Source organism: Neoaquamicrobium microcysteis, from assembly GCF_008180155.1.
Taxonomy (GTDB): Bacteria; Pseudomonadota; Alphaproteobacteria; order Rhizobiales; family Rhizobiaceae; genus Aerobium; species Aerobium microcysteis.
On the sequence record NZ_VSZS01000055.1, the window covers coordinates 1 to 56,805 of the forward strand.

The window sequence follows — 56,805 nt, forward strand, 5'->3', positions numbered from 1 at the left end:
CAAGAGCGTGGCCACCGCAGGCGGACAGGCCGCAGCACTGCTGGCTTCACAGCCCGCAGACGACGGCTGGGAAGAGTTCTGAAACCAAAACAGACCGCCGCAACAAGGCGGCGGCATATCGTGGTGACCGGCCGCAGCGCGGACTAAACGTGAAATTAACGCGGTCGGTCACACTCTCGGCGCGTGAAGCTGCTGCAGGCTGCTTCATGCTTCAGCGGGGTCTCGGGACGACGAATGAGCGAACATCACAACAGAAGGGCTTCCGACCGCATACGCGAGCTGATCGCATTCCGCGTCGGCGAGCAGGAGTTCTGCGTCGACATCATGTCGGTGCGCGAGATCCGCGGCTGGACTCCGGCCACCCCGCTGCCGCATGCGCAGAAATTCATGCGCGGGGTCATCAACCTGCGCGGGACGGTGCTGCCGATCGTCGACCTGTCCGCACGGCTCGGCTTCGGCCTCACGACACCCGAAGCCCGGCATGTCATCATCGTGGTCCGCCTGGGCGAGCAGGAGGCGGGGCTCCTCGTCGACGCGGTCTGCGACATCCTCAGCGTCACCGAGGACATGCTTCAGCCGACGCCCAACGTGGCGAGCGACACGGTACGTTCCTTCATTCGCGGCATACTCGCCGTCGAGGGCCGCATGATCGGCCTCATCGGGCTGGAGCGCATCCTTCCCGACCAATACGAGGCTGATGCCGCATGACGACCGCAGTTCGCTCGACCGCCGGGGAGCGCCAAAAGGCGCTGGTCGAAGGAGAATTCCTTTTCACCAACGACGACTTCCTGTCCATCGCGCGCATGCTCTACGACGATGCGGGGATCGCGCTGTCGGAAAGCAAGGCCTCACTTGTTTATTCTCGGCTTGCCAAGCGCCTGCGCGCGCTGGGCCTCGAAAGCTTCCGCGACTATTGCCAGTTCGTCGGCGGCTCGCAGGGCGTGAGCGAGCGGCAGAACATGCTGGCCGCACTCACCACCAACGTCACGCGCTACTTCCGCGAGCCGCATCACTTCGAGCATCTCAAGACGCGGGTTCTGCCCGAATTGGCCGCCCGCGCCAAGGCGCGCGGCCGCGTGAGAATATGGTCGGCGGGGTGCTCCACCGGGCAGGAGCCCTACTCCATCGCGCTGACGATGCTTGAAGTGCTGCCGGATGCGGCTCAGTACGACGTGCGCATCCTGGCGACGGACATCGACCCCAACGTGGTGGCGACCGGGCGCGCCGGCGTCTATTCCAACGAGGCGGTGCAGCCGGTTCCGGCGGCTTTGCGCGACCGCTGGATGGTGCGCGTGAAGGACGGCGCCCGCGACGCGTGGGGCACGGGCGAGGAGATGCGGCGGCTGGTCTCGTTCCGCGAACTCAACCTCATGGGCAATTGGCCGATGAAGGGCAGGTTCGACGCCATCTTCTGCCGCAACGTGGTGATCTATTTCGACGAACCGACGCAGGCGCGCATCTGGTCGCGCTTCGCGCCGCTGCTCACGCCGGGCGGCAGGCTCTATGTCGGCCATTCGGAGCGCGTCACCGACATGGCCAAATTCGAGACCGACGGCCTGACGACTTACCGCCTCAAGGACGGCACGTCATGAGTTCGGTCAAGGTCCTCGTCGTCGACGACAGCGCCACGATGCGCAGCCTGATCTCGGCCGTGCTGCGCCGCGATCCGGAAATCACCGTCGTGGGGCAGGCGGGCGATCCGCTGGAAGCGCGCGAGGCGATCAAGCAGCTCGACCCGGACGTCATCACGCTCGACGTCGAGATGCCCAACATGAACGGGCTGGCCTTTCTGGAAAAGATCATGCGCCTGCGGCCGATGCCGGTGGTCATGGTCTCGACGCTGACCCAGGTCGGCGCCGATGTCAGCCTCGCCGCTCTCGAGCTTGGCGCGGTGGATTGCGTGGGCAAGCCGACGGCCGGGCTGCCCGCCGAACAGGCCTTTGCCGGGCTGGCCGCCAAGGTGAAGGCCGCGGCGCGTGCGCGCGTGCGCGGCAGCGCCGACCGCGCGCCGAACCATGCCGCGAACGCAAACTTCAAGCCGGACGGCCGCATCGTGGCCATCGGCTCGTCGACCGGCGGGGTCGAGGCGCTGCTGTCGGTCCTCTCGGCCTTTCCGGCCAACTGCCCGCCGACGGTGATTACCCAGCATATGCCGGGCACCTTCACCAGAAGCTTCGCCGAACGGCTCAACCGGGTTTGCGCCGCCCATGTCGAGGAAGCCAGCGAAGGCGCGCAGCTTCGCGCGGGCCAGATCTATCTCGCACCGGGCGGCGACAATCATCTTCAGGTTGTGGGATCGACGCAGCTGCGGTGCAGGCTGGTGCCGGAACCGCCGGTCAACGGCCACCGTCCATCGGTGGACGTGCTGTTCGATTCGGTCGCCAGAACGGCCGGGAGGAGCGCCGTTGGCGTGATCCTCACCGGCATGGGCCGGGACGGCGCGCAGGGGCTGCTTTCAATGCACAACGCGGGCGCGACGACCATCGGCCAGAACGAGCAGACCTCGGTCGTCTACGGCATGCCCAAGGTCGCGTTCGAGATCGGCGGCGTGGAGCGGCAATTGCCGCTCGAACGCATTGGCGCCGAGATCATCAATCGGTGCAACACCACCAGGGAAACAGTCTGATGTGCAGCAGGGGGGCCAGATGCACACACTCAATGAAAGTTCTTCCGATCTAGCAAACCGTCGTGTCTGGTTCGCCGGGGATCGCCGCGTGGCATGGGCCGCGAGGCCGCCCTGCCGTGCGCAAAGGCTGCGGCTATGACGAGCGGCACGATCGAGCACAGCCGGATCGGCAGCGTTCGCTCTACGGCGACGGGCAGCCTGCGGGTGCATGTCGTTCAGGGCGAACAGTTCGTCTCCGAAGATCCCGAGGCGGTGCTGACCACCCTTTTGGGGAGCTGCGTGGCGGCGTGCATGCGCGATCCCGTCGCCGGCATCGGCGGCATGAACCACTTTCTTTTGCCGGGAGGGCGCACGCAAAGCGCCGATACGCAGGCGCAGCGCCACGGCGTGCACGCCATGGAACTGCTGGTCAATGCGCTGCTGTCGCGGGGCGCGCGGCGCGACAGGCTGGAGGCCAAGTTGTTCGGTGGGGCGCGACTGATCGACGGGCTGACGGACGTAGGCAGGCAGAATGCCGAGTTCGCACTGCGGTTTCTCGCCGATGAGGGAATCCGCCATGTCGGCGGCAGCCTGCTGGGCGAACATGGCCGCAAGGTGCAGTTCTGGCCCGTGTCGGGCAGGGCGCGCCAGTCGCTGATGGAGCGCGAAAACATTCAGGTCTTCGACGCCGAAAGGCGCACGCGGCCGATACCTCCGGTCGAGAGCGACGGCTCGGTAGAGCTTTTCTAGGGAACATTTCTTGGCCTGCGGGTGGGCGTTTCTCGCTCGCGGGCCGCAATGTTACAGGGGCCAGCGCAGGTGCCCCGACCATCCATCGTCATCCCGGCCAAAGGAGCGGCTGCGACGGCCGAATCGGGATCTATTGAACGGCGCAGCCGGGGCGGACCAGAGCGACAGCGCGATCTTTGGATCAAGCGCCTCGCTTCAGCATCGTGTCCTTGCGCATTTCACGACGCAAAAACAGGCCTCCACTCCGGACGGCTCTAGAAAAGGTCGACGTCGCCGGCGGCGTCTTCGTCCTTGGCCTGTATGTCGAGGCCGGCCTGGCCGATCGAGCGTATCAGCTCGGTCAGCTTCAGGGTGCCGGTGGCAGCGGTCGTGTCGATGCGCCAGTGCGGATGGGTCGCATCGCCGATTGCGCGGAGAAACTCGGCTACGCCGGCAATGCGCTGTGCGCTGAGGTCGGCGTCCTGCATGGCCTTGACGTAGTCTTCGTCGATCGCGCCGATATTCCATGTGGACCGGGCGATCATGGCCTGGTTGTGGTCGATCCGGCGCGCGATGTCCTCGAGTTCCGAATGGATGCGCGCGAGCACCTCGGTGATGCTCTCGGCATGGCGCAGCGAAACCTCATCGTCGCGTTCGGGAAGGCTCATGCTACTCGTTCCTACGCTTACTCGTAACCTGCGGCCGCATACCACGGCCGGAAAGTGCGGGCGCGGCAGGGTGACCCGCCGCACCAGTCATCGCTAGTGCAACTTGCCCACGATCGCTTCCAGCGCCCGGCGGAGCTGGTCGGGATTGAACGGCTTTGTGAGGTAGTTGTTGAGGCCCAGCTTGCGCCCTTCGTCCAGCACGGCCCGGTCGGGGCTGCCGGTGAGGATCATGAAGGGTACGCGCGATGTCGGCTTGTAGGTGCGGATCGCGTGAAGAAGCTGAAGCCCGTTCATCTTCGGCATGTTCATGTCCGAGATGATGAGATGCGATGGCGTCGCCATCATCATTTTCATAGCCTGCTCGCCGTCGGCGGCAACCTGGATGTTCCGGAAGCCTAACGTCTCGAGCGCATCTCTTACGAGAAGACGGCTCGTCGTCGTGTCGTCGACGACGAGAATTTTCAACTGGGCTAGAAGTGACATGGCACGCTTTCCTCGTTGCACGCGCGAGAATGGCCCGGCTCGCGCGGAATATTCCTGCCTGGCGCCGTCTTCCGCATCGGGGCGTCCAGGTGGGGTTGTTTCGTCAATTCAGCAGACCTTGTCCGCTCTGGTTCTGGGTCAGGACGTTGTCGAGCGCGATGAGGCTGATCATGCGGCCCTCCATCGCGATGACGCCCTTCATGAAGGCGCGGGCCAGCTCGGACGCGACGTTCGGCGTCGCCTGGATGGAGCCGGAGTTCACCGTCAGGATGTCGGAGACCGCATCGACCAGAAGGCCGATGGTCTGGTTTCCGACCTGTGTGATGATGATGACGTGGCGTGCGCTCGGTTCCGCCGGCTCGAAGCCGAGGCGGGCGGCCAGATCGACCACCGGCAGCACCGCGCCGCGCAGGTTGATGACGCCCTTCACGTAGGCGGAAGAGTGCGGCAGCGGCGTCGTCGGCGTCCAGCCGCGAATGTCGCGCACCGACATGATGTCGACGCAGAATTCCTGCTCGCCAAGACGGAAGGCGATCAACTCGTTGTTGGCGGTCACGTCTTGTTCCCTGACCTGCGTCATGCTGCGCTCCTCTTGCGATTGGCCTCTGCGCGCGCTGCGTCCTGGCGCGATCCGGCGACGATTGCATCGACATCCAGAATGACGGCCACCCTGCCGTCGCCCAGAATGGTCGCTGCCGCCACGCCGAAGACGTGGCCATAGTTGGTTTCAAGGCTCTTGATGACCACCTGCTGCTGCCCGATGATGCCATCGACCATCAGCGCGCACTGGGTCTGGTTCTCGGTCTCGACCATCACCGCGACGCTTTGCAGCGGGTCGGCCTCGTCCTCGCGATAGCTCAGCACCGAGCCGACATCGACCAGCGGGATGAACGAGCCGCGAATGGCGATGACGCGCGCCTTCTCGCCGAGGCCGTGGACGTCGGCCGCCTTCGGCTGCAGCGTCTCGACGATGGCCGACAGCGGCACCACGAGCGTCTGGCCGGCCACGGTGACGACCATGCCGTCAAGGACCGCCAGCGTCAGCGGCAGCGAAAGCGAGAAGGTTGTGCCGTGGCCGGGCCGCGACGAGATGGTGATGCGGCCGCCCAGCGCCTGGATAGAGCGGCGCACGACATCCATGCCGACGCCGCGTCCCGAAACGTCGGAGATGGTGGCCGCGGTGGAAAAGCCCGGCGCGAAGATGAGGTCGTCTATCTCGGCGTCGGTAAGCTGTGCGTCGGCATCGATGATGCCCTTCTTGACCGCGATCTCGCGAACCTTGGCGCGATTGATGCCTGCGCCGTCGTCGGACACCTCGATGACCACGCGGCCGGACCGGTGCGCCGCGATCATGCGGACCACGCCCTGTTCCGGCTTGCCGGCGGCGACGCGGTCTTCCGGCTTTTCGAGCCCGTGGTCGATGGCGTTGCGGATCATGTGGGTGAGGGGATCGGCAAGGCGCTCGATCACCGTCTTGTCGACCTCGCAGTTTTCGCCCTCGGTGACCAGACGGACCGACTTGCCGGTCATGTCGGCCACCTCGCGCACAACGCGGGCCATGCGCTGGAAGATCGGGCGCACCGGCTGGGCGCGGATCGCCATGACGGAGTCCTGGATCTCACGGGTCAGGTGCTCCAGATCGTCGAGGCCGACGGCCACGTCGGAGAGGCGTGCGATGCCCGCTTCCGTGACGCGCTGCGCCAGCATCGACTGGTTGATGACCAGTTCGCCGACAAGGTCGATCAGCCGGTCGACGCGGTCGAGATCGACGCGGATCGTTGCGCCGGGCTGTTGGCCGGCCTGTTGCGGTGCGGCCTGCGTGTTGGCGCTGGCGGGGGCTTTCGCCGGCGCCACCGGAGCCACGGCTTCGACGGGAGCAGGCGACGGCGCTGCCGCCAGTTCGGCGAAAACGACCGGCGCTATTGCGGGTGCGGCGACCACTTCGACCGCTGCTTGGGCGGTCACCTGCGCCAGCACCGCCTTGACGGTGTCTTCGGCTGTCGCCTCGTCCATGCCCTCGCGGACCGGCCGGACCGAAAGGTCACAATCGAACTCCACGAACTCGAAGATTTCGCGCACGGAGCGCTCGTCGGCTTCGGTTTCGAGGCTGATCTTCCAGGTGAGGTATGCGCCTTCGGGGTCAATCTCGCCCAGCAGTGGAACTTGCGAGGCGTCGCAGGCAACCTTCATGTCGCCCAGGCGACCAAGCTCGCGCAGCAGGCGCAGCGGGTCGTTGGCCTTGGCATAGAGTTCGGCGCGGGGCGCGAAGGCGATCTCGAAACCCTTCAGATTGCCCGCGGCCCCGTCGTCGGCCAGCATGTTGTCGAAGTCGATCTTGACCGGCGCGAAGCCGAACTCGTCGGTCTCCGGCTCGTTTGCTGCCGTGTCGCCGCCGAAATCGAAGGCGACCGGCGTCGGCGCGAAACCGAACTCGTCCACCTGCCCGTCGCCGAAAGCCACGACGGGTTCCAAGGCTGCCTGAGGGGCAGGGGCTGGAGCAGGCGCAGCACCGCTGGCCCGCGAAAGCTCGTCGGCCATCTGCGACACGCGCGTCTCGTCCATCTCGCCGCCATCGCGCGAGATGCGCACGAGGTCGGCCAGAATGTCGGCGGAGCGCAGCATCAGCTTAACGATCTGCGGCGTGATTTCCAGCTTGCCGCTGCGCATGCCGTCGAGCGTGGTTTCGAAGGTGTGGGCGAAGCGGACGAGGTCGTCCAGCCCGAAGGCGCCCGCGCCTCCCTTGATCGAGTGAACGGCGCGGAAGACGGCGTTGATCGTCTCCAGATCGCCCTCCTCGCGCTCGATCATCATCAGGCCGTCCTCCATCTCGGCGAGCTGCTCCTCGCACTCCTGGAAGAAGGTCTGCTTGATGGCGGCCATCGTATCCATGAGACGCTATCCTCTCTCGTTTACGCGGCGACGCGATTGATCGCGGTGACAAGCTTGACGGGGTCGAACGGCTTGATGATCCAGCCGCTGGCGCCGGCGCGGCGCGCGCGGTCCTTCTTGTCGTCGGTGCTTTCGGTGGTCAGCACGAGGATCGGAATGGCGCGGTGCTTGCCGTTGCCGCGCACGGCCTCGATGAAGCCGAAGCCGTCCATGCGCGGCATGTTGATGTCGGTGATGATGACGTCCGGCTCGCAGCTTTCCAGCACTTCGAGGCCGTGGATGCCGTCTTCGGCCTGCACGACTTCCATGCCGGCGTCCAGCAGCGCGGCCTTGAGCATCTCGCGGATGGTGCGCGAATCGTCGACGGTCAGGATTGTCTTGGGCATCGTCAGGCGCTCCTTGCCGTGAACTGCGTGAGGTCGAGGCCTGCGATGCGGATCGCGTCGGCGAATGCGGCGGAGGGCTCCTCGATGGTCAGCTCGGCGCCGTCGGCACCCCAGGTGGCGGCCGCCGAGAGCAGCACCTGCAGGCATTGCCCGCCCACGCGCTCCACCTGCGACGCGTCGAGCGTCAGATCCTTGCCGCGCGCCGCGATCAGTTCGGCCGCCAGCGGTCCTGCCGCCTTGATGTCGAGTTCGTCCGGAAGCGTCATGCTCCCCGTAGCGGGTTTGCCCATGCCCCTCTCCTCTAGAATTCTTCCCAATCGGAAGCTTCTGGCCCCACCGCGAGAGCTGTCGCCCCTGCGGTTGCATAAACCGGCCGCCCCCGCGCCGGCGGTGAAACTGGTTCTGCCGCCCGCGGCCTTGCACGCGGGGCGCCGTCCAGCACGAAGGCGGACACGCCCTGCGCCAGTGTGGCGGCCTCGCTGCGCAGCGAGTGCACGGCGGCCGTCGTCTGCTCGACCATGGCCGCGTTCTGCTGCGTGCCCCGATCCATCTCGCTGACGGCGGTGTTGATGTCGGAAAGGCCGATCGACTGCTCGCGCGACGACGATGCAATACCGGCGACCAGGCCGTCGATCTCGACCACGCTGGCGATGATGCGCTCGGACACCTCGCCGGTCTCGGCCATAAGCTTGACGCCCTGCTCCACCTGGGCGGAGCTGGTCGAGATCAGCGTCTTGATCTGCTTGGCGGCACCGGCCGAGCGCTGCGCAAGTGCCCGCACCTCGGATGCCACCACGGCGAAGCCCTTGCCCGCTTCGCCTGCGCGCGCCGCTTCCACGCCGGCGTTGAGCGCCAGCAGGTTGGTCTGGAACGCGATCTCGTCGATGACGCCGATGATCTGCGAAATCTCGTGCGAGGATTTTGCGATGGCGCTGATAGCCTGGACGGCGCTGCGCACGATCTCGCCGGAATGGCGGGCTTCGTCGCGGGTGGAAACTACTTTGGCGGCTGCCTGAGATGTGCCCTCTGCGGCGCGCTTGACGCTGTCGGTGATCTGGTTGAGCGCGGCGGCGGTCTGCTCCAGCCGCATCGCCTGCTGCTCGGTGCGCCGCGACAGGTCGTCGGCCGCGCGGCCGACCTCCTCCGAACTGGAACCGATGCTGTCCGCCGACTGGGCGACCGAGGAAAGCGTGCCGGCCAGCGCCGCGGCGGTCTGGTTGAAGTCTGCCTTGAGCTGGTCGAACTCCGGCGCCAGCCGGTCGTCGAGCCGCGTCGTCAGGTCGCCGGCGGCAATGCTGCCAAGCGCCCGTGAGATCGCCTTGATCGCCTCGCTCTGGCGGCGTTCCGACTCCAGCCGGGCTTCTTCGGCTTCTTCGCGCTTCTCGTCCAGCGCCTCCAGATAGGTGGAGATGGCGAGATCCATGTCGAGCATCATCGCCTTGAGCAGCGCGACAAGCGCGGCGCTCATGGCTTCCGGGCCGCTGCGCGAGAAGAGGCGCGGCCACTGGTCCTTCACCACTGCGGTGACCAGATGCTCCGCGATGAGCGCGTATCCACCGATATACCAGGTGGGTTCGAGCCCGAGCCGTGCATGGGTCTTGCCGATGCGCCGCACGGCCTGTTCGTAGCCATCGCCATACGTGGCCTCGGCTATTCCCGACCAGTGGGCCTCCTGCCGGCCCTTGGCGGAGACGACGTGGCTGTCGGAGGAAAAGAACGTGCTGGTCTGGGGGGTGGCGCGAACCTTGTCGTAGAAGACGGAAAGCGCATCGCAGATATTACGAGAAAGCAGAGGCTTCAGCGTCCGCAGATTCTCGCGGGTTCCGGAATCAATGCCGAAGAAGTCGAGCCGCTGCGCGAGCGTCACCTGTTTCGCATGCGATGCGACCATTGACGGAAAGTCCCGAGCCGCCGGGTGAAGCGGCCATGCGCTGATCTGGAAAAATCGACATTCCGGTCCAGCCGGATCGGGAGCGCGGCATCATGCCTTTGGTCGTTCCCCCACCAAGCCCCTATGCCTGAATAAGCGGGGATTGGTTTAGTTGATGTTAACACAGGCCCCACGCTGCAAGGGCGCTGCGGTTACGTTGGGGAATCGGGCGCAAAAGCGAAACGACCGGCGACCTCGCGGCCGCCGGTCGTTTCGTTTGCAGAATAGTGCGTCAGGCGTTCTGCGCCGCGACGACGATGATCTCGACCTTGTATTTCGGCGCTGCCAGCTTGGCCTCGCCGGTGGCACGGGCAGGCGCGTTGCCGGCCGGCACCCAAGCGTCCCATGCCGCATTCATCTCGGCGAAGTCGGCCATGTCGGCAAGCCAGATCTGTGCGGTGAGGATACGCTCCTTCGACGAGCCGGAGAGTGCCAGCAGGCGGTCGATCTCGGCCAGAATGGACTGGGTCTGCTCCTTGACGGACGCGCCTTCGCCAACCTGGCCCGCCAGATAGACGATGCCGTTGTGGATGTTGGCCTGGCTCATGCGGGGGCCGGTTTCGTGACGAACGATGCTCATGGGAACCTCTCCTGTTTGGCTGGGCGCGTTCTATTGCCTTCACACTGGGCAGGCAATGGCTCAGACGAAAAGCGGGCTCACACGAAACGCGCGCGTTCGGCCTCGACCGCGGCGGCGATGAAAGCCGATACCGCCTGCACGCGCCGCAGGGGCCTGACCGTCTCGTGATAGACCAGCCAATATCCGCGCCGGATTGGCGGTGCGATGGCGACCGGCACGAGGTCTTCATGAGCGCGGGCGATGAAGGTGTGCAGGATGCCGATGCCGGCGCCCGAGCGCACGGCTTCGACCTGCCCCAGCGCCGAGGACACGGCGAAGCTCGCCTGCCAGTCGGGCATGATCTCGGGCCCGTAGTCGAGCGACAGGCTGATGAGCAGGTCGGGCACGTAGCCGATCAGCCGGTGCTGCTTCAGGTCGGCGACGCTCCGTGGCAAGCCATACCGTTCGGCGTAGTCGCGCGAGGCGTAGAGGCTGAGCGTGTAGTCGACCAGCTTGCCGGCCACCAGCCGGCCTTCCGTGGGGCGCTCGACCGTAATGGCGATGTCGGCCTCGCGCCGCGACAGGGAGAACGAGCGCGGCACCGGCACGAGCTGGATCGACAGTCCGGGGTGGCGCTCGGTCAGTGCGCCCAGCCTGGGTGCCAGAAACGCCACGCCGAAACCGTCCGGCGCCCCGATGCGCACCACGCCTGCAATCTCGTCGCTTTCCCCGGCAATCTCGGCGCGCGCGGCGATCATGTCCGCCTCGATGCGTTCGGCTACGTTGAGAAAGCGTTCGCCTTCCTCGGTAAGTTCGGAGCCCGTGGTCAGGCGGCGGAACAGCTTCGCGCCCAGCGCGCGCTCAAGCGCGGCGATACGGCGCGAAACGGTGGCGTGGTTAAGCTCGAGGCGGCGGGCCGCTCCGAGGATTTGTCCTGCCCGCGCCACCGCCAGGAAAATGCGCACATCGTCCCAGTTCATGGGTAGCTGCAATGGTTGGGAGGGGCGGCGTCGATACCCCCACCCATCAAGGGGGAGGGGGACAGCAGCGTGGCAGCCGTCTCGAAGGAACCAATGGCAAGCAGCATCGGCTCAGAATCCCCCAGCCCCTTGAGGGGTGGGGTAAGGGGTGGGGGTATCTTTGCCCCCAACCTGCCTGAGGAAAAGGCTGCGCAGAAAATAGGTGCCATCACCCCACTATGCAGAATTTCGGGTTCGCTGACAAACGGAACATCATCCTGCGCACAACGGTTGCGAGCGGGCTCGCGTTGCATTCACGCGGGGGAAGGGGGACAATGGCGTAACGGACAAGAGACGGTTTCAGGGAGTGACGTCATGATCGAGGTCGGACATTTCATCGGTGGCAAGCGCGTCGCGGGCAAGAGCGGGCGCAGCCAGGACATCATGCAGCCGATGGACGGCTCGGTGCGCGGCAAGGTGGCGCTGGCCTCCAAGGACGAGCTTCGTGAGGCGGTGGAGAATGCCAAGGCGGCGCAGCCGGCCTGGGCGGCAACCAATCCGCAGCGCCGCGTGCGCGTACTGATGAAGTTCCTCGACCTCGTCCAGAACGAATATGATGAGCTGGCCGAAACACTGGCGCGCGAGCACGGCAAGACCATCGCCGACGCCAAGGGCGACATCCAGCGCGGGCTGGAAGTGGTGGAGGTGTGCATTGGCGCGCCGCACCTGATGAAGGGCGAGTTCACCGACGGCGCCGGCCCCGGCATCGACGTCTATTCGATGCGCCAGGCGCTGGGCGTGGTGGCTGGCATCACGCCGTTCAACTTTCCCGCCATGATCCCGCTTTGGAAGATCGCGCCGGCTATCGCCTGCGGCAACGCCTTTATCCTCAAGCCTTCCGAGCGCGACCCGTCCGTGCCGATGCGCATCGCGGAACTGTTCATCGAGGCGGGTCTGCCTGCCGGCATTCTCAACGTCGTCAACGGCGACAAGGAAGTGGTGGATGCAATCCTCGACGACGCGGACATCAAGGCCGTCGGCTTCGTCGGCTCCACCCCGATCGCCCAGTACATCTATTCGCGCGCGACGGCCAACGGCAAGCGGGCCCAGTGCTTCGGCGGCGCGAAGAACCACATGATAATCATGCCCGACGCCGACATGGACCAGACGGTCGATGCGTTGATCGGCGCGGGTTACGGCTCGGCCGGCGAGCGCTGCATGGCGATCTCGGTTGCAGTGCCGGTCGGCAAGGAGACCGCCGACCGCTTGATGGAGAAGCTGGTTCCCCGGGTTGAGAGCCTGAAGGTCGGCCCGTCGACCGACAATTCGGCAGATTTCGGCCCGGTCGTGACCAAGGAAGCGCTGGCGCGCATCAAGGGTTACGTAGACACCGGCATCAAGGAAGGCGCCAAGCTCGTCGTGGACGGTCGCGACTTCTCGATGCAGGGCTACGAAAACGGATACTACATGGGCGGCTGCCTTTTCGACGACGTGACCGCCGACATGCGCATCTACAAGGAAGAAATCTTCGGGCCGGTGCTGTCGGTCGTCCGCGCGCCGACCTACGAGAGCGCCATCAAGCTCGCCAACGACCACGAGATGGGCAACGGCGTGGCGATCTTCACCCGCGACGGCGACGCGGCGCGCGACTTCGCCTCGCGCGTGCAGGTGGGCATGGTGGGCGTCAACGTGCCGATCCCCGTGCCGATCGCGTACTACACCTTCGGTGGCTGGAAGGCCTCGTCCTTCGGCGACCTCAACCAGCACGGCGCGGACGCCTTCCGCTTCTACACAAAGACCAAGACGGTCACCTCGCGCTGGCCGTCCGGTGTCAAGGACGGCGCGGAGTTTGTGATCCCGACGATGAACTGAGCCGCACTCCATAGTTTTTAGAAACGGGCGTCTTCGGACGCCCGTTTTGCTTTGCCGATGGGGTGCGCCGGGAGGCGACAAGTTTCCGTGATGGAACGATGTGACGGCGAATCGCTTTTATCTACAACGTCCGCTGCATGTGGCGCGGGCATTTTGGATGAAGCCGGGGCCACGGCAAGGTCGGAAAGAGTAGTGGCAACCGGCGCGCAGGAGGCTGCAATGGCACGCGTTCCGTTTATCACTCCCCTTCTTACGGCTGCCGCCATCGTCGCGGCCTCGCCGCTTGCTTCCGCCACTAGCCCGGAGTTGCTGACGCAGCCGTTGCCCGCACAGGAACTCGAGACGCCTGCTATGGGCGTCAACATGCTGGGCATGGCGATGTGCGGCGAGCGCCACGAAGTGGTCGCCGAACTCTCACAGCAATACAACGAAACGCCGATGGCCGTGGGTCAGGTAGACGGCAATGCCGTGGTCGAGATCCTCGTGTCCGAGACTGGCAGCTGGACTATCCTTGCGACAGGCACGGACGGCAAGAGCTGCATCGTGTCGGCCGGAGAAGGCTTCGAAAGCACGACGCTGGTGCGCGGCGTAGACGCCTGACCATCAGCGGCGCGCGGCCTGCTCCGCAAGCTGGCGGAGCATGGCCATGAGTCTCTCGGCCTCGCGCGCCGCCAGCCGCTCGTCCTTTTCCATAACGGCCTTTATCAGGAGCACATGGTGCTCGGCAGACTGCGCGAGCCCCGACCCGCTCTGGTAGCGATACCAGAAGCGGCGGCTGTGAGTTTGCAACGGCGCTGCGACCCGTACGGCAAACTCGTTGTCTGACGCCTCGGCCAGCACCTCGTCCAGGTGCTTGTCCGCTTCGAGAAAGGCAATGACGTCGCTGCGCGACACTGCGTCCTTCATGCCGCCTGCCGCATCGTGAAGGCGCGAGATCATCCTTTCGGACACATGCCTGGCCGCTGACCGCGCCAGCACGATCTCAACCCCGGTGCGCGCATCCACGACCAGCGGCCAGTCCGCCGCTTTGAGCGGGGCGATAGCCAGTCCCGCACGCGGCCGGACCTCGATCAGCCCTTCCCACGCCAGCCGCTGGATCGCCTCGCGAACAGGCGTGCGTCCTAGAGAGAGCCGTTCGATCAGCATTCCTTCGGTGGTGGTTTCTCCCGGTGCGAGCTCGAGCGTCACGATCATGCGCTCCAGCGCTCGGTAGGCGCGCTGGGCGGCAGGCTCCGTCACCGCTTCGGTGGCTTGGCTCATCAAGCTGCTCCCTGTCCTCGACATTTGATATATCAGCACCCGCTGGCCATTGACAGGCTTCGATCCTCAGATATATTTCTGATATATCAGAAGGAGAGAAGCCATGTGGGCAGGCGTCATACCAGCCGTGACGACGAAATTCACGGCAGACGATGAACTCGATCACGCCGAGATGGAGCGCTGCTTTGCGCTTCAGATCGAAGCGGGTTGCGACGGGCTGATCGTCTGTGGCTCGCTGGGCGAAGGGCCGATGCTGCATGCAGACGAGAAACTGGCGGTGCTGAAGACGGCGCAGTCGGCGGCCGGCGGAAAGCCGGTGCTTCTGACCGTGAACGAGCCTGCGACGCGGGATGCGTGCACCTTGGCGAAGGCCGCCGCAAAGGCCGGCGCGCACGGTCTGATGGTCGTGCCCAGCCCGATCTACCACACCAACCCGGAGGAGACGGTAGCGACCCTCAAGGCGGTCGCGGCGGCGGGCGACCTGCCGGTGATGATCTACTCCAACCGGCTGGCCTACCGCGTCGACGTCACCATCCCGATCATGGAGGAGCTGGCTGGCGACGCGCGGTTCGTCGCGGTCAAGGAATCGTCCGACGACATCCGCCGCTCGACCGAGATCGTCAACGCCTTCGGCGACCGCTTCGACCTTTTCACCGGCGTGGACAATCTGGCCTTCGAGGCGCTGTCGGTCGGTGCGGTCGGCTGGGTGGCTGGGCTGGTCACGGCGTTTCCGCGCGAGACGGTCGCGATCTACCAGCTCATGAAACAGGGTCGGCGCGACGAGGCGCTTTCCATCTACCGCTGGTTCCGCCCGCTGCTCGACCTCGATGTCTCGACCTATCTGGTTCAGAACATCAAGCTAGCCGAAGTTCACGCCATCGGCTCGAACGAGCGGGTGCGCGCGCCGCGGATGCCGCTGTTCGGCGAGCGCCGCGCCGCCGTCGAGAAGGTCATCGTCGATGCGCTGGCCGTGCGGCCGAAACTGCCGGCTTTTTAGGCCTGCCCATCCGAGGTTACCAACTCGCAGGGTATGATACCCGATGAGAGTAAAAGGGCATGATACCCTATGAGCGAAATCGCGATCGTCGGCGGGGGCATTGTCGGCATCTGCGCGGCCGCGTTTCTGGCTGAAGCCGGGCGGCAGGTCGTCCTGATCGACCGGATCGGCATCTGCGAGGAGACCAGTTCGGGCAACGCCGCAGCGCTCGCCTTCTCGGACATTCTGCCGCTGGCGCAGAAAGGGATGATGCGCAACCTGCCGCGCTGGCTTGCGGATCCGCTGGGGCCGCTTTCGATCCCGCCGGCCTATCTGCCGCAGCTGCTTCCATGGCTCGTGCGGTTCTGGCGGGCAGGTTTGTCAGATCGCCATGAGGCGAGCCTTGCGGCGCAGGCCTCGATGATGAAGCTTGCCGAGGCCGAATGGATGGCGCTTATGGATCGCTCCGGCACGCGCGGCATGCTGCGCGAGGACGGTTCGCTCGAACTCTATGAAAGCAAGGGCGAATTTCGCGCCTCCTTGCCGGGCTGGGATGCCCGCGCCCGCTTCGGCGTCGCATTCCGTCATGTCGAAGGCGAAGAGCTGACGACCTTGCAGCCTGGCCTTTCATCGCAATTCTCGAGGGGCACCTTCGTGCCGGACTGGAAGACGGTGGCCGATCCGAAGCTGCTCGGCAAGGCGGTGTGGGCTTATGCGGAAGGGCTGGGCGCGAGGCATATCAAGGCTTCTGTCGAGCAGGTCGAGATGTCGGAGGCAGGCATCGACATCCAGCTGGGGCAGGGCGAAAGCCTGCCTTGTCGCACGCTGGTGATAGCGGCGGGTGCTTGGTCGCACCTGCTGACGGCAAAGCTGGGCGACGCGGTGCCGCTCGAAACCGAGCGCGGCTACAACACCACGCTGCCTGCCGATGCGTTCGACGTGAAGCGCCAGCTGATCTTTTCAGGGCATGGTTTCGTGGTGACGCCGCTGGCGACCGGCCTGCGTGTGGGCGGCGCGGTGGAGCTTGCGGGGCTGAAGCGCCCACCCAACTATGCCCGCTCGCGCGCGATGCTGGAAAAGGCGAAGGGCTTCCTGCCGGGGCTTAAAACCGAAGGCGGGCGCGAGTGGATGGGCTATCGCCCCTCGCTGCCGGATTCCCTCCCCGTCATCGGGCAATCGTCCGCCAGCCCGGATATCGTCTATGCGTTCGGGCACGGCCATCTGGGGCTGACGCAAGCCGCCGCGACGGGCCGGCTTGTGCGCGACCTCGTCACGCGCCAGACTCCTGCGATAGACCTGTCACCGTTTTCGCCCACGAGGTTCTGAAGATACCATGGCGCGTCATTCCTTCTTCTGCATCGATGGTCACACCTGCGGCAATCCGGTGCGGCTCGTTGCCGGCGGCGGGCCGCGGCTCGACGGTGCGACGATGATGGAACGCCGGGCGCATTTTCTTGCCGAGTTCGACTGGATCAGGAAGGGACTGATGTTCGAACCGCGCGGCCATGACATGATGTCAGGCTCGATCCTCTATCCGCCCACGCGGGAGGATTGCGACGTGGCTATCCTGTTCATCGAGACATCGGGCTGCCTGCCGATGTGCGGCCACGGCACTATCGGCACGGTGACGATGGCCATCGAGCACGGGCTCGTCACGCCGCAGACGCCGGGTGTGCTGAGGCTGGACACGCCGGCCGGACTGGTGATCGCGGAATACCGGCAGGAAGGCCAGTATGTGGAGGAGGTGCGCATCACCAACGTGCCGTCCTTCCTCTATGCCGAGGGGCTGGAGGTGGAGTGTCCGCAACTCGGGTCGCTGAAGGTCGATGTCGCCTATGGCGGCAACTTCTACGCCATCGTCGACCGCCAAGAGAACTATCGCGACATGGCCGATCATTCGGCGGGCGACCTGATCGCGTGGAGCCCGGTTCTGCGCCAGCGGCTAAACGAGCTCTATGCTTTCGCGCACCCAGAAAACCCTTCGATCGACCGGCTGACCCACATAATGTGGACCGGTGCGCCGACCGTCGACGGCGCGGATGCGCGCAACGCGGTGTTCTATGGCGACAAGGCGATCGACCGGTCGCCCTGTGGAACCGGCACCTCGGCCCGCATGGCGCAACTTCACGCCAAACACATGCTCCGCGAAGGTGACGGCTTCGTGCACGAATCGATCATCGGCTCGCTGTTCAAGGGCCGGGTGGAAAAGGAAACGCAGGTGGGCGGCCACACCGCAATCGTGCCGTCCATCGGTGGATGGGCGCGGATGACTGGCCTCAACACCATCTTCATCGACGATCGCGACCCGTTCGCGCACGGCTTCTCGGTCCTGTAGGCGAGGTGCGCATGAGAGGTACCGGCCCTGGATCGCATTTTGGTCGGCATTCATGGGATGCAAGAAAACACGGTTTCGAAACCGATTTCCGCACGAACTTGCGCCGATGTGAGATCGAATACCGCTTCGAGGCAAGGACATTGCATTTGGCCGGTGATAGCTTCCGCCCTAGTCCAAGGGGCGGGCTGCAGCCAGATGCACGCCATCACGATGTCGCGGGGGAGAAGCGGCACTCGAATTCAGGTGTTGCAATCCAGCCTCGACATAATAGGACTAGGGGAACCAAAGAAAAGGATGCGCGCATGCCGCGACATCCTCGAGGGGACGTACAGAAATGGAATATTTCGTCCAGCAGCTTATCAACGGGCTGACGCTAGGCTCGATCTATGGGCTGATCGCGATCGGCTATACGATGGTGTACGGCATCATAGGCATGATCAATTTCGCCCACGGCGACATCTTCATGATCAGCTCGTTCATCGCGCTGGCCGTGTTCCTCATTCTCACCAGTGTGCTCGGCTTCGCATTCCTGCCTGTAGTGCTGCTGATCGTGCTGCTGGTGGCGATGCTGTTCACCTCGGCATGGGGGTGGACCGTCGAGAGGCTTGCTTACCGGCCGCTGCGAGGCTCGTTCCGCCTTGCACCGCTCATCACCGCCATCGGCATGTCCATCCTTTTGCAGAACTTCGTTCGCGTTACGCAGGGCGCGCGCGTCAAGCCGCTGCCGCCGCAAATCCAGGGAGGCATTCCGCTGATGGACGGCATGACGGATGCCGGCCCGATCGTCGTGCAGATCTCGTACATGCAGCTCATCATCATCGTTACGACGGTGGTGCTGATGACGGTCTTCTCCCTCATCATCGCTAAGACCTCGCTGGGCCGCGCGCAGCGCGCCTGCGAGCAGGACCGCAAGATGGCGGCGCTGCTGGGCGTGAACGTCGACCGCACCATCTCGCTGACCTTCGTGATGGGGGCGGCCCTGGCAGCGGTTGCAGGCCTGATGTTCCTGCTGCTCTACGGCGTGATCGACTTCTATATCGGCTTCCTTGCAGGCGTTAAGGCCTTTACGGCCGCCGTGCTCGGAGGCATCGGATCGCTGCCCGGAGCCATGCTCGGCGGGCTGCTCATCGGCCTGATCGAAGTGTTCTGGGCTGGCTACTTCAGCGTGGAATACAAGGACGTGGCCGCATTCTCGATCCTGGCCATCGTGCTCATCTTCCTGCCCTCGGGCCTGCTCGGCAAGCCCGAAGTCGAAAAGGTCTGAGGCAATGACGAACACGGCAGACACCCGCATCGCGGATTCGATTCGCGACGCCTTCATCGCCGCCCTGCTCGTCGCAGTGCTGGGCTTCTTCTTCCTGGCGCTCCGCACGGACATCGCGCCCGGCGGGCTGGCCCTGTCGACGCGCTGGGGCCTGTGGTTCACAGCCATCGCAATCGTCTTCGCGGTGCGTCTCTTGCTGAACCTCTTCGTCTACCGCGCCCCTGCCGGAGCGCCGAAGCCGGAGAGCGGCATCGGCAAGATGGCGCACAGGTTGTCGGGCTACAGCACGGTGTTCGGCTATGTGATGTTCGCGCTGGCCGCCGCGCTGCCGTTCATCGTGATGGCGCTGTTTCCGGTGCAGCAACGCCAGTATATCGACCTCGCCATCCTCATCATGACCTACATCATGCTGGGGTGGGGACTGAACGTGGTGGTCGGTTTCGCCGGCCTGCTCGATCTGGGCTATGTCGCGTTCTACGCGCTGGGCGCCTATTCGTTTGGCCTGCTCGCCTTCTATTTCGACATCGGCTTCTGGGTGGCGCTGCCGCTGGCCGGCCTTCTCGCTGCCATGTGGGGAATCGTGCTGGGCTTCCCGGTGCTGCGCCTCAGAGGCGACTACTTCGCGATCGTAACGCTGGCATTCGGCGAAATCATCCGCGTGGTGCTCATCAACTGGTCTGATTTCACCGGCGGGCCGCGCGGCGTCTCTGGCATCCCGAAGCCCACTTTCTTCGGGCTCGACTTCACGCGTGGGGAGGGCGGGTTCGCCGACTTCTTCGGGCTCGAGTTCTCGACGATCCACCGTTTCGTCTATCTCTACTATATCATCTTCATCCTCGCGATCATCACCTACTTCGTCACCGCGAGGCTGCGCCAGCTGCCGGTGGGACGCGCCTGGGAGGCGCTGCGCGAGGACGACATCGCCTGCCGTTCGCTGGGAATCAACATCCGCAACACCAAGCTGACGGCGTTCGCCATCAGCGCGATGTTCGGCGGCTTTGCGGGATCGTTCTTCGCGACAAGGCAGGGCTACATCTCGCCCGAGAGCTTCACCTTCATCGAGTCGGCCATCATCCTGGCTATCGTGGTGCTGGGCGGGCTGGGTTCGCAAATCGGTATCGTGATCGCCTCCATCGTGATGATCGGCGGCATGGAGATGCTGCGCAATCTGGGCTTCCTGACACAAATCTTCGGGCCTGACTTCGACCCGGTCCAGTACCGCATGCTGATCTTCGGCCTCGCCATGGTGCTCATCATGGTTTGGAAGCCGCGCGGGCTGGTCTCGACACGCGAGCCTTCTGCCGTGCTCAAGGAAAAGAAGAAGATCGGTGCCGATCTGATCGGGCAGGGCGAGGGGCACAAGGCATGATTGCGGCAGCGGAAGCGATGACGACTGCGGACAGATCCGACACCAACTGGGACCGCAATCCGATCCTCACGGTCGAGAATCTGACGATGCGCTTCGGCGGCCTCGTGGCGATCGACAACCTCTCGTTCAACGTGGGGCGCGGCGACATCACCGCGTTGATCGGCCCAAACGGTGCCGGCAAGACCACGGTGTTCAACTGCGTGACCGGCTTCTACAAGCCGACGGAAGGGCGCATCGTGATGCGCCACGGCCCCGGCCATCAGGATGAGGGCGTGGCGGCCGTGACTGCCAGCAGCAACAAGTGGGGCCAGACGGCGGAAGGCGCCGTCTACCTGCTGGAGCGCATGCCCGACGTCGAGATCTCGCAGAAGGCGAAGGTGGCCCGCACCTTCCAGAACATCCGCCTGTTCAGCGGCATGACCGCGCTGGAAAACCTGCTGGTCGCACAGCACAACACGCTGATGGTGGCCTCGAGCTACACTGTCGGCGGCCTGCTGGGCCTGCCAGGCTATCGCCGCGCCCATGCCGAAGCCATCGACAAGGCAGCCTACTGGCTCGAGCGCGTCGACCTGATCGACCGGGCGGACGACCCGGCCGGCGATCTGCCCTATGGCGCGCAGCGCCGGCTGGAGATCGCGCGCGCCATGTGCACCCAGCCGCACCTCCTTTGTCTCGACGAGCCGGCGGCTGGCCTCAACCCGCGCGAATCCTCCGCGCTCAACGACCTTATCCAGTACATCCGCGCCGATCACGGCGTTTCCGTACTGCTCATCGAGCACGACATGGGCGTGGTGATGGAGATTTCCGACCACATCGTCGTCCTCGACTACGGCGTGAAAATCTCCGACGGCGACGCGCAGTTCGTGCGCACCGATCCGCGCGTCATCGCCGCCTATCTCGGCGTCGACGACGAGGAGATCGAGGAAAAGCCCGAGATCGCCTCGCTGGTGGTCGAAGCCCTGGGCGAGGAGGCCGCCACTGAAGCCGGCATAGCCGCCGACGGCGCTCCGCCCCCCGAAGCGATCGCGGCGCAGGCGGATTCCGCTGCAGGCTTGGCCGATGCGAAGGCGCATCCCGGCACGCGCCCTGCCGGTCTCGACGGTGCCCGCGAGGGCGGTCCGGACAGGCTGACCCGTATCAACGGCATCGGCCCGGTCAACGAAAAGAAGCTGAACGGCCTCGGCATCTGGCATTTCGACCAGATCGGAGCCTGGAAGAAGAAGGAGGTCGAGTGGGTCGGCTCCTACCTCTCCTTCCCGGGGCGCATCGAGCGCGAGGACTGGGTGGGGCAGGCGAAGGTGCTGGCGCGCGCTGCGGGCAAGGCCAAGACCACGCGCAAGGGCAAGCAGGGGGGCGGCCAATGACCACGGGTTCCGAAGACCTGCTTTTGTCGGTACGCGGCGTCGAGACCTATTACGGCAAGATCGTCGCGCTGCGGGGCGTGGACCTGGACGTCAGGCGCGGCGAGATCGTCACGCTGATCGGCGCCAACGGTGCGGGCAAATCCACGCTGATGATGACCATCTGCGGCGATCCTCGCGCGCGGGCCGGCACGATCACCTATGACGGCAGGGACATCACCGGTATGCCGACGCATGAGATCATGCGGCTCGGCATCGCGCAATCCCCGGAAGGGCGACGCATCTTTCCGCGCATGACGGTGCTGGAAAACCTCAAGATGGGCGCGCAGCTGGTCGCGCCGGAGCATTTCGAGGGCGACCTGAAGCGCATCTACGACCTCTTCCCGCGCCTCAAGGAGCGCGCAGCGCAGCGCGGGGGCACGCTTTCTGGCGGCGAACAGCAGATGCTGGCCATCGCGCGCGCGCTGATGAGCCGGCCCAAGCTGCTGTTGCTTGACGAACCTTCGCTCGGCCTTGCACCGCTGATCGTGAAGCAGATTTTCGAGGTCATCCGCGAGCTCAACAGGACCGAGGGCCTGACTGTGTTCCTTGTCGAGCAGAACGCGTTCCATGCGCTCAAGCTGGCGCATCGCGGATATGTCATGGTCAACGGCAACATCACCATGAGCGGCACCGGTGCGGAGCTGCTCAAGCGCGAGGAGGTGCGTGCCGCCTACCTCGAAGGCGGAAGGCACTGAGGGGTCCGGCATGGAAAAGCAGAACACGCTGATCTGGGAAGTCACCGCCTGGGAGTTCGTCTTCGTCACCGTGCTTCTGGCGGGGGCGGCCGCCTATCTGACCGGGCGGGCGGGCGCGCGCGAATGGCAGGCCAACTCGACTCTGGTCGTCTACATGGTGCTGCTGGCGGCGGCGACGCGGTTCATTCATTTCGCGCTGTTTCAGGGTAGCTTGCTGTCGATCCACTACTACGCCGTCGACCTCATCGTCCTGCTGGCGCTCGCCTTTCTGGGCAAGCGCATCACGCGGGCAAAGCAGATGGGAACGCAGTACAGCTTCCTCTATCGACGCAGCGGCCTGCTGAGCTGGGAAAAGAAAGCCTGAGGGAAAACAATGCTTCAGGGTCGCAAGAACCCGGGAGCAGCAATTCGGCGAAAGCCTCTTCCTTTACATTTGGAATTGGGCTTTCATGCCGGACAAGCGGGGGCAGAACCTCGCATCGCGGGAACCGGAGTTCGACACCTGGTCCGGGGGCCGCTACGGGAACATTGGGTGTTTTCAAAGGGAGTTGTCATGAAGAAGGTACTTCTGGCGGGCGCGGCGCTTGGCGTTCTGATGGCCGGTCCGGCCTGGGCGGAAATCAAGATCGCCACGGCCGGCCCGATGACGGGCCAGTATGCGGCGTTCGGCGAGCAGATGCGCGCCGGCGCGGAGCTGGCTGTCCAGCACATCAACGCGGAAGGCGGCGTGCTCGGCGAACAGCTTTCGCTCGAGATCGGCGACGATGCGTGTGAAGGCAGGCAGGCCGTTTCGGTGGCCAACCAGTTGGTCAGCCAGGGCGTCGTGTTCGTCGCGGGCCACTTCTGCTCGGGCGCATCGATCCCGGCTTCGGCCGTCTATGCGGAAGAGCAGATCATCCAGATCTCGCCGGCCTCGACCAATCCGGACTTCACCGAGAAGCGTCCCGGACCGGGCGTGTTCCGCATGTGCGGACGCGACGACCAGCAGGGTCAGGTTGCAGGCCCGTTCATCCTCGAGCGCTTCCCCGACAGGAAGGTCGCCTTCATCCATGACCGCACGGCCTATGGCCAGGGTCTGGCCGAAGCGACACGGGACGCGTATCAGGCAGCCGGTGGCACGCCCGCCCTGTTCGAGGCCTACACGCCGGGCGAGCGCGACTACACCGCTCTCGTGTCGAAGCTGCAGGCCGAGGGCATCGGCGTCGTCCACGTCGGCGGCTACCACACCGAGGCTGGCCTGATCATGCGCCAGATGCGCGAACAGGGCATGGACACGGTGCTGATTTCCGGCGACGCGCTCGTCACCGACGAGTACTGGGCGATCACCGGCGATCTGGGCGAAGGCACGCTGATGACCTTCTCGCCGGATCCGCGCAAGAACCCGGATGCCTCCGCGCTGGTCGAAGAGTTCCGTGGCAAGGGCGTCGAGCCCGAAGGCTACGTGCTCTACACCTACGCAGCGATCCAGGCATGGAAGGAAGCTGTCGAGGCTGCAGGCTCGCTCGACTTCGATGGCGTCGTGGAAGCTCTGAACACCGGCACCTTCAACACCGTGCTGGGCGAATCGGGCTTCGACGACAAGGGTGACGTGCAGCTTCCGGGCTACGTTCTCTACGAGTGGAAGAACGGCACCTACGACTATCTCGAAAACTAGGCCTCGAGATCATTCGATCTAGATACGGCCCGGTGCGTGAGCACCGGGCCGTTTTGTTTTGTTGCGCAATCGTTATGGCATGCATGCCGAATGTTGCGGTTTGCAGTGCAGCAATTTCCGGCTAAGGAAGGCGGCACGTCTCGCAAGCCCCATCGGAGATCGCCTTGAAGATCAAAAAGCTGCTTGTCGCCAACCGTTCCGAGATCGCAATCCGCGTCTTTCGCGCGGCCAACGAACTGGGCATCAAGACCGTCGCGATCTGGGCGGAAGAAGACAAATATTCGCTTCACCGCTTCAAGGCAGACGAGAGCTACCCGATCGGGCGCGGACCGCATCTGACGAAAGATCTGGGGCCGATCGAGAGCTATCTCTCCATCGACGAGGTGATCCGGGTAGCCAGGCTTTCCGGCGCGGATGCGATCCATCCGGGTTACGGCCTGTTGTCGGAAAGCCCCGAATTCGCCGATGCCTGTGCGCTGGCCGGCATCATCTTCATCGGCCCGAAGCCCGAGACGATGCGGCGGCTCGGCAACAAGGTGGCCGCGCGCAACCTCGCCATCGAGGTCGGCGTGCCGGTGGTGCCGGCCACCGAACCTCTGCCGGACGACATGGAGGCGGTGAAGAAGATGGCCGCCGAGATCGGCTATCCGGTGATGCTGAAGGCATCGTGGGGCGGTGGCGGGCGCGGCATGCGCGCCATCCGCGCCGAGGCCGACCTCGCCCGCGAGGTCACCGAGGCCAAGCGCGAGGCCAAGGCCGCCTTCGGCAAGGACGAGGTCTATCTGGAGAAGCTGGTCGAGCGTGCACGCCACGTCGAGGTGCAGGTGCTGGGCGATACTCACGGCAATACCGTGCATCTGTTTGAGCGCGACTGCTCTATCCAGCGCCGCAACCAGAAAGTCGTGGAACGTGCGCCGGCGCCCTATCTGGACGACGCACAGAGGGCGGAGCTTTGCGGCTACGCCCTGAAAATTGCCGACGCCACGGACTATGTGGGTGCGGGCACGGTCGAGTTCCTGCAGGATGCCGACACCGGCAAGTTTTACTTCATCGAGGTGAACCCGCGCATTCAGGTCGAGCACACCGTCACGGAGGAAGTGACGGGCATCGACATCGTCAAGGCGCAGATACACATCCTCGAAGGCGAGAAGATCGGCGATGCCGCTTCGGGCGTGCCGGCGCAGGCCGACATCAAGCTGCACGGTCACGCGATGCAGTGCCGCATCACCACGGAAGACCCCGAGCAGAACTTCATCCCCGACTACGGCCGCATCACCGCCTATCGCGGTGCGACGGGCTTCGGTATCCGGCTCGATGGCGGCACTGCCTATTCGGGCGCGGTCATCACACGCTTCTACGATCCGCTGCTGGAAAAGGTGACCGCGTGGGCTCCATCTGCCGAGGAAGCGCGCCAGCGCATGGACCGCGCGCTGCGCGAGTTCCGCATCCGCGGCGTGGCGACCAACCTGACGTTCCTGGAAGCGATCATCAACCACCCACATTTCCGCGATAATACCTACACGACGAAGTTCATCGATACGACGCCGGAACTGTTCAGCCAGGTGAAGCGGCAGGACCGCGCTACCAAACTGCTGAATTATCTGGCGGACGTGACCGTAAACGGCCATCCCGAAACGCGTGGCCGCCCGAAGCCCAACGCAGAGGCCGCCGCGCCGCGGGTGCCCTACATCGACGCGTCGATCCCCGACGGCACCAAGCAGAAACTCGACGCGCTGGGCCCGCAGAAGTTCGCGGCCTGGATGCGTGACGAGAAGCGCGTCCTCGTGACCGACACCACCATGCGCGACGGGCACCAGTCGCTGCTGGCGACGCGCATGCGCACCCATGACATCGCGGCAGTCGCGGGCGTCTATGCGCGCGCGCTGCCGCAACTCCTCTCGCTGGAATGCTGGGGCGGTGCGACCTTCGACGTCGCGATGCGCTTCCTGACGGAGGACCCGTGGGAGCGACTTTCGCTGGTGCGCGAGGCGGCACCCAACCTGCTGTTGCAGATGCTGCTGCGCGGGGCCAACGGCGTCGGCTACACCAACTATCCAGACAACGTGGTGCGCTACTTCGTCAAGCAGGCGGCGGCCGGCGGCATCGACCTTTTCCGCGTGTTCGACTGCCTCAACTGGGTGGAGAACATGCGCGTCGCGATGGACGCGGTGGTGGAGGAAGGCAAGCTCTGCGAGGCCACGATCTGCTATACGGGCGACATCCTCGACCCGAACCGGGCCAAGTACGACCTGAAATACTACGTCGCGCTGGCCAGCGAGCTGGAAGCCGCCGGGGCGCACATCATCGCGCTGAAGGACATGGCGGGCCTGCTCAAGCCTGCGGCAGCCAAGGTGCTGTTCAAGGCACTGCGCGAGGCCACCAACCTGCCCATCCACTTCCACACCCATGATACGAGCGGCATTGCTGCCGCGACCGTTCTTGCCGCCGTAGAGGCAGGCGTTGATGCGGTGGACGCGGCGATGGATGCTCTTTCCGGCAATACGTCGCAACCGTGCCTTGGCTCCATCGTGGAGGCACTCAGGGGCGACGAGCGCGACACCGGGCTGGATCCGGAATGGATCAGGAAAATCTCGTTCTACTGGGAGGCGGTGCGCAACCAGTACGCGGCGTTCGAAAGCGACCTGAAGGGGCCCGCTTCCGAGGTCTACCTGCACGAAATGCCGGGCGGGCAGTTCACCAACCTTAAGGAGCAGGCGCGCTCGCTGGGGCTCGAGACCCGCTGGCATGAGGTGGCGCAGGCCTATCACGACGTGAACCTGATGTTCGGCGACATCGTGAAGGTGACGCCATCGTCCAAGGTGGTCGGCGACATGGCGCTGATGATGGTCAGCCAGGATTTGACGGTGGCGGACGTCGAAAATCCCGCGAAAGACATCGCCTTTCCCGACTCCGTCGTATCAATGCTGCGCGGCGATCTCGGCCAGTCGCCCGGCGGCTGGCCGCAGGCGCTCCAGAAGAAGGCGTTGAAGGGGGAGAAGCCTATCACCGTTCGCCCCGGCTCGCTGCTGGCCCCGGCAGATCTCGCCAGCGACCGCACCGAGGTGGAAGAAAAGCTCGAGCGCAAGATCAGCGATTTCGAGTTCGCCTCGTGGCTGATGTATCCGAAGGTCTTTTCGGACTTCGCCGCCGCGCAGGCTGAGTACGGACCTGTCAGCGTCCTACCGACGCCATCCTACTTCTACGGGATGGAACCGGAGGAGGAAGTATTCGTCGATATCGAGCGCGGGAAGACGCTGGTGATCCGTTGCCTTGCGGTCGGCGACACCGACGAGAAGGGCATGGTTACCGTGTTCTTCGAGCTCAATGGCCAGCCGCGCCGCGTCAAGGTGCCCGACCGGGCGCATGGCTCGGGCGCCGGGAAGGCGCGCGCGAAGGCCGAAGCGGGCAATGCGCAGCATGTCGGCGCACCGATGCCGGGTGTGGTTTCCACCGTGGCGGTGTCGGCGGGGCAGGCCGTCAAGTCGGGCGACGTGCTGCTGTCCATCGAGGCGATGAAGATGGAGACTGCGCTTCACGCCGAACGCGACGGCGAGATCGCCGAGGTGCTTGTGCGCGCAGGCGACCAGATCGACGCGAAGGATCTGCTGATCGTCTACGCATAAAGCCGGCCCGGTCGAGCTACGCCCGCTCAGTCGTAGCTGAGGAACGTCTTGTAGATGTAGCCGCTGCGGCCCCCATAGGTGACGGCGCACCAGTTGCAGCCGGTCTCCGCCTCGACCTCGACCAGCGCCGGCACGACGACGATAATATCGGCGTCGTCGCTCGGGCCCGAGCGCATGTTGACGTAGCGGGTGGTGGTGGCCTGCGCACGGGGGCCAGAAGCAGGCTGCCCGATGGAGGCGGTCTGCTCCTCCGACGGCGGGCCGATGTCTTCCTCAACCTCGCGGCGCTGTATAGCCTCCAGTGCGGCAATCTCGTCATCCGTCTCGGCGACGGGAACGGGCGGCTCGAACGCGCCTGCATGCGGCGCGGCCGACAGGATCGAGGAGGTGCGGTTCTGATCGGGCTCGAGCGCAGGTTCGCCAAGCGGCGGGATGGCTGCAAGGTCTTCGGGCGCTTGCAGGGCAGCGTCGCTGGCCGCAACCGCTGGCTCTACTGTTTCTTGTGACACTTCGGGGGCGGGGGGGGCGTCGGCCATGACAGGTTCGGCGGCCACGGAAACCTCCTGCGTCAGGACCTCTTCCTGCGCCGTCGCAGCGGTCTGATCGGCCGGGCCGACGCTCGCCTCGCGACTTAGAAAGGTGCCGAGCAGCAGGATCAGCGCGGCGCCGCCAAGCACGGTCACCGCAATGGGCGCAGCGGCGGGCGGCAGCTTGTCCAGCATTTCGCGCGATGGACGGGGAAACCGGCTCTGCGTTCCCAGCGGTGCGAGGAACGGCTTCTGGTTGCTCCTGAAGTTGAAGGGACTCTTCACGCTGTTCTCCATACGGGCGGCGACCGCCCGGTCCAATGCCGCGCGCCTGAAGCAACGCCGGCCACTCTCCCTTCCTGACTAGGGCTTTTCCTTGGAACCCGATTGTGGCCGGGGTTGGTCGCCTTTGTGGCAATCCGCGATCCGGTTCGCCGGCTGGCCCAATCATTGGAGACGCTCTCTGCTTGACTGTGGATTAAATCGATTTAGGTTGCCGTTGACCGAACCTGCTGGATTCCTCCCATGACTGATCAACTGCTGCGGGCGCGGCGGGGCCGAATGGCCGTTGCGGCGATGTTTCTCGCCAACGGCTTCATCATCGGCAGCTGGGCTCCGCAAATACCGCTCGTCCTGTCCCGACTGGAAATCAGCGAGACGACGCTCGGGCTGCTGATCCTGATATTCGGGCTTGGCGCACTCGTCGCCATGCCGTGGTGCGGTTACCTGATGTCACGGCACGGCTCGCGCGCAATGCTGCGCATATTCGCCGTGCTTTCGAGTTTCGCGCTGCTGCTGGTGGCACTGGCCGGCAGCGTCTGGGCGGCGGCCCCCATGGTGTTTTTCCTTGGCGGAACCATTGGGGCGATGGACGTGGCGATGAACACCAATGCCGTAACCGTGGAAAAGCGGCTCGGCCGGGCGATCATGTCGTCGTCGCACGGGTTCTGGAGCCTTGGCGGCTTTTTCGGCGGCGCACTGGGCGGCCTTGCGATCCAGGCCTTTGGCCATCTGGCGCATGCGGCGATGGTGACGCTGGTGACGCTGGCCATCGTGGCCGCCGCCTATGGCTACCTCTCCGATGGCGACAAGCCGGCACCGAGCGAGCAGGTGCGGTTCAGATGGCCGACCAACCCGCTGGTCTATCTGGTGGGCTTCATGGCCCTGTTCTCCATGATCCCGGAAGGCGCGGTGCTGGACTGGGCTGCGCTCTACCTGCAGCAGGAAATGGGGAGCGACATCGCCACCGCCGGCTTCGCGTTCGCTGCGTTCTCTGCCACCATGGCGACCATGCGCTTCATGGGCGACGGGGTGCGCAACCGGTTCGGCGCTGTCAACACGCTGCGCGTGTCGGCGCTGATCGCGGCGTCGGGGATGATGGTCGCAGGCATGGCCCCGGACGCGTGGACGGCTATCGCCGCCTTCGCTTTTGCCGGTCTGGGTATCGCCAACATGGTGCCGATCGCATTTTCGGCCGCCGGAAACCAGCCGGGTGTGGCATCGGCAACGGGAATGAGCGTGGTCACGACGATGGGCTATTCGGGGATACTGGTAGCGCCCTCGGCTATCGGCTTCATCGGCGAGCGGACCGGGTTTGCACCGATCTTTGTCTCGCTGGCGGGGCTGCTGGTGGTGGTATGCCTGATGGCCGGGCTGGCGCGGAGTGCCGATTTCGTCGCGCATCAGCCGGCCGAGTAGACGTCATTGGTCGATGAGCCGACCGGCCTTGCGGCCGGCCGGCATATCGGAAGTCAGATTCTTCCCATCAGCACCAGTATCAGCACGATCACCAGCACGACGCCGAGAATGCCGGACGGGCCATAGCCCCAACCACGCGAGTGAGGCCAGGCCGGCACTGCGCCGAGCAGGATGAGAATAAGGATGATGATGAGAATTGTGCCGAGCGACATGAAGGTCCCCTTCGCATTGAGGCAAGAAACGCTCTATCAATGCGTGCAGCGGCACAAAAGTTCCCCACGGGCAGCATGACCTATGGGGAACGGCCGCTAACGGTCTTCTATTCTGCGGCCTTGGGATAGACGATCGCTGGCTCGTCGGCGACAGACGGCTTTTCATCGCCGCCGTCAGCCTCGTCCTTCCCTCCGCGACGGAACAGCCGCGACAGCAGGCTGCGGTGGCCGGCGGGGCGCGCATCGCGGGTAAACACCATCAGCGCGGAAGGCGTGACTACCAACGTCAGCACGGTAGCGAAGGCCAGGCCGTAGACGATGGCGCTCGACAGCGAAATCCACCACTGGGTGGAGGGCGCATTGATTGTCGTCTCGTGGTGGAACAGCTCCAGCCCGAGACCGAAGGCGATGGGCAGCACGCCCAGAATCGCGGCGGCGGCCGTCAGCACCACCGGACGCGCACGCTCGCGGCAGGTCTGAAGCACGGCGTCCAGCTTGGTCCATCCTTCCTCGCGCAGCCGGTCGTAAGTGTCGATCAGCACGATGTTGTTGTTCACGACCACGCCTGCCAGCGCGATGACGCCGATGCCCGACATGATGATGCCGAAGGGCTGGCCGGTCAGCAGCAGGCCCAGGAACACGCCGATGGTCGCCATCACGACCGTCATCAGGACGAGGAACACGCTGGTGAACTTGTTGAACTGCGCCAGAAGCACGATGAAGATAAGGAAAATCGCCGCTCCGAACGCGTTGGTGAGGAACGCGCTGGCCTCGTCGCTTTCCTGGCTGGAGCCGGCGAGCTTCCAAGTGGCGTTGCCCAGCTCCATCTCGCCCACGGTCTGCGCCACCTGATCCTGGACGGCTGCGACCTGCAGGCCGGAGGCGACGTTGGCCTGCACGACCACCGTGCGCTCGCCGTCGATGCGGTTGAGGATGCCGGTGCGCGGCTCCGGCTTGCGGCTGATGAAGTTGGAGATCGGCACCGAGCCCTGCGCGGTCTCGACGCGAAGCTCGTCGAGCGTGGAAAGCGTGCGCCGATCTTCGGGCAGGCGCAGGCGGATGTCGACCGCATCATCGGCGCCGGCGGGGCGATAGTCTGTCAGCTTCAGGCCGCCGGTGACCAGCTGGACCACAGTGCCAACCGAATTGGGGCTGATGCCGTATTGCGCGGCCTTGGTGCGGTCGATCGTCAGCGCCCAGTCCACACCGGGCGGCGGCAGGCCGTCGCTGATGTCGATCACGCCCTGTATCTCACCGATGCGGGCCGCCACCGCACGCGCGGTGTCGTCCAGCCCTTGAGGGTCGGCGGCCGAAAGGCGAATCTGGATCGGCTTGCCCTGCGGCGGGCCGGCATCGGGCACGCGGACCTCTACATCGACGCCAGGAATGCCCGCCATGACGGCGCGCAACTCGTCGAGAATGTCATTGGCAGGCTTACGCTCGCGCCAGTCGACGAACTCGTACTGGATGACGCCGACGACGTCCTCGGGAATGTCCTGCCCGCCGCCGCGCGTCTGGCCGACGCGGGTGTAGACCGACTTGACGCCCGGCCAGCCGAGCAGGCGGTCCTCGGCGGTGCGGGTCGCGGCATCCTGCTCGGCGAGCGAGAGGTTGCCGCGCGCATGCACGTAGAGCAGGCCGTAATCCGGCTCGACATTGGGGAAGAACTCGACGCCCGCACCGTAGTGCGAATAGCTGTACATGACGCCGACCAGCAGGCCGACGGCCATGATGAGCACGGTCTTGGGGTAATGCACCGCCTTCTTGACCACGGCCATGTACCAGCCGTCGCGCTGCTCGCCTTCCTCGTGGACATGCGCCTTTGCGAAGCGCGCTCCGATCGTCGGCACGAAGACGAGCGCAAACAGCATCGAGGCGGCCAATGTCACGATGAGCGTGATCGGCATGTACTTCATGAAGTCGCCGATGATGCCCGGCCAGAAAAGCAGCGGCGAGAATGCCGCGATGCGCGTCAGCGTCGCGGCCGCAACCGGGCCCGCCATGCGCTTGGCGGCAAGCTCGAAGGCCTGCTCGCGCGGCATGCCTTCCGACATGCGCCGCTCGGCAAACTCGACCACGATGATCGCATCGTCCACCAGCATGCCCACCGCGAGGATGAGACTGAACAGCACGATCATGTTGATCGTGTACCCCATCAGCGCAAGCAGCAGGATGCCCATCAGGAACGAGGACGGGATGGCGAGGCCGATCAGCAGCGAGGAGCGGCCGGACAGCGCATACAGAATGACGATGAAGACCAGGATGACGGCGATCAGGACGTGGTTCTGAAGCTCGCCGAGAAGCTGGTTGATGAAGACCGACTTGTCCTGCGTGTAGGTGACCGACATGCCTTCTGGCAGCTGCTGCTGGAAGTTGTCGGCAAGTGCCTTCACCATGACGACGGTGTCGACGAGGTTAGCGCCGGTACGCTTCTTGACCTCGATAGCGATGGCGGGCTGGCCGTCGAGACGGGTGATGGTCTCGGCGTCCTTGTGCGTGGAACGAATGGTGGCGAGATCCTGCGCACGGACAACGGCGTTGGGACCGGCCACGATGGGCAGGTTCGCTACATCCTCGACGGTTTCGATCAGTGCCGGCACCTTGACGGCGTAGCGGCCTTCATTGCCCTGGAGAGCGCCCGCCGCCACGAGGCTGTTGGATGCGCCGACACCTTGCAATAGCTGGTCCAGCTGCAGCCCGTAGGACGAAAGCTTCATCGGGTCGATGACGACCTCGACGAGATCGTCGCGCGCGCCCTGAAGCACGGCCTCGAGAACGCCCGGCACTTCCTCGATCTGGTCGCGCAGCTGGCGGGCCGCAGCCGTCAGCGTGCGCTCGGGCACATGTCCCGACAGCGTGACGACCAGTACCGGAAATTCCGAGATGTTGACCTCATTGACCGTCGGCTCCTCGGCGCCCTGCGGCAGGTCGCGCTTGGCGTCGTCCACCCGGTTGCGGGTGTCGTCCAACGCCGTCTTCAGGTCGGTCGAAGGGTCGAATTCCAACAGGACATAACCGCCGCCCTCATAGGCGGCCGAACGCATCTCCTTGACGCCGCGGATGCTCTTCATCCGGGTCTCGACCGGGCGCAGCAGCAGCCGCTCGGAATCTTCCGGCGAGATGCCCTGATAGGCAAGGCTCACATAGATGATGGGGATCGCAACGTCGGGCTCGGCTTCCTTGGGGATCGAGACGTACGCCATCGCCCCCGCGATCATCAGGAAGATGAGCGTGGTGATGGTGAGCCGCGCATTGCGGATGGCAAGCTTGACGATATCCATGGTGTGGCGCCGTCCCTGCGGCTACTGCGTGGAGCCGGTTGCTTCTTCAACCAGCTTCCTGACCGTTTCGGCATCGGCTTCGACCGGATTGACCCTGTCGCCTTCCGAGATGAGTTCCTGACCCGCCACGATGATGCGCGCCCCTTCCGGGATGCCGCCGAGCACGAGCCCGCCAGCCGTGTCGTCCACCAGATCGATGGGATAGAACACGACCTGATCCTCGCCGTCGACCGCGCGGATGCCAAGATCGCCGTCGCCGCTGAGCGTGACGACCGAGCGCGGCAGTACCGTCGATTCGATGGGCGCGGCGCGAAGCGTTATCTCGGCCGTCATGCCGGCCGGCACGCTACCATCCTTGTTGGGAATGGCGACTTCCACGCGGAAGGTGCGGGTCGCGGCCGTGGCGTCGCGGCTGATGTAGCGGATGGTGCCTTCCACTTCCTGGCCGTTGACGAGGCGAACCTCGGCCGGGTCTCCCGGCTTCACATAGGCAAGGTCGCGCTCGGAGACCTCGCCTCGAGCAAGAACCGGGTCGAGATTGAGGATGGTCGCGACCTGCGCGCCGGCAGCAACCGAACTACCGAGTTCCACATCCACCTTGTCGATGATGCCGTCGAACGGTGCGCGTAGCGTATTACGCTCCAGTTCAGCAACGGCCGCCTCGAGCTGGGAGCGCGCGGCGGCGAGTGCAGAGACGGCATTGTCGAGCTGAAGCTTGGGCATGCTGCCGGCTTCGGCAAGCCGCCGGGCCGCGTTGGCCTCGGCCTCTCGCTGGGCGAGCAGCTGTCGCGCGGTTTCCACCGCGGCTTCCTTGCCTTCGGCTTCAAGCTTGGCGATCAGGTCGCCACGCTTGACCTGGCTGCCGAGATTGACCGGCAGTTCCTCGACTATGCCGGCCGCCCGGGTCGCCAGCACGGCGCGCTTGTCGGCATCGGTGTGGCCGGAAATGCGGATCGCGCGGGAATGCTCGACACGCGGCGGATTAACGACCGCCACCGTGCGAAGCGGAGCCTCCTGCTGTTCCTGCTCTGCCGTTGCGGCGCGCGCGGCCTCAGCCTCGTCGGCCGCGCTGCCGACGGAGGAAAACTCGCCGGTGGCAACCCAGGCCGCGGTTGCAACGAGCACGGCGATAGCCGCTACCTTGTGAAACTTGATCTTCGCCATGTTCGAAATCCAGCGAGCGGGTCCGTTCAGGGGTTCTTGCCCTTGGGGAAGCCGTCGATATGGGGGCGCTCTCCGCGCCGTTCAATCCGTCACTTCGCGCCACGCGCGAGAGGCACGGCGTTCTACCTCATTTTTGCAGTGCAACATAGTGGGAAATGTTGATGATTTCATCACTCCTCCGGACAGGGTGCGCCCGCAGCGGCCCATCTCTCGATAGCTGCAAAGGTTTCCTCCGCCGAGCCGGGCGCAGGCTCTCGCCCGGGGCCGGGGTTCCACCCCCACGCCACCAGCGCGTCGTCCCTGACATGGTTGGCAACTTCCTCCAGCGAGCGTCCTCCGTTGCGTTCCGGGTCCTTGATCTGGGCACAAATTTCGGCCGAAGATTTGTCGAACCACACCATTTCCGCAGGTGCCAGATGCCAGGCATGGGCGCCCGGAGGGCCGTGAAGAACCGCGGAATTCTCTTCTGAATGGCAGGTGCTACAGCGCAGCCCTGCGTTGCCGAAGCCGTCTTCGCCCCGCCGCACGTTGAAGGCATGCACCCTCGTCTTGCCGTAGCTTTCGCCCGACCAGCGCGGCTGGTCGTCCTCGACATGGCAGTTGGCGCAGCGCGGATGTGCGAAAACGGCATGGATGCCTTCCCATTCCGCCAGCCCCTGTTCGCCGGAAGCCGGGGTGACGGGGGTATCGCTATCCTGCGCCCTCGCGCCCGGCAACGCGGCGGCCGACAGGCTAATGACAAGAGCTGTCAGGAGTGTTCCGGAAAACCTCATGCGAAGCTCACCTCGCGAGACAAGGGCAACTGGCGGATGCGCTTGCCAGTGAGCGCAAAGATGGCATTGGCCAGTGCGGGAGCCGCCGGTGGCGTGCCGACCTCGCCGACGCCGCCCATCCTGTGGAAGTTCTCGATGATGGCGACTTCGAACTCCGGTGCCTGAAAGATGCGCATCGCGTCGTAGTCGTGGAAATTGCTCTGCTCGACCACGCCTTCCGAGAAGGTGATCTGCTGTCCCATCGCGGCCGACAGGCCGAATATCGCGCCGGAGGTCATCTGCGCCTCGATGATGGCGGGATCGATGGCCATGCCGACGTCCACGGCGATCCACATCTTCTCCAGCTTGATGCCGGCCGGAGTTTCGGCGATCTGGATGACCTGTCCGCACCAGCTGCCGAAGGAAAGGGTGAAGGCGAAGCCCTTGGCCTTGCCGGCCGGCAATGTCTCCCCCCAGTTCGACATCTCGGCCACCTTGTCCACGACGGCGATGGCTGCGGGGAAGTCGGCCATCAGCCTGCGCCGCATCTCGACCGGGTCGACCTGGCCGGCATGGGCGATTTCGTCCATGAAACCTTCATGGAAGAAGCCGTTGACCGAATTGCCGACCGAGCGCCAGAAGGTCACCGGAATGGCCAGCGGCACCTGGATTTCGGATACTCGGTAGTTGGGGATCGTGTAGGGCTGATTGCGCGCGCCGTCCGTGATCGACGGATCCGACCCGCCGGCAGGCAGCGAGGGGAAGGTGCGCCCCATGAGCGAGGACATCATGTTCTGCGCGGCGATCCGCATGTCGACGGCGACGGGCAATCCATCCTCGCCGATGCGCGCCCTGAAGTGGCCCGCGGAAGCAGGGCGGAACGGGCCGCGCCGCGTGTCCTCCTCGCGCGTCCACGTGACCTGAACCGGCCGCCCATCAGTCTCTTTGGCGAGAAGCGTCGCATAGAGCGCGTAGTCGAGTTCGCCTCGCCGCCCGAACGCGCCGCCCATGGAGGTGGTGTGGACGTTGGTCTTGCCGCCCGGTACGCCGGCAAGGTCCGAACAGAACCAGCGGACCAGAACGGGCATCTGGTTCGGCGCCCAGATGTCGAGCACGCCGTCCTTCAGCCTGGCGGTGCAGTTCATCGGCTCCATCGGGGCATGGGCGAGGTAGGGGACGCTGTACTCCGCCTCGATGACACGCTCCTGCGGCGCGTCGGCGAAGGCGACGTCCACATTGCCGTCATCGCGCATGGCGGATGCATCGCCGGATCTTGCCGCTTGGGTGAAGGTGGCCATGATCTCGTCATTCGCCTTGGGATAGCCAGGCTCGCCCCACTCCACGTCGATCGCCTCGGCGGCCTTGAAGGCGGCCCAGGTGTTTTCCGCGATGACGCCGAAGCCGCTGCCGTAGAGCGTTTCGATCGGAACGATCTTGACCACGCCCGGCATGGCGGATGCGGCCGAAATATCCGACCGGACGGGGGCGACTCCGAACACGGGGCTGATGCGGACCGTGGCGAACAGCATGTCGGGCTGGCGCACGTCGATACCGAAGATCGGCGCGCCGGTGACCTTGTCGAGCATGTCGACACGCGGCTGCGACTTGCCAAGCAGCTTCCAGTCGGCGCGCTCCTTGAGCACGACGCTGGAAGGCGGCTTGATCTGGGCGGCGTCGAGCGCCACCTCGCCATAGGTGAGGCTGCGGTTGGAAGCCCTGTGCACGATGGTGCCGTTTTCTGTCGCCAGCTCATTGGCGGCAACGCCGAGCCGTGCTGCGGCAGCATCGACCAGCATTATGCGGGCCGCGGCGCCGGCCTGCCGCATGCGCTCGAACCCGTCGCGCGTGGCGGTCGATCCGCCCGTCGCCTGAAGGCCCAGCATCTTGCCGGCCACGCCCATCAGGCCGCGTACCGTCTCGGCGGTGAAGCTCTCGTCCCAGAAGTTGAACCCGCCGCCTTCTTCCAGCATGGCAGCGTTGTAATAGGCGTATGAGGGTGGACCATGCTCGACGGTGACGCGGTCCAGCGACACGTCGAGTTCTTCCGCCACGAACGCTGCAAGCGTCGTCGATATGCCTTGTCCCATCTCGGCGCGCGGCGCGATCAGGGTGATGGTATCATCCGAAGACACCTTGACGTAGGGATTGAAGGTAACCTCACCCTCGGCAAGCTCGTCTTCGAGAGGGTTGGGGTAGGGCTGGCGGTAGTACCAGTAGCCGACGGCCACGCCGCCCGCGACGGTGGCGGCGCCGAGCAGGAAAGCGCGCCGGGTGAAGGTGCCGAGACGCGACATGGTCAGGACCTCGCCAGCTTGAGCGATGCGGCGCGATGGATCGCAGCACGAATCTTCGGATAAGTGCCGCAGCGGCACAGATTGCCGCCCATGGCGTTGTCGATATCCTCGTCCGTCGGATCTGCGATCTCCTCGAGCAGCGCAACCGCCGTCATGATCTGGCCGGCCTGGCAGTAGCCGCATTGGGAGACCTGCTCGTCCAGCCATGCCTGCTGCACGGGGTGGAGGCCGGCCGGCGAGGATATGCCCTCGATGGTGGTGACGGCGCCTTCGACCTGCCCGACCGGGAGCACGCAGGAGCGGACCGGGGAACCGTCTATCAGCACCGTGCAGGCGCCGCATGCGGCGATGCCGCAGCCGAATTTGGGCCCCAGTATGCCGGCAATGTCCCTCAGCGCCCAAAGCAGCGGCATTTCGGGGTCGGCGTCGATCTCGATGGACTTTCCGTCAACAGTCAGGTTCATCGGAACACCAGATAAAGGAGGCTGGCCGCATCATTCGCGGCTGGCTAATAATGGACATCTTGACAAAATCCGTCATTTTGTCAATAGGTGGGCAATGGACGTGATTGATGGATTGAAGACTGCGGCGGCCGCGGAAGGCGACCAAAAGCGCGTGCGCGTCATGGAAGGCGCGCTGAAGGTGTTTCTCGCCTACGGCTTCAACCGCACGACGATGGACGACATCGCGCGAGCGGCCGAGCTGTCGCGCCCGGCGGTCTACCTCATCTTCAGGAACAAGACCGACATCTACCGTGCCATCGCGCGCTGCGTGGTCACGCAGATCGTCGAGCGCGCGCGCTATTCCCTGACCATGGAAGCCACGTTGCTCGAGCGTCTCGACCACATGGTCGAGACCGCGCTTTTCAACATGGTCAAGGACATCGAGGAATCGCCGCATGGCGCCGAACTGCTCGACATCCGCAACAAACTTGCCGGAGACATATTCGACGAATGGCGCGGGCATATGCTGATCGCGCTCAAGGCGGCCTTCGCCGAGGAAGCCACGCGCAACGGCGTCGACCTCGCGGCGCGCGGGATTTCACCGCTGATCCTGGCCGAAACACTGCTCGACGCGCTGGAAGGCATGAAGCCGCGGCTCAGCGATCCTCATTCGCATCTGGCCGCGGCAAAGGGCGCTGTTCGGGTTCTCGTCGCAGCCCTTCGGCCTTAGTGCGGCTACTGCGCGGTCCAGCCGCCATCGACCGACAGCGTCGTGCCTGTGATCTGCGCCGCATCGTTTGAACACAGGAAGGCGACAGCCGCGCCGATCTCGGCCACCGTGGCGAACTGCTTCGATGGCTGCTTGGCGAGAATGATGTCGCGGATCGTGGTTTCGCGATCCAGTCCGGCCTCGCGCGAACGGTCCTCGATCTGGGTTTCGACGAGCGGCGTCAGCACGAAACCGGGGCACACCGCGTTACAGGTGACGCCCTGGCCGGCGAGCTCCAGTGCCACCGTCTTGGTAAGGCCGACGACGCCGTGCTTGGCCGCGACATAGGCCGACTTGTTGGGCGAGGCGCGAAGGCCATGCGCCGACGCGATGTTGACGATCCGGCCCCAGCCGGAGGCCTTCATGTGCGGGATGGCTGCAGCGGTGGTGTGGAAGGCCGACGACAGGTTGATGGCGATGATCGCGTCCCAGCGCTCCGCCGGGAATTCCTCCACCGGCGCCACGAACTGGATGCCGGCATTGTTGACGAGGACATCGACGCTGCCGAAGCGCGCGACGGCCTTCTCGATCAGGTCGCGGCATTCGTCTGGCTTTGCCATGTCGGCCTTGATGTAGACCGCCTCGACGCCGTGCTTTTCCGCAAGCTGCGTCGCGACGGCATGGTCCTGCTGGCTGTCGGAATAGGAGTTCACGACCAGCGTGCAGCCCTTGGCCGCCAGCGCTTCGGCGGTGGCGAGGCCGATGCCGGAGGTCGATCCGGTGACGATGGCGATCTTTCCGGTCAGCATGGTCTTCCTTCATGTTGGCAATTTCGACTGCGGGTCTACATATTGCAGCGCATCATCGTTTCCAATCGGGGTGGTGTTTCCACCATATCCGCGCCTTCTTCATGAAGGATTTGCCGGATTGTGCTAAAAGGCCTCAAAGCGTAGATATCGCGCTGACAAGTCGAGAAAGAGTTCGACCCGTATGCAGCATTTTCTGGACCGACCCCTTGCGCGCCGCCGTTCGGTAGGTGTGGCCGTGGGCGGTGTCATGGTGGGCGGCGATGCGCCGGTCGTCGTCCAGTCGATGACGAACACCGACACCGCCGACGTGGACGCCACCGTGGCGCAGGTGGCCGCACTGCACCGCGCGGGCTCGGAGATCGTCCGCATCACGGTGGATCGCGACGAGTCGGCGGCCGCCGTGCCGCGTATCCGCGACCGACTGGCGCGGCTCGGCGTTCACGTGCCGCTGGTGGGCGATTTCCACTATATCGGGCATAAGCTTCTGGCCGATCATCCAGCCTGCGCCGAGGCGCTGGCGAAGTACCGCATCAATCCGGGCAATGTCGGCTTCAGGGAAAAGAAGGACCGCCAGTTCGGCGCGATCATCGAAACCGCCATCCGCCACGACAAGCCGGTGCGCATCGGCGTCAACTGGGGCTCGCTCGACCAGGAACTGCTGACGCGCCTGATGGACGAGAACCAGTCGCAGGGCTCGCCGCTGACGGCAGGCGAAGTGATGCGCGAGGCCATCGTGCAATCTGCGCTGATCTCGGCCGCCATGGCCGAGGAGATCGGCCTACCGCGCAACAAGATCATCCTGTCGGCCAAGGTGAGCCAGGTGCAGGATCTGATCGGCGTCTATGTCGAACTCGCCAAGCGCTCCGATCACGCCCTGCATCTGGGCCTGACGGAAGCCGGCATGGGAACGAAGGGCATCGTTGCCTCGTCGGCGGCGATGAGCATCCTGCTGCAGCAGGGCATCGGCGACACGATCCGTATTTCGCTGACGCCCGAACCCGGCGGCGACCGTACCCGCGAGGTGCAGGTGGGGCAGGAACTGCTTCAGACGATGGGCTTCCGCCAGTTCGTACCGATCGTGGCGGCGTGCCCCGGTTGCGGGCGCACGACATCGACGGTGTTCCAGGAATTGGCGGCGACGATACAAGACGATCTGCGCCGCAACATGCCCTTGTGGCGCGACAAGTATCCCGGTGTCGAGGCGCTTCAGGTCGCCGTCATGGGCTGCATCGTCAACGGGCCGGGCGAATCCAAGCAGGCCGATATCGGCATTTCTCTTCCCGGCACTGGCGAGACGCCTTCGGCGCCGGTTTTCGTCGATGGCCAGAAGGCCGCGACCTTGCGCGGCCCGAACATCGCCTCGGATTTCCAGAAGATGGTCGCCGACTATATCGAGCGCCGCTTCGGGCAGCAGGAAAAGCAGGCCGCCGAGTAGGCGGCCACATCAGGCGATGAGAGCCACCGCCTCATCGCCGATCCAGGCGTTGATCTTCGCAGCCAGCTTGTTGGGCGACACCGGCTTCGACAGGTAGTCGTCCATTCCTGCCTCGATGCATTTCTCGCGGTCGCCCTTGAGCGCGTGGGCGGTGACGCCGATGATGGGGGTTCGCGTGCCGATACCTTCCTCGGCCTTGCGGATGGCGGCCGCGGCCTCAAGGCCGTTCATCTCCGGCATCGAAACGTCCATCAGCATCAGGCGCGGCCGCAACGTGCGATGCATCTCGACGGCGGTGCGGCCGTTGGAGGCGATGCGGTAGGAGAGGCCGAGACCGTCGAGTATCTGGCTGAAGACGAGCTGGTTCACCTCGTTGTCTTCGGCAACCAGGATGTCGAGCTGGCGACCGGTGCCGGCGCGCGGCGCAGGATGAACGGGCTTCGGCGCGGCGCTTGCCGCCTTCTGGGCGAAATTGGGAACCGGCGCGATGTTTCGCACCGCGCTCTCGCGCCGCGGCGCAGCTCGCGCCACCTGCATCATGGTGACAAGCGTTTCGAGCAGCGCGGAAGAACGCGCAGGCTTGTTGAGATGCGCGGCGATGCCCGATTCCATCGTGAGCTTGCCGGTGACGGCCTGATCGACGGACGTCAGCAGCAGGACGGGGATGTTCCACGTCGCGGGGTTGGCGGCGATGCGGCGCGCAACCTCCAGCCCGTTGATGCCCGGCATCTGGTAGTCGAGGATGATGCAGTCCACCCGCGCGCCCAGATGGGTCGCGCGGTCGAGGAAGGCGAGGCCGACCTCGCCGTTCTCGGCTGCCGCGCAGTCGAAGTTCCAGCTGCGAAGCTGTTCCAGCAGGATGTCGCGATTGACCTTGTTGTCGTCAATGACCAGCACGCGCGCACCCGATACATCGACGGGAACGGGCCGTGCCGGCTCCATGTCCTCGAAGACGGGCAGCGGCACCGTGAACCAGAAGGTCGAGCCCTTGCCCAGTTCGCTGGTCAGCCCCATCTGGCCGCCCATCAGCTCGACGAGGCGCGAGGCGATCGCAAGGCCGAGCCCCGTGCCTTCGTGGCGGCGGGTGGACGACGCATCGACCTGACTGAACTTTTCGAACACCCTGGTCTGCATCTCAGGTGGAATGCCGATGCCGGTATCCTCGACCCGAACGGTGACGTGCGAGGTTCCGTTCTCGACATGGCCGCTGACATCGACCAGCACGTGGCCCTTCTCGGTGAACTTGACGCCGTTGCCGACGAGATTGGTGACGATCTGCCTTATGCGGCCGACATCGCCGACGACGCAGGCCGGCAGTTCGGGATCGACGCGCACGATGAGCTCGAGGTCTTTCTCCGCGACACGGGTGGAGACCAGCGTCGCGACGTCCTCGATAGCCTCGCCGAGACGGAAGGGTGCGGGATCGAGGCTGAGCTGCCCTGCGTCGATCTTGGAGAAATCGAGGATGTCGTTGATGATCGTGAGAAGCGCGTTGCCCGACTTGAGGATCACGTCGGCAAAGGTCTTCTGGCGGTTGTCTAGGTCGGTGCGCACCAGCAGTTCAGCCATGCCGAGCACACCGTTCATCGGCGTCCTGATCTCGTGGCTCATATTGGCCAGGAATTCCGACTTCGCGCGGTCGGCGGATTCGGCCTTCACACGCGCCGCCTCGATCGAGGCGTTGGCCCGCTGCAGGTCGTCATGTGCGTGGGCAATGTTGCGCATCATGGGCACGAAGACCCACAGGGTGGTGAACACGCCGACGACGAAGATCACGGCGGCGACCATGTACAGGATCTTTTCGAGCCAGTCGTAGCCCTTGATGGTGTCGGCGCGCAGCTCGACCATTGTGGAGTCGAGGTTGGGCCGCACCCGGTCGTTGGCGATCATCTGGATTTGCGTGAACACGCGCTGGGCGGCTGGAAGCGACAGGTCGGCGAACATGTCGAGCCGGTTTGCCAGCGTGATGATCTCCAGCACGTCCTGCCGAAGCGAGAACGTCTGTCCCTCGCCGTTCCACAAGCTCAGCAGCGAGGGCGGTACCGCGATGCCCCTGATGTCGGCGAGTATGCCCGCAAGATCGCCGGTCAGGCTGTCGTCCGCGCCGGCCTGCGGAGGCGTTTCGACAGGGAAATCGCTGCCCGCAGCTTCGCCGAAGGCGCGATAGGTATGGTCGAGACGCGTGATTGCCGCATGCAGGTTTGCCTGTACGACCTTCGTCGTCGCAGCCGCGTCGAAGACAGGCTGCGCCACGACCGGGCCTTTCGGCATGGCGAACTGGCCGGTCTCAATGTCCCTGATCGTGCGGTCGGCGCGCTCGCGGGCTAGGTCGGCCCGCAGCCGCACCTGATCGAGCATCAGCGCGTGGTAGATGACGTCGGCCGTCGCCTCGCTCATGGCGCCGAGCACGGCGCCGAACTTGACGCTGGTTCTGGCCTCTCCGGCCTGCCAGTGGATGAGGCCGGCCCCGAGACCGACCGCAAGCAGAAAGCCGGTCATGATGAACATGAGACGGCCGCGCATATAGGCGCGCGTTACAGCAAACGACATTGGCCCCAACCCGTTACCCGGTACACATGGGGCAAAATCGGGCAATCCGATTAAAGTGCTGTTAATTGTGGCAAAAATCTCGCCACGCCGGTGGAGCCGCCAGGCTCAGAACGAGCGCATGGCCACGAAGCGTGCTGCCTCGCGCAGGAGCCCGGCGCGCGCGCCGAAGGGATCGAGCAGCGCCGTCGCCTGATCGACAAGGCCTGCCAGTTGCCTGCGCGTCCACTCCACGCCATGGAGGGATACGAGCGTCGCCTTGCCGGCATCGGCGTCCTTGCCCGCCGCTTTCCCAAGGGTCGCCGCGCTGGACGTAGCGTCGAGCAGGTCGTCGGCAAGCTGGAAGGCGAGGCCGATAGCCTGGCCGAACTCGCTCAGCCGCTCGCGCTCGCCTGGTGAAGCGTCGCCGATGGCAGCGCCCGCCTCGCAGGCGAAGCGGATCAGCGCGCCCGTCTTCATCGCCTGAAGCATGACGACGCCGGCCTCGTCGGGCTTGATCCGCGCGGCCTGCAGGTCGAGCGCCTGCCCGCCAACCATGCCGCCCACCCCGGCTGCGCGCGCCATGGCCGAAACGAGCCTGACCCGTGTGGCGGCAGGCAGGTCGGTTGCGTCGTCGGCGACGATGTCGAAGGCGAAGGTGAGCAAACCGTCCCCGGCGAGTATCGCCGTCGCTTCATCGAAGGCGCGATGGACAGTCGGGCGGCCTCGGCGCAGATCGTCGTCGTCCATGGCCGGGAGGTCGTCGTGGATCAGCGAATAGCAATGGATGCATTCCAGCGCGGCGGCGACGCGAAGCGCGGCGTTGTCGTCAGCATCGAACAGGGCTGCTGTTTCCAGAACCAGAAAGGGGCGCAGCCGCTTGCCGCCGCCCAGCACGCCGTGGCGGATGGCGCGCATCAGTTCGTCCGGCCGGGCGATCTCGCCCTCCAGAGAGGCCGAACCCAGCAGGCGGTCCAGTGTCGCCTCCACCTCGCGTGCGCGGCGCGCCAGCGCGGTCTCGAAGTCCTCTGTTTCGATCAGCTGTTCCATCGGCCGGAGCGATGACCGCAAAAGCGATGCCCGTCAAGTCGCCGTGTGGCGTTGCGCTTCGCCGACCGCGTCTGTATTCGGGAATGATGAAACGTGAGGCGTATGGGTGGAGAAGCAGACCACGGAGCCAACCGTCGAGCCTGTCGTCGAGGTCGAGCCCGAGATGACGCTGAGCCGGCGCAGGACGCGACGCAGCGGCCGCAGCCGGCTGTCCGTGTGGCTGCGGCGCTTCGTGCTCCTCGTCTTCATTGCTGGCGTGACCCCGGCGGTGGTGACGCTGGTGTACCTGCCTTCCTCCGTCCATCCCATCTCCACGCTGATGATGAAGGATCTCGCCACCTTCTCCGGCTATGACAGGCGCTGGACACCGCTCGACCAGTTCGGCGACCGGCTGGTCCATTCGGTGATGATGTCGGAGGACGGGCAGTTCTGCTCGCACCGGGGAGTGGATCTGGGCGAATTCCGCGCGGTGCTGGACGATTTTCTCGCAGGCGAGGCGACGCGAGGCGGATCGACCATCACGATGCAGACGGTCAAGAACCTCTATCTGTGGCACGGCCGGTCGTATATCCGCAAAGCGATCGAGCTTCCCTACGCGGTTTATCTCGATCTCGTCATGCCCAAGCGGCGGATCATGGAAATCTACCTCAACATCGCCGAGTGGGGGCCTGGCATCTATGGCGCGGAGGCCGCGGCGCAGCACCATTTCGGCAGATCGTCCCGCGACCTGACTGCAAGGCAGGCTGCGCTGCTGGCCGTGACGCTGCCAAGCCCGCTGACGCGTACGCCCGGCAGGCCTGGCCCCGGGCTCGAACGCCTCGCGCGCACCATAGAGAGGCGCGCAGGCCACGCCGGAGGCTACAACCACTGCCTGCGCTGATCGGTAGCGCAAAAATTTCCGCGCCGGTGCTGGTCAAAACGCGCTCGTGCGTGTATAGGCACGCAACTTTCCTGTTTTCGGCCGCGATGCAAGGCTCTTTTCCAAGGGTTGCAGCGGCTGTTTGACCGAACACCGGAGCTGGACCATGGCTGTACCTAAACGAAAGACCTCGCCGTCGAAGCGCGGCATGCGTCGCTCCGCCGACGCACTCAAGGCCCCGACCTATGTCGAGGACAAGAATTCCGGCGAACTGCGCCGCCCGCACCACATCGACCTGAAGACCGGCATGTATCGCGGCCGTCAGGTGCTGGAGCCCAAGGAAAGCTGAGCTTTTCCTACGGACGTTCTATGAGTTGAAAGACCGGCTTCACGCCGGTCTTTTTCGTCTGGGCGCCGGCTCCTGACCTATAGTTCCTTCGCCATCTCGCGCAGGCGGAACTTCTGGATCTTGCCGGTGGAGGTCTTGGGGATTTCGGCGAATATGACGGTGCGGGGGCATTTGAAGCGCGCCAGCAGCGTGCGGCAGTGCTCGATGATCTCCGCCTCGGTCGCCGTCCTGCTTGGCTTGAGCTCGACATAGGCCACCGGCGTCTCGCCCCATCGCTCATCGGCGCGCGCGACCACGCCACATGACGCGACGGCGGGATGCTTGTAAAGCGCGTCCTCCACCTCGATGGACGAGATGTTCTCGCCGCCCGAAATGATTATGTCCTTCGAACGGTCCTTGAGCTGGATGTAGCCGTCCGGGTGCATGACGCCGAGGTCGCCCGAGTGAAACCAGCCGCCGGCGAAGGCCTCGTCGGTCGCAGCCCGGTTCTTCAGGTACCCCTTCATGACGATATTGCCGCGGAACATCACTTCGCCGATGGTCTCTCCATCGGCGGGCGTCCTGAGCATCGTCTGCGGGTCCATGACCGTCAGATCCTCCAGCGCCGCATAACGCACGCCCTGACGCGCCTTCTTGGCCGTGCGGGCCTGTACGTCGAGCCCGTTCCATTCCTCATGCCACTCGTTCACCACCGCAGGGCCGTAGGTTTCGGTCAGACCGTAGAGGTGAGTGACGGCAAAGCCGGCATCGGCCATGCCGGCCAGCACCGCTTCGGGCGGCGGGGCGGCTGCGGTGTTGAAGGTGACCGTCTGCTCAAACGCTCGCTTGTCGCCATCCGCCGCGTTGATGAGCGTCGACATGACGATGGGCGCGCCGCAGAGATGAGTGACGCCGTGGTCGGCGATGGCGTCATACATCGCTTTCGCCCGCACCCAGCGCAGGCAGACATGCGTGCCGCCGGTGACGGCCAGCGTCCATGGGAAGCACCAGCCGTTGCAATGGAACATCGGCAAGGTCCACAGATAGACCGGGTGCCTGCTCATGCCGGCATGAATCGAGTTCGCGTAGGCCATCAGGGCCGCACCGCGATGATGATAGACCACGCCTTTCGGGTTGCCGGTGGTGCCGGATGTGTAGTTGAGCGAGATCGCGTCCCACTCGTCGTCCGGCATCGACCATGCAAAGTCCTCGTTGCCGGACGCGATGAAATCCTCGTAGTCGAGTTCGCCGATCCGCTCGCCCTTGGAGTAGGGCGCGTCGTCGCCATAGGCGGGATCGTCATAATCGATGATCAGCGGTTTCGTTTTGGCCAGCGCCAGCGCTTCCCTCACCACGCCCGAGAACTCGCGATCGACGATCAGCACCTTCGATTCGGCGTGGTCGAGCTGGAAGGCGACGATCGCGGCATCAAGGCGGGTATTGAGCGAATGCAGCACGGCCTTGACCATCGGGACGCCGAAATGCGACTCGAGCATGGGCGGGGTGTTCGACAGCATCACCGAGACTGTGTCACCCTTGCCGATGCCCTTCTTTGCAAGCGCGGAGGCGAGCTTGAGCGAGCGTCGCCAGAAGTCGCGATAGCTGGTGCGGCTTTCGCCATGGATGATGGCGACATGGTCCGGGAAGACCTTCGCGGCGCGCTCCAGATAGGAAAGCGGCGTCAGCGGCTGGTGGTTGGCCGGGTTCTTTTCCAGGTCGAGCGCGTAGGGATTGGTCATGAAGGTCCTCCTTGCCGTGCGATTATGCACACGGCGCGGCGACCGTCATCAGCCCCAGATTTCGAAGATGCCGTCCCAGACCAGCTTGATGCCGACGATGAAGATCATGCCGTACATGAAGGGGTAGAAGACCTCCGGCTTCATTCGGCGGACGATCCATGCTCCGGCGAGGGTAGCCACCGGGGCTATGGGCATCAGCACGGCGGACGCCGTAAGGTTGGTGCTGTCGAACTGCCCGAGCGCGAGATAGGGAATCAGCTTTACCGCGTTGACGATGGCGAAGAAGACGACGCTGGTGCCGACATAGATGGCCGGGCTCTGGCGCAGCGGAAGCGCGTAGACCTGATAGGGCGGGCCGCCCGCATGGGCGACGAAGCTGGTGAAGCCGGTGACGACACCCCAGAAGCCGGCACGTACGGGCCCGTGCTCGGCCGAGTGCTCGCGCGCCGCCAGCTTCAGCGCCAGCCAGCGGGCGAAGAAGGCCAGGGCCACCACGCCGACGATGAGCCGCACCGCGCCGGTGGTGACAACGGCCGCCGTCAGCCAGCCGATGCCGATGCCCAACATGGCGCCGGGCAGCATCAGCTTCAGGGTAACCGGATCGCGTTCGCCCCGCCACGTCCAGAGAGAGACCATGTCCATCACTATGAGGATGGGAAGCATGATCGCGGCCGCCTGCACCGGCGAGACGACAAGCGCCATCAGCGGCACGCCGATCAGCGCCATCGCGCCGCCCAGGCCGCCCTTGGAAAGGCCGACGAGGATCACCGCCGGGACGGCAGCCGCATAGAACCACGGATCTGTGAGGAGGGAATCCATCTGGGGAGGAGACTGCCTTTCAGGCGCAGCCATAGCGGCAAAAGCGGGATTTGGCGAGAGCGTGACATGGCCAAAGAAAAAGAGCGGCCGTGGGCCGCTCTTGATCCATCCGTTACTTGATGCCCGCTCTCAGCCCTGCGGCTGGGGCTCCATGCCCGCGTCGGGCTCTTCTCCGCCCTTCTTCTTGCCTTCCTTGCGCGCGCCGGCCTTTGGCACGGTGGTGCCGCGCGAAGGCGGCGTGTCGTCGCCCAGGTCACGCGACGGCTTCTGGCCGGCGATGATCTGCCTGATCTCGTCGCCCGAAAGCGTCTCGTATTCGAGCAGGCCCTCGGCGATGGCGATCCATTCCTTCTTCTTCTTGGTCAGGATGCGCTTGGCCTCGGTGTAAGCCTCATCGATGAGGCGGCGGACTTCGGCGTCGATGATCTGCGCGGTCTCTTCCGAAACGTTCTGGGTGCGTGCCACGGAGTGGCCGAGGAACACCTCCTCCTGGTTGTCGCCATAGGCGACGTGACCCAGCTTGTCGGAGAAGCCCCAGCGGGTAACCATTGCGCGCGCCAGCTTGGTCGCCTGATCGATGTCGGACGAGGCGCCCGACGTGATGTTGTCCTTGCCGAACTTCATCTCCTCGGCGACGCGGCCACCCATCATGATGACGAGGCGCGAAGTCATCCATTTGTAGCTCATCGAATAGCGGTCGCCCTCCGGCAACTGCATGACCATGCCCAGCGCGCGGCCGCGCGGAATGATGGTCGCCTTGTGGAGCGGGTCTGCGGCCGGCACCTCGATGGCGGTGATGGCGTGGCCCGCCTCGTGATAGGCGGTGAGTTCCTTTTCGGCCTGCGTCATGGCTGTGGAGCGGCGCTCCGCACCCATCATGATCTTGTCCTTGGCGTCCTCGAACTCCTGCATGGTGACGAGGCGCTTGTTGCGCCGCGCGGCCATCAATGCCGCCTCGTTGACGAGGTTCATCAGGTCGGCGCCGGAAAAGCCTGGCGTGCCGCGCGCCAGCACCTTGAGATCGACATTCGGGGCAAGCGGGACGTTGCGCACATGCACTTTGAGGATCTTCTCACGGCCGGTGATGTCCGGATTCGGCACTACGACCTGGCGGTCGAAGCGGCCCGGACGCAGCAGTGCGGGATCGAGAACGTCGGGACGGTTGGTAGCGGCGATGAGGATCACGCCCTCATTGGCCTCGAAGCCGTCCATCTCGACCAGAAGCTGGTTCAGTGTCTGCTCGCGCTCGTCGTTACCGCCGCCAAGGCCGGCGCCACGATGCCGGCCGACGGCGTCGATCTCGTCGATGAAAATGATGCAAGGCGCGTTCTTCTTGGCCTGCTCGAACATGTCGCGCACGCGGCTTGCGCCGACGCCGACGAACATCTCGACGAAGTCGGAGCCAGAGATGGTGAAGAAGGGAACGTTGGCCTCGCCGGCGACCGAACGCGCCAACAGGGTCTTGCCGGTTCCGGGAGGGCCGACGAGCAGCACGCCGCGCGGGATCTTGCCGCCGAGGCGCTGGAACTTCTGCGGGTCACGCAGGAACTCGACGATTTCCTCGAGGTCCTGCTTGGCTTCGTCCACGCCGGCCACGTCCTGGAACGTGACACGGCCGTGGGCCTCGGTGAGCAGCTTTGCCTTCGACTTGCCGAAGCCCATGGCGCGGCCGGAGCCAGACTGCATCTGGCGCATGAAGAATATCCACACGCCGAGGATGAGGATCATCGGGAGCCAGGAGATCAGGTAGCCGAATATCGAGTTGGACCCGTCCGATTCAGGGCGCGCGTTGATCGTGACACCGCGTTCCTCAAGCCGCTCTACCAGCGAAGGATCGCCGGGCGAGTAGGTCTGGAAGCCTGAGTTGGAATCGCCATAGCTGCCCGAGATCCGGCTGCCGGAAATGGTCACGTTGTTGATGCGGCCCGAATCGACCTCTCGCAGGAACTCCGAATAGGGGATTTCGCGCGCCACGCCGCGCTGCTGCGGAGCCTGGAACAGGTTGAAGAGCGCGATCAGCAGGACGGCAATGATCGCCCAGAGCGCGAGGTTGCGATAATTCGGATTCATGTTGCTTCCCGTTGGTGTCCGGCGGGTGTCGGTTCGGCCGTGGACACAGGTCCCATATAAGCAAGTGCAGCGACTAACATAGGCAGCGGCAGAAGCGTTGCCAAGCGCAACTGCGGCTCTCGGTTAAGCTTCCGGGGCAATGTGTTTGTTCCAAGGCGACGACGGCAGCGGCGGGCGGTTCAGAATCCGCCTCAGCGCGTGAGCGACCGTGAGGTCAAATGCAGGCAAAAACCTTGCATGGGGCGCTGCGACCGGCTCGCCCGAGACGCCGCATCGCGCCGTTTCCCGACTGCCTAGAAGACCGATCAGCCGGTCGCCGTCGAACAGAGCCGGCTCCAGCGAAAGCGCTGCGGCGACAAGGCTTTCCGGCGCGCCGGCAAAGGTGGAGGCAATCTCCTTTGCATGGACGCCGCCGAGGAGGGAGACCCGCAGGCGGTTCTCCGACGCCGTGGTCGCGAGACGCCAGCGTCCGTCCCACTGGAGGCGATCTGTGGCGCGGTATTCTGCCGGCAGGCCCCGCGCTTCGCGCCTGATCCAAATCCCGGATCTCCTTGCATCGATGACCGCGCGCGACAATGTGGCGCGCAGCGTTCGAGCGGCGATTTGGCGGGCTAGCGCCGTCGTCCGGTCGAGGTCGGGCAGGTAGGCCATTCCGCCTGCGGTCGCCAGCATGATGCGCAGCGTCTGGACGGCTGCCTGATCGGGAGCGGCGAACATCTGCGGCGACAAGTGATAGAGGCCAGGGGCGGGTCGTGTGACGAAGCGCTCGATCAACTCGGTTGCCTGACGCGACAGCCGGCTCCGATCGGTTCCGGCACGCGCGGCCTGCGCCGCCAGTTCTTCGATGGTGTCGGCTGTCGCCAACTCGGCGCGGACCCGCACACGCTCATAGGTGTGGTTGTCGTTGGTCGGATCGTCGATCCATGCAATGCCATTGTCGGCGAGGTAGTCGCGCAGGGCCTGCCGGCGTTCGGCCAGAAGCGGCCGCACGATCCAGATGCGCTCGTCGAAGAGCGTTGCGCGGGCCATGCCGGCGATGCCGCTGCCGCCGCCAGAGGCCCGGCGCAGGCGCATCGAGACGGTTTCGGCCTGGTCGTCCATCGTGTGGGCCGTCAGCACGACATCCGCGCCGAACTCATCGGCTGCCAGCGCTAGCAGATCGTATCGCGCCTCACGAGCAGCCGCGATGATGCCGCCGGAGGGCTTCTCGCCATCCCAGACCATGGTGCGGTGGGCAATGCCTTCTTTATTGCAAAGCGCTGCAACGGCGCGCGCTTCGGCGGCGGCTTCAGGACGAAGGCCATGATCGACGGTCACCGCGAGCAGCGGTGTGCGCGGTGCCTTGCGATCCAGAAAACTCTTGAACAGAAGCAGCAGGGCAAGGGAGTCGCTGCCGCCCGATACGGCGACGATGAACCTGCGGTGCTGATCAATATCTATGCCGCCAAAGAGGCGGGCAAGGTCGAGGCCCACGGGCCGACCGGTCAGCAGGAGGCGAGCGCCTGTTCCTGCCTTATGCGTTCGCGCAGCGCGTCCGTCGTCTGCGGGTAGCGCTGGAGAACTTCGGCGAAAGTGGCGCACGCAACATCGCGCTGGTTCATCGCCGCCAGCGAGACGCCAAGCTTGAACAGCGTGTCGGGTGCCTTGCGCGCCTGCGGGAAGTCACGGCTGGCGGCCAGGAAGGTCTCGGCGGCCTCGCGCGGCTTCTGCTGTGCCAGCAGCGCCTCTCCCAGCCAGAAATGCGCATCGGCGGCGTGTTCGCTGTCTGGGTACTGGGCAATCAGATCGCGAAAGCCCGTCTCGGCGGTTCCATAATCCCCCGAGAGGATGAACTCGTAGGAGTTGCGGTAAAGCTCGTCATCGCCGTCGCTGCCGGTCGGCAGAGCCGCTACCGTCGTGTCGTCCGAGCCCGTCTGCGGCTGCGGCTCGGGCAGGCCCGCTCCGCGCGCGTTTCCGTTCTCGTCGAAGGTAATGGTGCCGAAGTTCCGCGGCGGAGCGCCCAGAACCTGCGAGCTTCCCTCGACCCGGGGCGCCGGATCGTAGAATTCGTCGTCGCCGCTGCCGCCGTTTGCGGCAGCGGTGTCCTGCTGCCGGGGCTCGGGACGTGCGGTGCCGCCGGCATCCGAGCGGCGTTCCTCCATTTCCTGGAAACGCAACTCGTTGTCTTCCTGCATCCGGCGGATCTGGTCCTGCATCTGCAGGATCTGGAAATTAAGCTCCTCCAGCATGCCGTTGAGCTGGCGCACCTGCTCTTCGAGCTGGGCGACACGCGGGTCGTTCGTCTGGGCGGCGCCCGGCATTGCCGCCGCCAGCGTCAACGCCAGCGCAACGATGCCGCCGAACAAGGTTCTTGAAAACATGACGGGTCTCTTCACCTGTAGGTCTTTCCTCAAGCCTGAAAGCTTACCGGCTCTCTCTTATCAGTGCTGCCGAGTTCGGCCAAATTTTGTTTGGCATTGCAATGCAAAAGAGGCGGCCTTACGGCCGCCTCCCTCAATTTCGATGCCGGTTGGCCCGATCAGCTTCCAGCGCCGCCCAGAACGGTCACGGCGCGACGGTTCTGCGACCAGCAGGAGATGTTGTCGCAGACGGCGACCGGTCGTTCCTTGCCGTATGAGATGGTGCGGATGCGGTTTGCCGCCACGCCGCGCGCAACGAGGAAGTCGCGGGTGGCTGCCGCTCGACGTGCGCCGAGGGCAAGGTTGTACTCGCGCGTGCCGCGCTCGTCGGCATGGCCTTCGACGGTGACGGCGTAGGAGCCGTACTGGTTGAGCCACTGTGCCTGACGCGCCAGCGTCGTCTGCGCATCAGCCCGGATGACCGAGGAGTCGGTGTCGAAGAAGATGCGGTCGCCGACATTGACGGTGAAATCCTGGCTTGAGCCGGGCGTGGCCGAGCCGCCGCCCGCGCCCAGACCGAGGTCTGCGGCGTTGTTCGGCGTCTGCTTGTTGGCACAGCCCGCGATCGCAAGCATCGCGACCAGAGCGACGGCGGCAGGGTTACGGGTTATGGCTGCGATACGGCGCATGCCGCCTCTCCTTCGCATTTGAGTGAGTGTAGTGAACAACCAGTAACCATGACGCGGTTAATGTGCGTTCAACAAACATGGTTAACGATGTCCAAATGGCCCGTCCGGAAGTCGCCGACGAACATGTCGGCAAATCACCGTTTGTCGCGCACACTAGGCCGAAATGCGGCGGAAACGCGGCGTTTTGACGAGAAAGGCGGCTTGAAAGCCGCCTTTCCAGGTTAGTCGAGCAGGGGCGACCAGGCCGGGTCGGATGCAAATTGCGGCGTCGGAATCGCCTGCTCGTTGCGGCCGGTGAGGTCGATCGAGAAAAGGCGCGGCCCGCCGCCGCCGGCAGCTTCGCGGAAGAACATGATCACCCGGCCATTGGGCGCCCAGGTCGGGCCTTCCTGCAGGTATCCGGTCGAAAGGATGCGTTCACCCGACCCGTCGGTGCGCATTACCCCGATCTGGAACTGGCCGCCCGTCTGCTTGGTGAAGGCGATGAGATCGCCACGCGGCGACCAGACCGGCGTCGAATAGGTGCCGTCTCCAAAGGAGATGCGCTGCGGGTTCGAGCCGTCTGCACCCATCACGTAAATGTGCGGGCGTCCGCCGCGGTCGGACGTGAAGACAACGCGGCTGCCGTCAGGCGAATAGGAAGGCGAGGTGTCGATCGAGTTGGAGCTGGTCATCCGCGTCGTGGTGCGGCTGCGCAGATCCATCGCGTAGATGTTGGAGTTGCCGTCGTCGCGGAGCAGGCTCATCACGACCTTCTGGCCATCCGGTGAGAAGCGCGGCGCGAATGTCATGCCTGGGAAGTTGCCCACGAGCTCGCGCTGCCCCGTCTCGATCTGCAGCAGGTAGACCTGCGGCTGTCCGCTCTCGTAAGACATGTAGGTGATTTCCTGCCGGTTGGGCGAGAAACGGGGCGTCAGCACGATGGATCGGCCATCAGAAAGGTAGCGCTGGTTGGCGCCGTCCTGATCCATGATGGCGAGACGCTTGACGCGCTGGTTCTTCGGGCCGCTCTCGTCGACATAGACGATGCGCGTGTCGAAATAGCCCTTTTCGCCGGTCAGGCGCTCATAGATGGCATCGGCGATGATATGCGCCACGCGCCGCCAGTTGGCGCGGTTGGCGAAGAACTGCTCACCCACGAGCTGCTGGCCTGCGAACGTGTCCCAGAGGCGAAACTCTGCGCGAAGCCTTCCATCCGCTTCCTGCGTGACCCGCCCGGTCACCAGCGCCTGCGCGTTGATGACCTTCCAGTCGTCGAAGCGGGGGGCTGCATCGGGGTTCGAAATCCGTTCGATAAATGCGCCCTTGTCGATCGGCGCGAACAGGCCGGAGCGCTTCAGGTCGGCGGCAATGACGCCCGCGATCTCTGCGCCCGTCGCATCGGCGGAAACGAAATCGGTGATGGCGATGGGAACCGGCTCGACCACGCCTTGCGTGATGTCGATCTCAAGCTGCGCGCGCGCCGACTGGGAAGCGGCCAGCGCGACTGTCGCAGCCAGCATTCCGATCTTGAGAAAGGTCTTGAAGAATTTCATCATTCGCTTGGCCTCATGGGTCCTGATGGGCTCATGCCGGGTCGTTCGTGGGGGGTCAGAACATGTCGCGGGGGTCGAAGTGGACGATGACGTCCGCCCACGCTTCATATTTTTCGGCAGGCAGGTTGTAGGGTGCGCAGGCAAGGACGGCCCGGCGCGCGGACTCCGCCGCAGCGCGCTCGATGCCCTGGCCGCCGCCACCCGCAATGATTTGCGGGGAGCCTTCCAGCCCTCCGGTGGCGTTGAGCTTGAACTGCACCGAAACCTTGAGGTTCTGTGCGTCCGCAGCACCCGCCGGCACGTTCCAGCAACGCTGGATCTGGCCGCGAAGCGCGTCCATCTCGCTCTGGCTGAGCCGTGCGCCGGTCGTCTGGCGGCCGCCGAGCGCGGCCTGCTCGGTCGAACGCTGGGCGCCGCCGCCTGAGGCGCGCTCGCGGTTCAGCAGTGCGGCGACCTGATCCTCGATGTTTTGTGAATCGCTGTCGCTGGATGCAGTCTCTCGCCTTGGTTCCGCCGGCCGTTCCGGTTCGCGCCGCTCGGGCGTGCGTGCTGTCTGCGCTTGTGGAGGCTGGGGACGCGACTGCGGCGTGGGCGCGCTGGTGGGCAACTGCATCGCATCCTGCTGCGGCTGCGGCGCTTCGGCCACCGCCGTTTCAGGCGCGGGATCGGGCGTCACTTCCTGCTGCGGCTGCGGCTCGGGCGCAACCTCGGTCGTGGGCACCGGCTGCGGGGGCTCAGGTTCGGCTTGCGGTTGGGGTTCCGGCGTCGGCTCCGGCGTGGGTGGCGTCGGTTCTGGCGCCGGCGGGGGCGCTTCGGCGGTCTCGACGGGCCGCGGCCTTGGATCGGGCGTGGGCGGCGTCGGCAGATCGACCGTGTTGTCGCCCACTTCCTGCGCGTTCTCCACCACTTCGGTGCGCGAAGTGGGTGTCGGCGCGGGGCGTTCTGCGGCTGGCGCGCTTCGATCGCCCTGTACGCTCTGCGAGACTTCCTCGATCGGCACGATGTCGACGGGGAAAGATTCCACGCTGCCCAGTTCGAGCGCACGCGGCGAGGAAAGCGAAATCAGGCCGAAGCCGAGCGCGACAGCATGCAAAGCGACAGATGTCGTCAGCCCGACCTTCACGGCTCAGCTGTCCTGTTCCTGGAGGGTCACGAGGCCGAGATTGCGGTAGCCCGCAGACGAAATGCGCGCCATCACGCGCATGACCGTGCCGTAGTCGGCGGCGCGGTCGCCCCGCACGAAGATGCGCTCCTCATAGCCCGTCTGGGCGATGGCCTGCAGCTTGGGTACGATCTCTTCGAGCGTGATCTCGGTTTCCTGCAGGAAGATCTGGCCTTCCTGGTTCACCGAAACGGTAATCGGCTGCGTCTCGGCATTGAGCGCGCGCGCCTGCGTTTCCGGCAGCTCGATCGGCACGCCGACGGTAAGCAGGGGGGCTGCGACCATGAAGATGATGAGCAGCACCAGCATCACGTCCACGAAGGGCGTGACGTTGATCTCCGACACCAGCGCATGGTGCCGGCCGCGCCTTCTGTGACCGCGCCCGCCGCGTCCGCCTGTCTGACCCATCGACATTCCCATGGAACCCGCTCCTAAGCCGCCGCCCTTACGGCGACCTTCTCATCGATTTGCCGCGACAGTATGGCCGAGAACTCGTCGGCGAAGCCTTCCATGCGCAGGGCGATCTTGCCCGCGTCGGACGACAGTTTGTTGTAGGCGATGGTGGCCGGAATGGCGGCCAGAAGGCCGAGCGCGGTTGCGAGCAGCGCTTCCGCGATGCCGGGGGCCACGACCGCAAGGTTGGTTGCGCCCGAGGCGGCAATCGCCTGGAACGAGGTCATGATGCCGACGACGGTACCGAACAGTC

Annotated in this window: 51 protein-coding genes (1 of these 51 only partly in view); 21 read left to right on the forward strand and 30 right to left on the reverse strand. The window is 65.0% G+C overall.

Features of this window, described 5'->3' with window-relative positions; all coding sequences use genetic code 11:
- Window positions 1–234: 234 nt before the first annotated feature.
- The 4 genes from FY036_RS03970 to FY036_RS03985 all read left to right on the forward strand — a co-directional run bounded on the left by FY036_RS03970 (window position 235) and on the right by FY036_RS03985 (window position 3,355).
- Window positions 235–708, forward strand: coding sequence for a chemotaxis protein CheW (locus FY036_RS03970; protein ID WP_148913415.1), 474 nt, complete (start codon window positions 235–237; stop codon window positions 706–708).
- Entirely contained in the window at window positions 705–1,592 is an 888-nt protein-coding gene (locus FY036_RS03975) for a CheR family methyltransferase (RefSeq protein WP_148913416.1), read from the forward strand. The genes FY036_RS03970 and FY036_RS03975 overlap by 4 nt, the downstream gene beginning before the upstream one ends.
- Window positions 1,589–2,626 carry a protein-glutamate methylesterase/protein-glutamine glutaminase gene (locus tag FY036_RS03980; protein ID WP_148913417.1) on the forward strand — a complete coding sequence of 346 codons (1,038 nt, stop codon included), beginning with the start codon at window positions 1,589–1,591 and terminating at the stop codon, window positions 2,624–2,626. The genes FY036_RS03975 and FY036_RS03980 overlap by 4 nt, the downstream gene beginning before the upstream one ends.
- 135 nt (window positions 2,627–2,761) lie before the next feature.
- A complete protein-coding gene (locus tag FY036_RS03985; protein WP_148913557.1) occupies window positions 2,762–3,355 on the forward strand; it encodes a chemotaxis protein CheD in 594 nt (197 codons plus the stop codon).
- A gap of 254 nt (window positions 3,356–3,609) precedes the next feature.
- Here the strand turns inward: FY036_RS03985 and FY036_RS03990 are convergent, their stop codons facing one another.
- The 9 genes from FY036_RS03990 to FY036_RS04030 all read right to left on the reverse strand — a co-directional run bounded on the left by FY036_RS03990 (window position 3,610) and on the right by FY036_RS04030 (window position 11,229).
- Window positions 3,610–4,002 (reverse strand): hypothetical protein, encoded by a 393-nt coding sequence (locus FY036_RS03990; RefSeq protein WP_148913418.1) that lies wholly within the window; start codon window positions 4,000–4,002, stop codon window positions 3,610–3,612.
- 93 nt (window positions 4,003–4,095) lie between these two features.
- Window positions 4,096–4,485 carry a response regulator gene (locus FY036_RS03995; protein ID WP_148913419.1) on the reverse strand — a complete coding sequence of 130 codons (390 nt, stop codon included), beginning with the start codon at window positions 4,483–4,485 and terminating at the stop codon, window positions 4,096–4,098.
- 103 nt (window positions 4,486–4,588) lie between these two features.
- Entirely contained in the window at window positions 4,589–5,065 is a 477-nt protein-coding gene (locus tag FY036_RS04000; protein ID WP_148913420.1) for a chemotaxis protein CheW, read from the reverse strand.
- A complete protein-coding gene (locus FY036_RS04005) occupies window positions 5,062–7,374 on the reverse strand; it encodes a chemotaxis protein CheA (protein ID WP_148913421.1) in 2,313 nt (770 codons plus the stop codon). Before FY036_RS04005 ends, FY036_RS04000 begins: the two co-directional genes overlap by 4 nt.
- Window positions 7,375–7,394: 20 nt before the next feature.
- Complete coding sequence (locus tag FY036_RS04010) at window positions 7,395–7,760, reverse strand: response regulator (RefSeq protein ID WP_148913422.1); 366 nt, start codon at window positions 7,758–7,760, stop codon at window positions 7,395–7,397.
- Window positions 7,761–7,762: 2 nt separating this feature from the next.
- Window positions 7,763–8,050 carry an STAS domain-containing protein gene (locus FY036_RS04015; protein WP_148913423.1) on the reverse strand — a complete coding sequence of 96 codons (288 nt, stop codon included), beginning with the start codon at window positions 8,048–8,050 and terminating at the stop codon, window positions 7,763–7,765.
- Between the two features lie 11 nt (window positions 8,051–8,061).
- Complete coding sequence (locus FY036_RS04020; RefSeq protein ID WP_148913424.1) at window positions 8,062–9,651, reverse strand: globin-coupled sensor protein; 1,590 nt, start codon at window positions 9,649–9,651, stop codon at window positions 8,062–8,064.
- Between the two features lie 271 nt (window positions 9,652–9,922).
- A complete protein-coding gene (locus tag FY036_RS04025; protein ID WP_148913425.1) occupies window positions 9,923–10,270 on the reverse strand; it encodes a RidA family protein in 348 nt (115 codons plus the stop codon).
- A 77-nt stretch (window positions 10,271–10,347) separates the two neighbouring features.
- A complete protein-coding gene (locus tag FY036_RS04030; RefSeq protein WP_148913426.1) occupies window positions 10,348–11,229 on the reverse strand; it encodes a LysR family transcriptional regulator in 882 nt (293 codons plus the stop codon).
- 354 nt (window positions 11,230–11,583) lie between these two features.
- On the opposite strand from FY036_RS04030, the gene FY036_RS04035 reads away from it, so the two are divergent.
- Window positions 11,584–13,080 (forward strand): CoA-acylating methylmalonate-semialdehyde dehydrogenase, encoded by a 1,497-nt coding sequence (locus tag FY036_RS04035; protein ID WP_148913427.1) that lies wholly within the window; start codon window positions 11,584–11,586, stop codon window positions 13,078–13,080.
- Window positions 13,081–13,299: 219 nt separating this feature from the next.
- Entirely contained in the window at window positions 13,300–13,680 is a 381-nt protein-coding gene (locus FY036_RS04040; RefSeq protein WP_148913428.1) for a hypothetical protein, read from the forward strand.
- 3 nt (window positions 13,681–13,683) lie between these two features.
- Here FY036_RS04040 and FY036_RS04045 read toward each other — a convergent pair whose 3' ends face one another.
- Window positions 13,684–14,340, reverse strand: coding sequence for a GntR family transcriptional regulator (locus tag FY036_RS04045; RefSeq protein ID WP_148913429.1), 657 nt, complete (start codon window positions 14,338–14,340; stop codon window positions 13,684–13,686).
- Between the two features lie 103 nt (window positions 14,341–14,443).
- Here FY036_RS04045 and FY036_RS04050 point away from each other — a divergent pair, with 103 nt between their 5' ends.
- The 10 genes from FY036_RS04050 to pyc all read left to right on the forward strand — a co-directional run bounded on the left by FY036_RS04050 (window position 14,444) and on the right by pyc (window position 27,659).
- Complete coding sequence (locus FY036_RS04050) at window positions 14,444–15,337, forward strand: dihydrodipicolinate synthase family protein (protein WP_148913430.1); 894 nt, start codon at window positions 14,444–14,446, stop codon at window positions 15,335–15,337.
- 69 nt (window positions 15,338–15,406) lie between these two features.
- Window positions 15,407–16,642 carry an NAD(P)/FAD-dependent oxidoreductase gene (locus FY036_RS04055; RefSeq protein ID WP_148913431.1) on the forward strand — a complete coding sequence of 412 codons (1,236 nt, stop codon included), beginning with the start codon at window positions 15,407–15,409 and terminating at the stop codon, window positions 16,640–16,642.
- A 7-nt stretch (window positions 16,643–16,649) separates the two neighbouring features.
- Complete coding sequence (locus tag FY036_RS04060) at window positions 16,650–17,651, forward strand: 4-hydroxyproline epimerase (RefSeq protein WP_148913432.1); 1,002 nt, start codon at window positions 16,650–16,652, stop codon at window positions 17,649–17,651.
- A gap of 334 nt (window positions 17,652–17,985) precedes the next feature.
- On the forward strand, window positions 17,986–18,915 hold the full coding sequence (locus tag FY036_RS04065) for an ABC transporter permease subunit (protein ID WP_148913433.1): 930 nt from the start codon (window positions 17,986–17,988) through the stop codon (window positions 18,913–18,915).
- Window positions 18,916–18,919: 4 nt separating this feature from the next.
- Window positions 18,920–20,284: a high-affinity branched-chain amino acid ABC transporter permease LivM gene (livM, locus tag FY036_RS04070; protein ID WP_148913434.1), complete on the forward strand. Its 1,365-nt coding sequence runs from the start codon at window positions 18,920–18,922 to the stop codon at window positions 20,282–20,284.
- Window positions 20,285–20,301: 17 nt separating this feature from the next.
- On the forward strand, window positions 20,302–21,648 hold the full coding sequence (locus FY036_RS04075; protein WP_148913558.1) for an ATP-binding cassette domain-containing protein: 1,347 nt from the start codon (window positions 20,302–20,304) through the stop codon (window positions 21,646–21,648).
- Window positions 21,645–22,382, forward strand: a complete 738-nt coding sequence (locus FY036_RS04080; protein WP_148913435.1) for an ABC transporter ATP-binding protein — start codon at window positions 21,645–21,647, stop codon at window positions 22,380–22,382. The genes FY036_RS04075 and FY036_RS04080 overlap by 4 nt, the downstream gene beginning before the upstream one ends.
- Before the next feature lie 10 nt (window positions 22,383–22,392).
- Window positions 22,393–22,746: a DUF6867 family protein gene (locus FY036_RS04085; RefSeq protein WP_148913436.1), complete on the forward strand. Its 354-nt coding sequence runs from the start codon at window positions 22,393–22,395 to the stop codon at window positions 22,744–22,746.
- Between the two features lie 189 nt (window positions 22,747–22,935).
- Window positions 22,936–24,036: a branched-chain amino acid ABC transporter substrate-binding protein gene (locus FY036_RS04090; RefSeq protein WP_148913437.1), complete on the forward strand. Its 1,101-nt coding sequence runs from the start codon at window positions 22,936–22,938 to the stop codon at window positions 24,034–24,036.
- A 164-nt stretch (window positions 24,037–24,200) separates the two neighbouring features.
- Window positions 24,201–27,659 carry a pyruvate carboxylase gene (pyc, locus tag FY036_RS04095; RefSeq protein WP_148913438.1) on the forward strand — a complete coding sequence of 1,153 codons (3,459 nt, stop codon included), beginning with the start codon at window positions 24,201–24,203 and terminating at the stop codon, window positions 27,657–27,659.
- Between the two features lie 26 nt (window positions 27,660–27,685).
- Here the strand turns inward: pyc and FY036_RS04100 are convergent, their stop codons facing one another.
- The gene (locus FY036_RS04100) at window positions 27,686–28,471 is read right to left on the reverse strand and encodes an SH3 domain-containing protein (RefSeq protein WP_161601089.1); all 786 of its coding nucleotides are present in this window, start codon (window positions 28,469–28,471) and stop codon (window positions 27,686–27,688) included.
- 240 nt (window positions 28,472–28,711) lie between these two features.
- Between FY036_RS04100 and FY036_RS04105 the strand changes: the two genes are divergently transcribed.
- Window positions 28,712–29,884 (forward strand): MFS transporter, encoded by a 1,173-nt coding sequence (locus FY036_RS04105; RefSeq protein WP_148913440.1) that lies wholly within the window; start codon window positions 28,712–28,714, stop codon window positions 29,882–29,884.
- A gap of 53 nt (window positions 29,885–29,937) precedes the next feature.
- On the opposite strand, the gene FY036_RS04110 is transcribed toward FY036_RS04105, so the two are convergent.
- The 6 genes from FY036_RS04110 to FY036_RS04135 all read right to left on the reverse strand — a co-directional run bounded on the left by FY036_RS04110 (window position 29,938) and on the right by FY036_RS04135 (window position 38,051).
- Entirely contained in the window at window positions 29,938–30,096 is a 159-nt protein-coding gene (locus FY036_RS04110) for a DUF3309 family protein (protein WP_148913441.1), read from the reverse strand.
- A 107-nt stretch (window positions 30,097–30,203) separates the two neighbouring features.
- Window positions 30,204–33,377 (reverse strand): efflux RND transporter permease subunit, encoded by a 3,174-nt coding sequence (locus tag FY036_RS04115; protein WP_148913442.1) that lies wholly within the window; start codon window positions 33,375–33,377, stop codon window positions 30,204–30,206.
- A gap of 21 nt (window positions 33,378–33,398) precedes the next feature.
- Complete coding sequence (locus FY036_RS04120; RefSeq protein WP_148913443.1) at window positions 33,399–34,541, reverse strand: efflux RND transporter periplasmic adaptor subunit; 1,143 nt, start codon at window positions 34,539–34,541, stop codon at window positions 33,399–33,401.
- Between the two features lie 170 nt (window positions 34,542–34,711).
- Window positions 34,712–35,314 (reverse strand): hypothetical protein, encoded by a 603-nt coding sequence (locus FY036_RS04125; protein ID WP_148913444.1) that lies wholly within the window; start codon window positions 35,312–35,314, stop codon window positions 34,712–34,714.
- Window positions 35,311–37,587, reverse strand: coding sequence for a xanthine dehydrogenase family protein molybdopterin-binding subunit (locus tag FY036_RS04130; RefSeq protein ID WP_148913445.1), 2,277 nt, complete (start codon window positions 37,585–37,587; stop codon window positions 35,311–35,313). Before FY036_RS04130 ends, FY036_RS04125 begins: the two co-directional genes overlap by 4 nt.
- Before the next feature lie 2 nt (window positions 37,588–37,589).
- Window positions 37,590–38,051, reverse strand: a complete 462-nt coding sequence (locus tag FY036_RS04135; RefSeq protein ID WP_148913446.1) for a (2Fe-2S)-binding protein — start codon at window positions 38,049–38,051, stop codon at window positions 37,590–37,592.
- A gap of 94 nt (window positions 38,052–38,145) precedes the next feature.
- Between FY036_RS04135 and FY036_RS04140 the strand changes: the two genes are divergently transcribed.
- Window positions 38,146–38,760: a TetR/AcrR family transcriptional regulator gene (locus tag FY036_RS04140; RefSeq protein WP_148913447.1), complete on the forward strand. Its 615-nt coding sequence runs from the start codon at window positions 38,146–38,148 to the stop codon at window positions 38,758–38,760.
- Between the two features lie 5 nt (window positions 38,761–38,765).
- Here FY036_RS04140 and FY036_RS04145 read toward each other — a convergent pair whose 3' ends face one another.
- A complete protein-coding gene (locus FY036_RS04145) occupies window positions 38,766–39,548 on the reverse strand; it encodes a 3-hydroxybutyrate dehydrogenase (protein ID WP_148913448.1) in 783 nt (260 codons plus the stop codon).
- Window positions 39,549–39,729: 181 nt separating this feature from the next.
- Here FY036_RS04145 and ispG point away from each other — a divergent pair, with 181 nt between their 5' ends.
- Entirely contained in the window at window positions 39,730–40,983 is a 1,254-nt protein-coding gene (ispG, locus tag FY036_RS04150; RefSeq protein WP_148913449.1) for a flavodoxin-dependent (E)-4-hydroxy-3-methylbut-2-enyl-diphosphate synthase, read from the forward strand.
- A 9-nt stretch (window positions 40,984–40,992) separates the two neighbouring features.
- Here the strand turns inward: ispG and FY036_RS04155 are convergent, their stop codons facing one another.
- Together FY036_RS04155 and FY036_RS04160 are read right to left on the reverse strand one after the other, a co-directional pair.
- The gene (locus FY036_RS04155) at window positions 40,993–43,533 is read right to left on the reverse strand and encodes a response regulator (RefSeq protein ID WP_235897513.1); all 2,541 of its coding nucleotides are present in this window, start codon (window positions 43,531–43,533) and stop codon (window positions 40,993–40,995) included.
- Between the two features lie 105 nt (window positions 43,534–43,638).
- On the reverse strand, window positions 43,639–44,559 hold the full coding sequence (locus tag FY036_RS04160) for a polyprenyl synthetase family protein (protein WP_148913450.1): 921 nt from the start codon (window positions 44,557–44,559) through the stop codon (window positions 43,639–43,641).
- Window positions 44,560–44,722: 163 nt separating this feature from the next.
- On the opposite strand from FY036_RS04160, the gene mtgA reads away from it, so the two are divergent.
- Together mtgA and rpmF are read left to right on the forward strand one after the other, a co-directional pair.
- Window positions 44,723–45,439, forward strand: a complete 717-nt coding sequence (gene mtgA / locus FY036_RS04165; RefSeq protein WP_148913560.1) for a monofunctional biosynthetic peptidoglycan transglycosylase — start codon at window positions 44,723–44,725, stop codon at window positions 45,437–45,439.
- 145 nt (window positions 45,440–45,584) lie between these two features.
- Window positions 45,585–45,767, forward strand: coding sequence for a 50S ribosomal protein L32 (gene rpmF / locus FY036_RS04170; protein ID WP_024848972.1), 183 nt, complete (start codon window positions 45,585–45,587; stop codon window positions 45,765–45,767).
- Between the two features lie 77 nt (window positions 45,768–45,844).
- Here rpmF and FY036_RS04175 read toward each other — a convergent pair whose 3' ends face one another.
- The 10 genes from FY036_RS04175 to tolQ all read right to left on the reverse strand — a co-directional run.
- Complete coding sequence (locus FY036_RS04175; protein ID WP_148913451.1) at window positions 45,845–47,485, reverse strand: acyl-CoA synthetase; 1,641 nt, start codon at window positions 47,483–47,485, stop codon at window positions 45,845–45,847.
- Between the two features lie 48 nt (window positions 47,486–47,533).
- On the reverse strand, window positions 47,534–48,304 hold the full coding sequence (locus FY036_RS04180; protein ID WP_148913452.1) for a sulfite exporter TauE/SafE family protein: 771 nt from the start codon (window positions 48,302–48,304) through the stop codon (window positions 47,534–47,536).
- A gap of 129 nt (window positions 48,305–48,433) precedes the next feature.
- Window positions 48,434–50,374, reverse strand: a complete 1,941-nt coding sequence (ftsH, locus tag FY036_RS04185; RefSeq protein WP_148913453.1) for an ATP-dependent zinc metalloprotease FtsH — start codon at window positions 50,372–50,374, stop codon at window positions 48,434–48,436.
- 123 nt (window positions 50,375–50,497) lie between these two features.
- Window positions 50,498–51,847 (reverse strand): tRNA lysidine(34) synthetase TilS, encoded by a 1,350-nt coding sequence (gene tilS / locus FY036_RS04190; protein WP_148913454.1) that lies wholly within the window; start codon window positions 51,845–51,847, stop codon window positions 50,498–50,500.
- A gap of 11 nt (window positions 51,848–51,858) precedes the next feature.
- A complete protein-coding gene (gene ybgF, locus FY036_RS04195) occupies window positions 51,859–52,734 on the reverse strand; it encodes a tol-pal system protein YbgF (RefSeq protein ID WP_148913455.1) in 876 nt (291 codons plus the stop codon).
- 158 nt (window positions 52,735–52,892) lie between these two features.
- Window positions 52,893–53,402, reverse strand: a complete 510-nt coding sequence (gene pal / locus FY036_RS04200) for a peptidoglycan-associated lipoprotein Pal (RefSeq protein ID WP_148913456.1) — start codon at window positions 53,400–53,402, stop codon at window positions 52,893–52,895.
- A 221-nt stretch (window positions 53,403–53,623) separates the two neighbouring features.
- Window positions 53,624–54,904 (reverse strand): Tol-Pal system beta propeller repeat protein TolB, encoded by a 1,281-nt coding sequence (gene tolB, locus FY036_RS04205; RefSeq protein WP_235897521.1) that lies wholly within the window; start codon window positions 54,902–54,904, stop codon window positions 53,624–53,626.
- Between the two features lie 88 nt (window positions 54,905–54,992).
- The gene (locus FY036_RS04210; protein ID WP_148913458.1) at window positions 54,993–56,060 is read right to left on the reverse strand and encodes a hypothetical protein; all 1,068 of its coding nucleotides are present in this window, start codon (window positions 56,058–56,060) and stop codon (window positions 54,993–54,995) included.
- A gap of 3 nt (window positions 56,061–56,063) precedes the next feature.
- Window positions 56,064–56,519, reverse strand: a complete 456-nt coding sequence (tolR, locus tag FY036_RS04215; RefSeq protein WP_148913459.1) for a protein TolR — start codon at window positions 56,517–56,519, stop codon at window positions 56,064–56,066.
- An 11-nt stretch (window positions 56,520–56,530) separates the two neighbouring features.
- Window positions 56,531–56,805, reverse strand: the 3' portion of a protein-coding gene (gene tolQ, locus FY036_RS04220; protein ID WP_148913460.1) for a protein TolQ. 442 nt of this gene lie beyond the right edge of the window; 275 of the gene's 717 nt are visible here — the last part of the coding sequence; the start codon falls outside the window, past its right edge; the stop codon is at window positions 56,531–56,533.

What these genes read in the sequence shown, in the direction of transcription:
- tolR (WP_148913459.1), bottom strand. Translation starts at nt 56,519, where the DNA reads ATGGGAATGTCGATGGGTCAGACAGGCGGACGCGGCGGGCGCGGTCAC.
- FY036_RS04115 (WP_148913442.1), bottom strand. Translation starts at nt 33,377, where the DNA reads ATGGATATCGTCAAGCTTGCCATCCGCAATGCGCGGCTCACCATCACC.
- FY036_RS04085 (WP_148913436.1), top strand. Translation starts at nt 22,393, where the DNA reads ATGGAAAAGCAGAACACGCTGATCTGGGAAGTCACCGCCTGGGAGTTC.
- FY036_RS04040 (WP_148913428.1), top strand. Translation starts at nt 13,300, where the DNA reads ATGGCACGCGTTCCGTTTATCACTCCCCTTCTTACGGCTGCCGCCATC.
- livM (WP_148913434.1), top strand. Translation starts at nt 18,920, where the DNA reads ATGACGAACACGGCAGACACCCGCATCGCGGATTCGATTCGCGACGCC.
- FY036_RS03970 (WP_148913415.1), top strand. Translation starts at nt 235, where the DNA reads ATGAGCGAACATCACAACAGAAGGGCTTCCGACCGCATACGCGAGCTG.
- FY036_RS04005 (WP_148913421.1), bottom strand. Translation starts at nt 7,374, where the DNA reads ATGGATACGATGGCCGCCATCAAGCAGACCTTCTTCCAGGAGTGCGAG.
- FY036_RS04015 (WP_148913423.1), bottom strand. Translation starts at nt 8,050, where the DNA reads ATGGGCAAACCCGCTACGGGGAGCATGACGCTTCCGGACGAACTCGAC.
- FY036_RS04080 (WP_148913435.1), top strand. Translation starts at nt 21,645, where the DNA reads ATGACCACGGGTTCCGAAGACCTGCTTTTGTCGGTACGCGGCGTCGAG.
- ftsH (WP_148913453.1), bottom strand. Translation starts at nt 50,374, where the DNA reads ATGAATCCGAATTATCGCAACCTCGCGCTCTGGGCGATCATTGCCGTC.
- FY036_RS03995 (WP_148913419.1), bottom strand. Translation starts at nt 4,485, where the DNA reads ATGTCACTTCTAGCCCAGTTGAAAATTCTCGTCGTCGACGACACGACG.
- FY036_RS04050 (WP_148913430.1), top strand. Translation starts at nt 14,444, where the DNA reads ATGTGGGCAGGCGTCATACCAGCCGTGACGACGAAATTCACGGCAGAC.
- mtgA (WP_148913560.1), top strand. Translation starts at nt 44,723, where the DNA reads ATGACGCTGAGCCGGCGCAGGACGCGACGCAGCGGCCGCAGCCGGCTG.
- FY036_RS04175 (WP_148913451.1), bottom strand. Translation starts at nt 47,485, where the DNA reads ATGACCAATCCCTACGCGCTCGACCTGGAAAAGAACCCGGCCAACCAC.
- FY036_RS04135 (WP_148913446.1), bottom strand. Translation starts at nt 38,051, where the DNA reads ATGAACCTGACTGTTGACGGAAAGTCCATCGAGATCGACGCCGACCCC.
- FY036_RS04060 (WP_148913432.1), top strand. Translation starts at nt 16,650, where the DNA reads ATGGCGCGTCATTCCTTCTTCTGCATCGATGGTCACACCTGCGGCAAT.
- FY036_RS04045 (WP_148913429.1), bottom strand. Translation starts at nt 14,340, where the DNA reads ATGAGCCAAGCCACCGAAGCGGTGACGGAGCCTGCCGCCCAGCGCGCC.
- tolB (WP_235897521.1), bottom strand. Translation starts at nt 54,904, where the DNA reads ATGCTGGCTGCGACAGTCGCGCTGGCCGCTTCCCAGTCGGCGCGCGCG.
- FY036_RS04000 (WP_148913420.1), bottom strand. Translation starts at nt 5,065, where the DNA reads ATGACGCAGGTCAGGGAACAAGACGTGACCGCCAACAACGAGTTGATC.
- FY036_RS03985 (WP_148913557.1), top strand. Translation starts at nt 2,762, where the DNA reads ATGACGAGCGGCACGATCGAGCACAGCCGGATCGGCAGCGTTCGCTCT.
- FY036_RS04105 (WP_148913440.1), top strand. Translation starts at nt 28,712, where the DNA reads ATGACTGATCAACTGCTGCGGGCGCGGCGGGGCCGAATGGCCGTTGCG.
- FY036_RS04020 (WP_148913424.1), bottom strand. Translation starts at nt 9,651, where the DNA reads ATGGTCGCATCGCATGCGAAACAGGTGACGCTCGCGCAGCGGCTCGAC.
- FY036_RS04180 (WP_148913452.1), bottom strand. Translation starts at nt 48,304, where the DNA reads ATGGATTCCCTCCTCACAGATCCGTGGTTCTATGCGGCTGCCGTCCCG.
- FY036_RS04030 (WP_148913426.1), bottom strand. Translation starts at nt 11,229, where the DNA reads ATGAACTGGGACGATGTGCGCATTTTCCTGGCGGTGGCGCGGGCAGGA.
- FY036_RS04110 (WP_148913441.1), bottom strand. Translation starts at nt 30,096, where the DNA reads ATGTCGCTCGGCACAATTCTCATCATCATCCTTATTCTCATCCTGCTC.
- FY036_RS04065 (WP_148913433.1), top strand. Translation starts at nt 17,986, where the DNA reads ATGGAATATTTCGTCCAGCAGCTTATCAACGGGCTGACGCTAGGCTCG.
- FY036_RS03990 (WP_148913418.1), bottom strand. Translation starts at nt 4,002, where the DNA reads ATGAGCCTTCCCGAACGCGACGATGAGGTTTCGCTGCGCCATGCCGAG.
- FY036_RS04025 (WP_148913425.1), bottom strand. Translation starts at nt 10,270, where the DNA reads ATGAGCATCGTTCGTCACGAAACCGGCCCCCGCATGAGCCAGGCCAAC.
- FY036_RS04055 (WP_148913431.1), top strand. Translation starts at nt 15,407, where the DNA reads ATGAGCGAAATCGCGATCGTCGGCGGGGGCATTGTCGGCATCTGCGCG.
- FY036_RS04125 (WP_148913444.1), bottom strand. Translation starts at nt 35,314, where the DNA reads ATGAGGTTTTCCGGAACACTCCTGACAGCTCTTGTCATTAGCCTGTCG.
- FY036_RS04120 (WP_148913443.1), bottom strand. Translation starts at nt 34,541, where the DNA reads ATGGCGAAGATCAAGTTTCACAAGGTAGCGGCTATCGCCGTGCTCGTT.
- FY036_RS04035 (WP_148913427.1), top strand. Translation starts at nt 11,584, where the DNA reads ATGATCGAGGTCGGACATTTCATCGGTGGCAAGCGCGTCGCGGGCAAG.
- FY036_RS04155 (WP_235897513.1), bottom strand. Translation starts at nt 43,533, where the DNA reads ATGTCGTTTGCTGTAACGCGCGCCTATATGCGCGGCCGTCTCATGTTC.
- FY036_RS03975 (WP_148913416.1), top strand. Translation starts at nt 705, where the DNA reads ATGACGACCGCAGTTCGCTCGACCGCCGGGGAGCGCCAAAAGGCGCTG.
- pal (WP_148913456.1), bottom strand. Translation starts at nt 53,402, where the DNA reads ATGCGCCGTATCGCAGCCATAACCCGTAACCCTGCCGCCGTCGCTCTG.
- FY036_RS04090 (WP_148913437.1), top strand. Translation starts at nt 22,936, where the DNA reads ATGAAGAAGGTACTTCTGGCGGGCGCGGCGCTTGGCGTTCTGATGGCC.
- FY036_RS04130 (WP_148913445.1), bottom strand. Translation starts at nt 37,587, where the DNA reads ATGTCGCGTCTCGGCACCTTCACCCGGCGCGCTTTCCTGCTCGGCGCC.
- ispG (WP_148913449.1), top strand. Translation starts at nt 39,730, where the DNA reads ATGCAGCATTTTCTGGACCGACCCCTTGCGCGCCGCCGTTCGGTAGGT.
- FY036_RS04075 (WP_148913558.1), top strand. Translation starts at nt 20,302, where the DNA reads ATGACGACTGCGGACAGATCCGACACCAACTGGGACCGCAATCCGATC.
- FY036_RS03980 (WP_148913417.1), top strand. Translation starts at nt 1,589, where the DNA reads ATGAGTTCGGTCAAGGTCCTCGTCGTCGACGACAGCGCCACGATGCGC.
- ybgF (WP_148913455.1), bottom strand. Translation starts at nt 52,734, where the DNA reads ATGTTTTCAAGAACCTTGTTCGGCGGCATCGTTGCGCTGGCGTTGACG.
- FY036_RS04145 (WP_148913448.1), bottom strand. Translation starts at nt 39,548, where the DNA reads ATGCTGACCGGAAAGATCGCCATCGTCACCGGATCGACCTCCGGCATC.
- FY036_RS04160 (WP_148913450.1), bottom strand. Translation starts at nt 44,559, where the DNA reads ATGGAACAGCTGATCGAAACAGAGGACTTCGAGACCGCGCTGGCGCGC.
- FY036_RS04140 (WP_148913447.1), top strand. Translation starts at nt 38,146, where the DNA reads ATGGACGTGATTGATGGATTGAAGACTGCGGCGGCCGCGGAAGGCGAC.
- rpmF (WP_024848972.1), top strand. Translation starts at nt 45,585, where the DNA reads ATGGCTGTACCTAAACGAAAGACCTCGCCGTCGAAGCGCGGCATGCGT.
- FY036_RS04010 (WP_148913422.1), bottom strand. Translation starts at nt 7,760, where the DNA reads ATGCCCAAGACAATCCTGACCGTCGACGATTCGCGCACCATCCGCGAG.